General features: G+C 61.4%; 50 protein-coding genes and 1 pseudogene (2 of these 51 only partly in view). 30 read left to right on the top strand and 21 right to left on the bottom strand.

The window, feature by feature from the left end; genetic code table 11:
* The 3 genes in view from dnaN to gyrB are tightly spaced (at most 18 nt apart) and all read left to right on the top strand, a layout consistent with a single transcriptional unit that may run on beyond the window.
* A protein-coding gene (gene dnaN / locus ACKPCU_RS02550) for a DNA polymerase III subunit beta (protein ID WP_104736712.1) crosses the window boundary here: on the top strand, positions 1–141 show its end. Its footprint begins 963 nt before the window's first position; only the last 141 of its 1,104 coding nucleotides appear in the window; the start codon falls outside the window, past its left edge; the stop codon is at positions 139–141.
* Positions 142–147: 6 nt separating this feature from the next.
* Entirely contained in the window at positions 148–1,242 is a 1,095-nt protein-coding gene (gene recF, locus ACKPCU_RS02545; protein ID WP_104736713.1) for a DNA replication/repair protein RecF, read from the top strand.
* A gap of 18 nt (positions 1,243–1,260) precedes the next feature.
* Positions 1,261–3,675 (top strand): DNA topoisomerase (ATP-hydrolyzing) subunit B, encoded by a 2,415-nt coding sequence (gene gyrB, locus ACKPCU_RS02540; RefSeq protein ID WP_321349655.1) that lies wholly within the window; start codon positions 1,261–1,263, stop codon positions 3,673–3,675.
* Positions 3,676–3,735: 60 nt separating this feature from the next.
* Here gyrB and ACKPCU_RS02535 read toward each other — a convergent pair whose 3' ends face one another.
* From ACKPCU_RS02535 to ACKPCU_RS02500, 8 genes and pseudogenes are all read right to left on the bottom strand, one after another.
* A complete protein-coding gene (locus tag ACKPCU_RS02535) occupies positions 3,736–4,911 on the bottom strand; it encodes a PilT/PilU family type 4a pilus ATPase (RefSeq protein WP_104736715.1) in 1,176 nt (391 codons plus the stop codon).
* Between the two features lie 75 nt (positions 4,912–4,986).
* Positions 4,987–5,721, bottom strand: a complete 735-nt coding sequence (locus tag ACKPCU_RS02530; RefSeq protein ID WP_321349653.1) for a lysophospholipid acyltransferase family protein — start codon at positions 5,719–5,721, stop codon at positions 4,987–4,989.
* A 2-nt stretch (positions 5,722–5,723) separates the two neighbouring features.
* On the bottom strand, positions 5,724–6,257 hold the full coding sequence (gmhB, locus tag ACKPCU_RS02525) for a D-glycero-beta-D-manno-heptose 1,7-bisphosphate 7-phosphatase (RefSeq protein ID WP_321349651.1): 534 nt from the start codon (positions 6,255–6,257) through the stop codon (positions 5,724–5,726).
* A 72-nt stretch (positions 6,258–6,329) separates the two neighbouring features.
* Complete coding sequence (gene glyS / locus ACKPCU_RS02520) at positions 6,330–8,384, bottom strand: glycine--tRNA ligase subunit beta (protein ID WP_321349649.1); 2,055 nt, start codon at positions 8,382–8,384, stop codon at positions 6,330–6,332.
* Positions 8,384–9,331 (bottom strand): glycine--tRNA ligase subunit alpha, encoded by a 948-nt coding sequence (gene glyQ, locus ACKPCU_RS02515; RefSeq protein ID WP_083728303.1) that lies wholly within the window; start codon positions 9,329–9,331, stop codon positions 8,384–8,386. The genes glyS and glyQ overlap by 1 nt, the downstream gene beginning before the upstream one ends.
* A 153-nt stretch (positions 9,332–9,484) precedes the next feature.
* Positions 9,485–10,456: pseudogene (ilvA, locus tag ACKPCU_RS02510) on the bottom strand (threonine ammonia-lyase, biosynthetic); the annotation flags it as partial.
* 291 nt (positions 10,457–10,747) lie between these two features.
* Positions 10,748–11,761 (bottom strand): mechanosensitive ion channel family protein, encoded by a 1,014-nt coding sequence (locus ACKPCU_RS02505; protein WP_321349645.1) that lies wholly within the window; start codon positions 11,759–11,761, stop codon positions 10,748–10,750.
* A 44-nt stretch (positions 11,762–11,805) separates the two neighbouring features.
* Positions 11,806–12,147, bottom strand: a complete 342-nt coding sequence (locus ACKPCU_RS02500) for an FKBP-type peptidyl-prolyl cis-trans isomerase (RefSeq protein ID WP_321349644.1) — start codon at positions 12,145–12,147, stop codon at positions 11,806–11,808.
* 79 nt (positions 12,148–12,226) lie between these two features.
* Between ACKPCU_RS02500 and ACKPCU_RS02495 the strand changes: the two genes are divergently transcribed.
* The 3 genes from ACKPCU_RS02495 (at position 12,227) to ACKPCU_RS02485 (ending at position 14,119) form a co-directional block, all read left to right on the top strand.
* On the top strand, positions 12,227–12,796 hold the full coding sequence (locus tag ACKPCU_RS02495; RefSeq protein WP_104736837.1) for a DNA-3-methyladenine glycosylase I: 570 nt from the start codon (positions 12,227–12,229) through the stop codon (positions 12,794–12,796).
* A gap of 68 nt (positions 12,797–12,864) precedes the next feature.
* Positions 12,865–13,752 carry a lysophospholipid acyltransferase gene (locus tag ACKPCU_RS02490; protein ID WP_321349642.1) on the top strand — a complete coding sequence of 296 codons (888 nt, stop codon included), beginning with the start codon at positions 12,865–12,867 and terminating at the stop codon, positions 13,750–13,752.
* Between the two features lie 97 nt (positions 13,753–13,849).
* Positions 13,850–14,119 (top strand): PilZ domain-containing protein, encoded by a 270-nt coding sequence (locus ACKPCU_RS02485; protein WP_321349640.1) that lies wholly within the window; start codon positions 13,850–13,852, stop codon positions 14,117–14,119.
* A 9-nt stretch (positions 14,120–14,128) separates the two neighbouring features.
* Here the strand turns inward: ACKPCU_RS02485 and ACKPCU_RS02480 are convergent, their stop codons facing one another.
* From ACKPCU_RS02480 to def, 5 genes are read right to left on the bottom strand one after another with little or no spacing between them, the layout of a single operon-like run.
* Positions 14,129–15,577: a TrkH family potassium uptake protein gene (locus ACKPCU_RS02480; protein WP_104736726.1), complete on the bottom strand. Its 1,449-nt coding sequence runs from the start codon at positions 15,575–15,577 to the stop codon at positions 14,129–14,131.
* 13 nt (positions 15,578–15,590) lie between these two features.
* On the bottom strand, positions 15,591–16,964 hold the full coding sequence (trkA, locus tag ACKPCU_RS02475) for a Trk system potassium transporter TrkA (RefSeq protein WP_104736727.1): 1,374 nt from the start codon (positions 16,962–16,964) through the stop codon (positions 15,591–15,593).
* Positions 16,961–18,295 (bottom strand): 16S rRNA (cytosine(967)-C(5))-methyltransferase RsmB, encoded by a 1,335-nt coding sequence (gene rsmB, locus ACKPCU_RS02470; RefSeq protein WP_321349637.1) that lies wholly within the window; start codon positions 18,293–18,295, stop codon positions 16,961–16,963. The genes trkA and rsmB overlap by 4 nt, the downstream gene beginning before the upstream one ends.
* Entirely contained in the window at positions 18,292–19,245 is a 954-nt protein-coding gene (gene fmt / locus ACKPCU_RS02465) for a methionyl-tRNA formyltransferase (RefSeq protein ID WP_321349636.1), read from the bottom strand. The genes rsmB and fmt overlap by 4 nt, the downstream gene beginning before the upstream one ends.
* 55 nt (positions 19,246–19,300) lie before the next feature.
* The gene (gene def / locus ACKPCU_RS02460; protein WP_104736730.1) at positions 19,301–19,813 is read right to left on the bottom strand and encodes a peptide deformylase; all 513 of its coding nucleotides are present in this window, start codon (positions 19,811–19,813) and stop codon (positions 19,301–19,303) included.
* Positions 19,814–19,952: 139 nt separating this feature from the next.
* Here def and ACKPCU_RS02455 point away from each other — a divergent pair, with 139 nt between their 5' ends.
* The 5 genes from ACKPCU_RS02455 to aroE all read left to right on the top strand — a co-directional run bounded on the left by ACKPCU_RS02455 (position 19,953) and on the right by aroE (position 24,549).
* Positions 19,953–20,978 (top strand): LysM peptidoglycan-binding domain-containing protein, encoded by a 1,026-nt coding sequence (locus tag ACKPCU_RS02455; protein WP_321349634.1) that lies wholly within the window; start codon positions 19,953–19,955, stop codon positions 20,976–20,978.
* Positions 20,979–21,056: 78 nt separating this feature from the next.
* On the top strand, positions 21,057–22,169 hold the full coding sequence (gene dprA, locus ACKPCU_RS02450) for a DNA-processing protein DprA (protein ID WP_321349633.1): 1,113 nt from the start codon (positions 21,057–21,059) through the stop codon (positions 22,167–22,169).
* Between the two features lie 54 nt (positions 22,170–22,223).
* Positions 22,224–22,781: an L-threonylcarbamoyladenylate synthase type 1 TsaC gene (tsaC, locus tag ACKPCU_RS02445; RefSeq protein WP_104736733.1), complete on the top strand. Its 558-nt coding sequence runs from the start codon at positions 22,224–22,226 to the stop codon at positions 22,779–22,781.
* A gap of 74 nt (positions 22,782–22,855) precedes the next feature.
* Positions 22,856–23,737, top strand: a complete 882-nt coding sequence (gene hemF, locus ACKPCU_RS02440; protein ID WP_321351717.1) for an oxygen-dependent coproporphyrinogen oxidase — start codon at positions 22,856–22,858, stop codon at positions 23,735–23,737.
* Positions 23,737–24,549, top strand: coding sequence for a shikimate dehydrogenase (gene aroE / locus ACKPCU_RS02435; RefSeq protein ID WP_321349629.1), 813 nt, complete (start codon positions 23,737–23,739; stop codon positions 24,547–24,549). Before hemF ends, aroE begins: the two co-directional genes overlap by 1 nt.
* Here aroE and trpA read toward each other — a convergent pair.
* Both trpA and trpB read right to left on the bottom strand, forming a co-directional pair.
* The gene (gene trpA / locus ACKPCU_RS02430; RefSeq protein WP_321349627.1) at positions 24,540–25,331 is read right to left on the bottom strand and encodes a tryptophan synthase subunit alpha; all 792 of its coding nucleotides are present in this window, start codon (positions 25,329–25,331) and stop codon (positions 24,540–24,542) included. The two genes, aroE and trpA, sit on opposite strands and share 10 nt — an antisense overlap.
* Positions 25,328–26,536: a tryptophan synthase subunit beta gene (gene trpB / locus ACKPCU_RS02425; protein WP_321349626.1), complete on the bottom strand. Its 1,209-nt coding sequence runs from the start codon at positions 26,534–26,536 to the stop codon at positions 25,328–25,330. Before trpB ends, trpA begins: the two co-directional genes overlap by 4 nt.
* A gap of 99 nt (positions 26,537–26,635) precedes the next feature.
* Here trpB and ACKPCU_RS02420 point away from each other — a divergent pair, with 99 nt between their 5' ends.
* The 17 genes from ACKPCU_RS02420 (at position 26,636) to ACKPCU_RS02340 (ending at position 46,535) form a co-directional block, all read left to right on the top strand.
* Entirely contained in the window at positions 26,636–27,532 is an 897-nt protein-coding gene (locus tag ACKPCU_RS02420) for a LysR family transcriptional regulator (protein WP_321349624.1), read from the top strand.
* Positions 27,529–28,599 carry an aminopeptidase gene (locus ACKPCU_RS02415; RefSeq protein WP_321349622.1) on the top strand — a complete coding sequence of 357 codons (1,071 nt, stop codon included), beginning with the start codon at positions 27,529–27,531 and terminating at the stop codon, positions 28,597–28,599. Before ACKPCU_RS02420 ends, ACKPCU_RS02415 begins: the two co-directional genes overlap by 4 nt.
* Positions 28,596–29,606: a zinc-binding alcohol dehydrogenase family protein gene (locus ACKPCU_RS02410; protein ID WP_321349619.1), complete on the top strand. Its 1,011-nt coding sequence runs from the start codon at positions 28,596–28,598 to the stop codon at positions 29,604–29,606. The genes ACKPCU_RS02415 and ACKPCU_RS02410 overlap by 4 nt, the downstream gene beginning before the upstream one ends.
* 998 nt (positions 29,607–30,604) lie before the next feature.
* Complete coding sequence (locus ACKPCU_RS02405; RefSeq protein WP_160003172.1) at positions 30,605–30,754, top strand: hypothetical protein; 150 nt, start codon at positions 30,605–30,607, stop codon at positions 30,752–30,754.
* A gap of 81 nt (positions 30,755–30,835) precedes the next feature.
* Complete coding sequence (locus ACKPCU_RS02400; RefSeq protein ID WP_104736740.1) at positions 30,836–31,693, top strand: DMT family transporter; 858 nt, start codon at positions 30,836–30,838, stop codon at positions 31,691–31,693.
* Positions 31,694–32,402: 709 nt separating this feature from the next.
* Positions 32,403–32,912, top strand: coding sequence for a ClbS/DfsB family four-helix bundle protein (locus tag ACKPCU_RS02395; protein ID WP_017048678.1), 510 nt, complete (start codon positions 32,403–32,405; stop codon positions 32,910–32,912).
* Positions 32,913–33,052: 140 nt separating this feature from the next.
* Positions 33,053–34,573 carry an SIR2 family NAD-dependent protein deacylase gene (locus ACKPCU_RS02390; RefSeq protein ID WP_321349608.1) on the top strand — a complete coding sequence of 507 codons (1,521 nt, stop codon included), beginning with the start codon at positions 33,053–33,055 and terminating at the stop codon, positions 34,571–34,573.
* A 95-nt stretch (positions 34,574–34,668) separates the two neighbouring features.
* Positions 34,669–35,358: a DUF2268 domain-containing putative Zn-dependent protease gene (locus ACKPCU_RS02385; RefSeq protein WP_321349606.1), complete on the top strand. Its 690-nt coding sequence runs from the start codon at positions 34,669–34,671 to the stop codon at positions 35,356–35,358.
* 21 nt (positions 35,359–35,379) lie between these two features.
* Positions 35,380–36,195, top strand: a complete 816-nt coding sequence (locus tag ACKPCU_RS02380; protein WP_303416910.1) for a GIY-YIG nuclease family protein — start codon at positions 35,380–35,382, stop codon at positions 36,193–36,195.
* A gap of 720 nt (positions 36,196–36,915) precedes the next feature.
* A complete protein-coding gene (locus ACKPCU_RS02375) occupies positions 36,916–37,293 on the top strand; it encodes a MerR family transcriptional regulator (RefSeq protein WP_088277659.1) in 378 nt (125 codons plus the stop codon).
* Positions 37,294–37,324: 31 nt separating this feature from the next.
* Positions 37,325–37,765: an acetyltransferase gene (locus ACKPCU_RS02370; RefSeq protein WP_118131615.1), complete on the top strand. Its 441-nt coding sequence runs from the start codon at positions 37,325–37,327 to the stop codon at positions 37,763–37,765.
* 69 nt (positions 37,766–37,834) lie between these two features.
* On the top strand, positions 37,835–38,998 hold the full coding sequence (locus ACKPCU_RS02365) for an isovaleryl-CoA dehydrogenase (RefSeq protein WP_321349598.1): 1,164 nt from the start codon (positions 37,835–37,837) through the stop codon (positions 38,996–38,998).
* 171 nt (positions 38,999–39,169) lie between these two features.
* Entirely contained in the window at positions 39,170–40,777 is a 1,608-nt protein-coding gene (locus ACKPCU_RS02360; protein WP_321349596.1) for a carboxyl transferase domain-containing protein, read from the top strand.
* A 170-nt stretch (positions 40,778–40,947) separates the two neighbouring features.
* Entirely contained in the window at positions 40,948–41,748 is an 801-nt protein-coding gene (locus ACKPCU_RS02355) for a gamma-carboxygeranoyl-CoA hydratase (RefSeq protein WP_321349595.1), read from the top strand.
* Positions 41,741–43,678, top strand: a complete 1,938-nt coding sequence (locus tag ACKPCU_RS02350) for an acetyl/propionyl/methylcrotonyl-CoA carboxylase subunit alpha (RefSeq protein ID WP_321349594.1) — start codon at positions 41,741–41,743, stop codon at positions 43,676–43,678. Before ACKPCU_RS02355 ends, ACKPCU_RS02350 begins: the two co-directional genes overlap by 8 nt.
* Entirely contained in the window at positions 43,675–44,583 is a 909-nt protein-coding gene (locus ACKPCU_RS02345; protein ID WP_321349591.1) for a hydroxymethylglutaryl-CoA lyase, read from the top strand. Before ACKPCU_RS02350 ends, ACKPCU_RS02345 begins: the two co-directional genes overlap by 4 nt.
* Positions 44,580–46,535: an acetoacetate--CoA ligase gene (locus ACKPCU_RS02340; protein ID WP_321349589.1), complete on the top strand. Its 1,956-nt coding sequence runs from the start codon at positions 44,580–44,582 to the stop codon at positions 46,533–46,535. Before ACKPCU_RS02345 ends, ACKPCU_RS02340 begins: the two co-directional genes overlap by 4 nt.
* A gap of 138 nt (positions 46,536–46,673) precedes the next feature.
* On the opposite strand, the gene dkgB is transcribed toward ACKPCU_RS02340, so the two are convergent.
* Complete coding sequence (gene dkgB / locus ACKPCU_RS02335; protein WP_321349587.1) at positions 46,674–47,495, bottom strand: 2,5-didehydrogluconate reductase DkgB; 822 nt, start codon at positions 47,493–47,495, stop codon at positions 46,674–46,676.
* A 331-nt stretch (positions 47,496–47,826) separates the two neighbouring features.
* Between dkgB and tspO the strand changes: the two genes are divergently transcribed.
* Positions 47,827–48,273 (top strand): tryptophan-rich sensory protein TspO, encoded by a 447-nt coding sequence (tspO, locus tag ACKPCU_RS02330; RefSeq protein ID WP_321349586.1) that lies wholly within the window; start codon positions 47,827–47,829, stop codon positions 48,271–48,273.
* The gene (locus tag ACKPCU_RS02325) at positions 48,270–49,262 is read left to right on the top strand and encodes an alpha/beta hydrolase (RefSeq protein ID WP_321349583.1); all 993 of its coding nucleotides are present in this window, start codon (positions 48,270–48,272) and stop codon (positions 49,260–49,262) included. The genes tspO and ACKPCU_RS02325 overlap by 4 nt, the downstream gene beginning before the upstream one ends.
* Before the next feature lie 69 nt (positions 49,263–49,331).
* Here the strand turns inward: ACKPCU_RS02325 and ACKPCU_RS02320 are convergent, their stop codons facing one another.
* The 5 genes in view from ACKPCU_RS02320 to ACKPCU_RS02300 are tightly spaced (at most 47 nt apart) and all read right to left on the bottom strand, a layout consistent with a single transcriptional unit that may run on beyond the window.
* Positions 49,332–50,477 carry a response regulator gene (locus tag ACKPCU_RS02320; RefSeq protein ID WP_321349581.1) on the bottom strand — a complete coding sequence of 382 codons (1,146 nt, stop codon included), beginning with the start codon at positions 50,475–50,477 and terminating at the stop codon, positions 49,332–49,334.
* Complete coding sequence (locus tag ACKPCU_RS02315; protein ID WP_321349579.1) at positions 50,474–51,973, bottom strand: diguanylate cyclase; 1,500 nt, start codon at positions 51,971–51,973, stop codon at positions 50,474–50,476. The genes ACKPCU_RS02320 and ACKPCU_RS02315 overlap by 4 nt, the downstream gene beginning before the upstream one ends.
* Entirely contained in the window at positions 51,966–52,349 is a 384-nt protein-coding gene (locus ACKPCU_RS02310) for a response regulator (RefSeq protein WP_321349577.1), read from the bottom strand. Before ACKPCU_RS02310 ends, ACKPCU_RS02315 begins: the two co-directional genes overlap by 8 nt.
* 47 nt (positions 52,350–52,396) lie before the next feature.
* On the bottom strand, positions 52,397–54,025 hold the full coding sequence (locus tag ACKPCU_RS02305; protein WP_321349575.1) for a sensor histidine kinase: 1,629 nt from the start codon (positions 54,023–54,025) through the stop codon (positions 52,397–52,399).
* Positions 54,026–54,058: 33 nt separating this feature from the next.
* Positions 54,059–57,671, bottom strand: partial view of a PAS domain-containing protein gene (locus ACKPCU_RS02300; protein WP_321349573.1) — the 3' portion only. It continues 767 nt past the right edge of the window; only the last 3,613 of its 4,380 coding nucleotides appear in the window; its start codon lies off the right edge, out of view — the gene reads right to left on this strand; it ends in the stop codon at positions 54,059–54,061.

The following is a 57,671-nucleotide window of genomic DNA, read 5'->3' as shown; positions in this document are numbered from 1 at the left end:
GTCAGCTATCTGCTGGACGTCATGAACGTACTTGGCCACGAGCAGGCGAAGCTGGTGCTGTCTGATGCCAACAGCAGCGCGCTGGTTCAGGAAGCCGAGTCGGACGAAAGCCTCTACGTCGTCATGCCGATGCGTCTCTGACGCGCGATGCCGCTCTCTCGTTTGTCGGTCACCGCGGTGCGTAATCTGCACCCGGTGACCCTTCTCCCCTCTCCCCGCATTAATCTCATCTCAGGCCCCAATGGCAGTGGCAAAACGAGTTTGCTTGAGGCCATTCATATTTTGGGTCTTGCCCGTTCTTTTCGTAGTACTCGTTTGCAGCCGGTCATTCAGTATCAACAGGACAGCTGTACGGTGTTTGGCGAGGTTTCTCAGGTTGCGGGTGGTGTCAGCAAGATAGGCATTTCACGTAATCGCCAGGCAGACTATGAAATTCGCATCAACGGCCAGAACGCGCGTGGTACGTCCGAACTTGCTGATGTACTGCCATTGCAATTGATCAACCCCGACAGTTTCCGCTTGCTCGAAGGTGCTCCCAAGCAGCGCCGTCAGTATCTCGATTGGGGGGTGTTCCACGTGGAACATCGTTTTCTCCCCGCATGGCAACGTCTGCAAAAGAGCCTCAAACAACGGAATTCGCTGCTCCGACGTGGTAGAATTGAACGTTCGCTGCTAGCCCCCTGGGAGGCCGAGCTGGTCGCCTCTGGCGAGCAGATAGACGCCTTCCGGCAGGAGTATCTGCAGCAACTCAAGCCCGTGTTCGAATCGGTGTTAGGGGAGCTGGCTGATATCGATGGGTTGACGCTCAGTTACTTTCGCGGATGGGACCGCGAGCGAGGGTTGGCTGAGGTGCTGGACTCCCAGTTCGACCGCGATCTTGCGCTTGGGCACACCCAGGCCGGACCGCAGCGGGCGGATCTTCGCTTGCGGGTGAACGGGATGAACGCAGCGGAAGTGTTGTCTCGCGGTCAGCAGAAGCTGGTCGTCTGTGCAATGAAGATTGCTCAGGGACGCCTGCTTAGTCTGATGGAACGGCAGCGAGATTGTGTATTTTTGGTCGACGACCTTCCCTCTGAGCTGGATCGTCACCACCGGCAAGCGCTGTGCCGCTTGCTCGAATCGCTCGATTGTCAGGTGTTTATCAGCTGCGTCGATGCGGATTCGTTGAGTGAATGCTGGCAAGCAGACACACCCTTATCCATGTTCCACGTGGAACATGGGCACATTGTGCAGACCGAATGAAGTCTGGAGTGACTTAAGATGACCGATAACAAAGCCTATGATTCATCGAGTATTAAGGTTCTGAAGGGCCTTGATGCGGTGCGTAAGCGTCCCGGTATGTACATCGGTGACACCGATGACGGTACCGGCCTTCACCACATGGTCTTTGAAGTCGTCGATAACTCGATCGATGAAGCCCTGGCTGGTTACTGCAGCGATATCGACATCACCATCCACACTGACGAATCGATCAGTGTGCGAGACAACGGACGCGGTATTCCGGTCGATGCGCACGAGGAAGGGGTGTCCGCAGCAGAGGTCATCATGACTGTTCTGCACGCCGGCGGTAAGTTCGACGATAACAGCTACAAAGTCTCCGGCGGTCTTCACGGTGTGGGTGTGTCGGTGGTGAACGCTCTGTCCGAAAAGCTGGTTCTGACCATCCGTCGCGAAGGCAAGGTCTGGGAGCAGACCTATGTGCACGGTGTTCCTCAGGCCCCATTGCAGGCTGTCGGCGATACCGATAGCACCGGTACCCAGATCCACTTCAAACCATCGTCCGAGACCTTCAGCAGCATCTCATTCAGCTGGGATATTCTTGCCAAGCGCCTGCGCGAACTGTCTTTCCTGAACTCTGGCGTTGGTATCAATCTGCGTGACGAGCGCTCCGGCAAGCACGAGCTTTTCCGCTACGAAGGTGGATTGCGCGCCTTCGTCGACTATCTGAACCTGAACAAGAGCACCATCAACTCGGTGTTCCACTTTAACCTTCAGCGTGAAGATGGCATCGGCGTTGAGGTAGCGATGCAGTGGAATGACAGTTTCAATGAGAGCATTCTTTGCTTTACCAACAACATTCCACAGCGCGACGGCGGCACTCACCTCGCTGGCTTCCGCAGCGCCCTCACCCGCAGCCTGAACAGCTATATTGAACAGGAAGGTCTGCTCAAAAAGCTCAAGGTGAACACTTCGGGCGACGATGCTCGCGAAGGTCTGACGGCGATCATTTCGGTCAAGGTGCCGGATCCCAAGTTCTCCTCGCAGACCAAGGACAAGCTGGTATCGTCCGAGGTGAAGACCGCGGTAGAACAGGAAATGAACAAGTCCTTTGCTGACTACCTGCTGGAAAAGCCAGGCGAAGCCAAGGCTGTCGTTGGCAAGATGATCGACGCCGCGAGGGCGCGCGAAGCCGCCCGTAAGGCTCGCGAGATGACGCGGCGTAAGGGCGCTCTGGATATCGCAGGTCTGCCAGGCAAACTGGCCGATTGCCAGGAAAAAGATCCCGCGCTATCCGAACTCTACATTGTGGAAGGGGACTCCGCGGGCGGCTCTGCCAAGCAGGGCCGTAACCGCCGGACCCAGGCCATCCTGCCGCTGAAGGGCAAGATCCTCAACGTTGAGAAGGCACGCTTTGACAAGATGCTCTCCTCTGCCGAGGTCGGCACGCTGATTACTGCGCTGGGCTGCGGTATTGGTCGCGAAGAGTTCAACATTGAAAAACTCCGTTACCACAACATCATTATCATGACCGATGCTGACGTTGACGGCTCGCACATTCGTACCCTGCTGCTGACCTTCTTCTTCCGTCAGATGCCGGAGCTGATCGAGAACGGCTACATCTATATCGCCCAGCCGCCGCTCTACAAGATCAAGAAAGGTAAGCAGGAGCAGTACCTGAAAGACGACGAGGCGCTGGAAGAGTTCTTGACACAGTCGGCGCTGGAAGACTCCTACCTGTACGTTACCGAGGGCGCACCGGGAATCACCGGACAGGCTCTCGAGCGCCTGGTACAGGAGTTCCGCGGGGTGATGAAGACCCTCAAGCGTCTGGCCAGACTGTACCCGCAGGAGCTGATGGAGCACTTCATTTACCTGCCACGTCTGACGGTGGACAACCTTGCCGACAAAGCTTTCATGGAAAGCTGGATTCAGGAATTTGCTGCGCGGGTTGCTCCCACGGAGCGCTCCGGTCAGGAGTTCCGGGTCAGCCTGCGTGAAGACCCGGAACGCCATCTGTGGCTGCCGGAAGTGGAGTCTGTGACGCACGGGCTTTCCAACTATGTCACCTTCAACCGCGACCTGTTTGCCAGTAACGACTACCGCACAATGGCCGAGCTGGGTGAGAAGCTGCAAACCCTTCTGGAACCTGGCGCCTACATGCAACGTGGCGAGCGCAAGAAGCCGATCAGTAGCTTCAAGGAAGCACTGGAGTGGATGATGAACGAGACTGCACGTCGTCATACCATCCAGCGCTACAAAGGTCTTGGCGAGATGAACCCGGAGCAGTTGTGGGAAACCACGATGGACCCGGAAAGCCGCCGCATGCTGCGGGTGAACATTGAAGACGCTATCGCTGCCGATCAGATCTTCAACACGCTGATGGGTGATCACGTCGAGCCACGTCGTGAGTTCATCGAAAGCAACGCCCTGGCGGTATCTAACCTGGACGTCTAATCGGGTTGCAGAAAAACCCCTTTAACCTCACAGTTTAAGGGGTTTTTCTTTGACTGCTTGTCAGCGAAAGTCGTCGGTTAGATCCGAGTCGGCAAACTCACTGCCGGGAGTAGCCGGCTTGAATGACAAATCGGCTTGCTGTTCCGGTTGTTGCATACCGAGTGGGGACTCACTGCGAGTATCGCTGAATTTGGATTTCAGTTTGAGATCGGTTGGCGAATCGGCATAACGCAGTGCCATTTCCATCGTGATCTTGCCCTCAGTCAGCAGATCGTAGAGATGCTGGTCAAAGCTCTGCAGCCCCGGCTCCTGGCCGCGGTTCATCGAGTCCTTGATCTCCGACAGCTCGTCCCGGGCAATCAGGTTGCGGATATAGGGAGTGCGCAGCAGTACCTCGACGGCTGCGACTCGCTTCTGATGTACTGCGGGCACCAGACGCTGGGCAATAATGCCGGCGAGGTTCATGGATATGTCGCTGAGTGTCTGCTTGCGCTCCCCTTCCGGGAACAGGTTGACCACCCGTTCAATGGCTTGAACGCTGTTGGTCGCATGCAGCGTGGCGACCACCAGATGGCCGGTCTCACTGTAGTGCAATGCGTGCTGCATGGTGGCCTTGTCACGGATCTCACCAATCATGATCACGTCGGGCGATTCGCGCAGCACGTTGCGCAGCGCGTGGGCAAAGCTCTGGGTGTCCAGCCCTACTTCGCGCTGGTCGATGATCGACTTTTTGTGCTTGTGCAGGAATTCAATAGGATCTTCAATGCAGACGATATGCCCTGCTCGGTTGGTATTACGGAAATCGAGCATTGAGGCCAGCGTTGTGGATTTGCCGGAACCGGTTGCCCCAACCACCAGCACCAACCCGCGGTCTTTCAGCGCCAGCCGTTCGAGCTGAGCAGGCAAGCCCAGATCGGCAATAGCGGGAATCTTGTGGCTGATATGGCGGACCACCATCCCCACTTCACCACGCTGGTAGAACACGTTGATACGGAAGCGACCGAGGTTGGGCAGGCCGACCGCGAGGTTCATCTCCTGCTCGCGCTCAAACTCGTCAATCTGCTTCTCGTTCATCACCTGCCAGGCCAGATCCTTGACGGCTCCGGAGGCGAGCGGCTGGTTACCGAAGGAAAAGAAATCGCCCTCGCGTTTCAAGGTAACCGGGGCACCGACGCTAAAGAACAGGTCGGACCCCCCCTTTTCGGAGAGTGCGCGGAGGTAGCGATTAATATCCATATCAAGACACCGATCGAGCTGTTGATGAGTGTGCGGCTGCCCGCATGAGAACCCTCAGTATGGACCAGTCGGCGCTTACGTGTTCCGCAGGCTTTGCAACTGCTGATTGATCCAGGCTTCGGCTTGCTTGTTGGCCGCAACGATGGAGCGTGGGTCACCACCGGTGGGATAGATCGGTGGGCCAATCATCACCTTCACTGTGCCTGGGTTCTTTGCCCAGCCGTGGCGTGGCCAGTATTCCCCGGCATTATGGGCGACCGGGATGATCGGGGCATTGTTGGCGCAGGCGAGCGCCGCACCGCCGCGGGAGAACTTGATGGTCTCGCCTGGCGCGTTGCGGGTACCTTCAGGGAATACCAGAATCCACATGCCATCTTTCAGGCGCTCACCACCGGTGCGGGTCAACTGCTGAAGTGAATCGCGGGCTTTGGTCCGGTCGATAGCGATTGGCTTGGCTAACGCAAAGGCCCAGCCAAAGAAGGGGACGTAAAGCAGCTCACGCTTGATCAGTTGGGTTTGCGGCCGGAACAATCCGGGCAGGAAGAAGGTTTCCCACGTGCTCTGATGGTTGGCGAGAATCACTCCCGGTTGATTCGGAATGTTCTCCCGGCCAGTCACCTCATAACGGATGCCGACGATATTGCGCGCCAGCCAGACCGCAATGGCGGACCACCACTCGATGATGACCTTAACCCGCCAGCGCACACTCAGGAACAACGCGATCGGAGTAATCAGCACGCACCAGACGGCGGCGCTGGCCGACAGCAGCAGGTAGAACAGAACGACGCGGAGGCGCATCAGCAGGGGCATGTTCAGGATTCCAGAAGGTGGTCAACAACGGCTGCCAGGTCATCAAATACCCGGGTACCGGCGGGCAGCGTCTTGTGCTCGGTACTCGCGCCCTTGCCGGTACGTACCAGATAGGGCGTACAACCGACGGCGCAGCCGGCTTCTAGGTCACGCAGGCTGTCGCCCACGGTGGGAACGCCATCGAGCGATTGATCGAGTTCACCGGCAATCTGTCTGAACAGCCCCGGCAGCGGTTTGCGGCAATCGCAACCGGCATCAGGAGCGTGCGGACAGTAACGTATCAGATCGACCTTGCCGCCCTGCTCCGCTACCAGCTGACGCAGCCGATCATGCATGTCCTGCAGCGTCGCCTCGTCATAGTAGCCACGGCCGATACCAGATTGGTTGGTGGCAACGGCGATGGTCCAGCCTGCCTTGCTCAGGCGCGCAATGGCGTCGATTGAGCCGGGCAACGGGATCCACTCGTCAAGGGACTTGATATAGGCGTCGGAGTCCTGATTAATGACCCCGTCCCGGTCGAGAATGATTAACTTCATAGCGACAAGCTCCAAGCGGCAAGCTACAAGTCAGCGGGGTTGGTCCCTCGCAGCCTGTAGCTTGCGGCTGCTCTAGCCCAGCAGGGAGATGTCGGCGACGCCCAGGAACAGGCCGCGCAGACGGGCCAGCAGGGCGTAGCGGTTGGCCTTGACGGCGTCGTCGTCGGCGTTGACCAGCACCTGTTCGAAGAAGGCATCTACCGGCGCGCGCAGGGCCGCCAGTTGCTCAAGCGTGGCGCTGTATTGGCGCTGGGCTGCCAGCGGCGCTACCGATCGTTCTGCCGCTTCTACGGCGCTTGCCAGGGCTTGCTCGGCGGTCTCTTGCAGCAGCGCGGCATTGATCTGCTTGCTGACCATACCTTCGGCTTTGGACAGGATGTTGGATACCCGCTTGTTGGCAGCGGCCAGTGTCTCTGCCTCGGGCAGGCGGCGGAACGCCTGAACTGCCTGTACCCGTTGATCGAAGTCGAGTGGCGAGGTTGGGCTGACGGCGCGTACCGACTGGTAGACGGCGACGTCGATACCTTCATCTTCATAGCGGGCGCGCAGACGGTCGAAGATGAAGTCCTGTACCAGGGCGACCAGACCTTCGGCTTTTACGCGACTGCCGTACTGCTCGACCGCGGCCTGTAGTGCAGCGTTGAGATCCAGCTCCAGTTGCTTCTCGATCAGGATGCGCAGCACGCCAAGGGCGGCACGGCGCAGCGCGTAAGGGTCCTTGGAGCCGGTCGGCAGCATGCCGATACCGAAGATGCCGACCAGGGTGTCGATCTTGTCTGCCAGCGCGACTGCGGCACCGGTCAGGGTGCTTGGCAGTTCGGCACCGGCACCGCGCGGCATGTACTGTTCGTTCAACGCCAGCGCAACGTCATCCGCTTCGCCGTCGTGCTTGGCGTAGTAGTAGCCGGCAATGCCCTGCAGCTCAGGGAACTCCCCGACCATCTCGGTAGCCAGGTCGCACTTGGACAGCAGGCCCGCACGGGCGGCACGCCCGGCGTCGCCGCCGATGCGTTCGGCAATAAAGCCGGCCAGACTGGAGACGCGTTGGGCCTTCTCGAAAACGCTGCCCAGATCGGCCTGGAATACCACATTGGCGAGACGCTCATTGCGGGTTTCCAGCGGCTGCTTCTGGTCTTGCTTAAAGAAGAACTCGGCGTCGGTCAGGCGTGGGCGGACGACTTTCTCGTTGCCCTCAATGATCTGTGTCGGGTCTTTGCTTTCCAGGTTGGAGACCGTGATAAAGCGCGGCAGCAGCTTGCCGTTGGCATCCAGCAGGCAGAAGTACTTCTGGTTGTCCTGCATGGTCGAGATCAGGGCTTCTTGCGGTACCTCAAGGAAGCGCTCTTCGAAGCTGCAAACCAGCGGCACTGGCCATTCAACCAGGGCGGTCACTTCATCCAGCAGGTCCGCCGGCACGATAGCCGTGCCCTGCTGCTCTGCAGCCAGCGTGTCGACGCGGCTCTTGATGATCTCGCGGCGCTCGGCGAAATCGGCGATCACGTGCGCGCTGCGCAGGGTCTCGGCATAAGCCGCCGGGCTGGCGATGGTGACCTGATCCGGGTGGTGGAAGCGGTGGCCGCGGGACAGGTTACCGGCCTGCTGCGAGAGAATCTCGCAGGGCACGACCTGATCACCCAGCAGCATGACCAGCCACTGGGTCGGGCGAACGAATTCGGTCTTGCGGGCACCCCAGCGCATGCGCTTGGGAATCGGCAGCGCGGCCAGTGCGGCGTCGACGATGCCCGGCAGCAGGTCAGTGGCCGGCTGGCCCGGGATGTTCTGCACGAAGCGCAGCTTCGGACCACTCTGGTCGATCTCCGCCAGGCTGACACCACACTTGCGGGCAAAGCCCTCGGCGGCCTTGGTCGGGTTGCCGTCGGCGTCAAATGCAGCCTGCAACGGCGGGCCATCGAGTTGGGTGGTGCGGTCGGGCTGCTGGGTTGCCAGCGCTTCGACCAGCACGGCCAGGCGGCGCGGCGCGGCGTAGTAGCGAGCCTTGGTGTAGCCCAGACCGGCGTTCTTCAGGCCGCCTTCAACCCCGGCCAGAAAGGCTTCGGCCAGTTTCTTCAGGGCCTTGGGAGGCAGCTCTTCGGTGCCCAGTTCAACGAGAAAATCCTGCGCCTGCATTATTCGGCCTCCTTCAGCTTGGCCAGTACTTCATCACGCAATTCGGGGGTGGCCATCGGGAAGCCGAGGCGGGCGCGGGCCAGCAGATAGCTCTGGGCAATCGCGCGGGACAGGGTGCGAACACGGAGAATGTAGCGCTGACGCTCGGTTACCGAGATGGCGCGGCGGGCGTCCAGCAAGTTGAAGGTGTGCGATGCCTTGATAACCATTTCATAGGCTGGCAGTGGCAGCTCCAGCTCCATCAAGCGGTTGGCTTCACCTTCGTAGAAATCGAACAGTTCGAACAGCTTGTCGACATTGGCGTGCTCGAAGTTGTAGGTCGACTGCTCCACCTCGTTCTGGTGGAATACGTCGCCGTAGCTGACCTTGCCGAACGGGCCGTCGGAGTAGACCAGGTCGTAGACCGAATCGACGCCTTGCAGGTACATCGCCAGCCGCTCCAGACCGTAGGTGATCTCGCCGGTCACCGGATAGCACTCGACGCCACCGACCTGCTGGAAGTAGGTGAACTGGGTGACTTCCATGCCGTTTAGCCAGACTTCCCAGCCCAGACCCCAGGCGCCTAGGGTCGGCGATTCCCAGTTGTCTTCAACGAAGCGGATGTCGTGCACCAGCGGGTCGATACCGATGTGGCGCAGCGAATCCAGGTACAGCTCCTGAATGTTGTCCGGGTTCGGCTTGAGTACCACCTGGAACTGGTAGTAGTGCTGCAGGCGGTTCGGGTTCTCGCCGTATCGGCCGTCAGCCGGGCGGCGGCTGGGCTGCACGTAGGCAGCGTTCCAGGTTTCCGGGCCGATGGCGCGCAGGAAGGTGGCGGTGTGGAAGGTGCCGGCACCCATTTCCATGTCGTAGGGCTGCAGTACCACACAACCCCGCTCTGCCCAGTAGCTTTGCAGGGCAAGGATCAGTCCTTGAAAGGTGTGGACGGCTGGATTGGTCTGAGTCACGTGTTTCACCAGGTCGGGCTGTGAAATTGAGAAAGGCCGAAGTATACATTCAGAACGCCTCCGACATACAGGAAAGCGGCGTATTTACTGGTCTGCGCCGTGTCGAACAGCGGCGCCGGGCAATCTCTTTGCAGCTCACCGATTTTCCCGGGAAGCACGTTCAATCACCTGCCCCAACTGGTCAAAATCGATGTTGGCACCGGAGTTGATGGCGATCAGGGTCTGGTCGCGTACGCCCTCGCGGCGCACGTATTCGCGTAAGCCCGCCACCGCCAGTGCGCCTGACGGTTCGGTGATCGAGCGGGTGTCGTCATAAATATCGCGCACGGCGCTGCAGATGGCATCGTTGCTGACGGTGATTACATCGTCCACGTAGTGTCGGCAGAGGGCGAAGTTGTGTTCCCCCACCTGGGCCACGGCGACGCCGTCGGCAAAGCGCCCGACCTTGGGTAGTACCACGCGCCTGCCTGCCGCCAGTGCCGCTTGCAGGCAGGCGGATTCCTCCGACTCAACGCCGATCACCTTCACGTCCGGTCGCAGATACTTGATGTAGGCTGCCACTCCGGCGATCAGCCCGCCGCCGCCCACCGGCACGAACACCGCGTGCAGGGCGCTTTGGTGCTGACGTAACAGCTCAACGGCGACGGTTCCCTGGCCGGCGATCACATCCGGGTCGTCGAACGGTGGCACAAAGGTGTAGCCGTGCTCCTGCGCCAGTTGCAGCGCGCAAGTCAGTGCCTCGGGAAACGCTTCGCCATGCAGTAGCGCAGTCGCACCCCGTGAACGCACGCCCTCCACCTTGAGTGCTGGAGTGGTAGTGGGCATGACGATTAGCGCCCTGATTCCGAGTTTTTGTGCCGCGAGGGCCAGGCCCTGGGCATGATTACCAGCAGAGGCGGTGATTACGCCACGTGCTCTGGCCTCCTTGCTCAGCCGGGCGACGCGGGTATAGGCGCCACGAATCTTGAACGAGAACACCGGTTGTAGATCCTCGCGCTTGAGCAGCACCTGATTGCCCAGTTGGGCCGAGAGGCGTTGAGCGGGCTGCAACGGTGTTTCGATGGCAACGTCGTAGACCGGCGCTGAGAGAATGCTGGCGACCTGCTGTTTGAGTCTGGCCTGCAGTAGTGACGGGCAATCAGCGGATACCGGGCAGCCGTCAACCGTGTGCTCTGGGCTACTGTCGTTGTCTGCGCCTGATGCGCTATTGAGGGGGATTGCGGCGGTGGTCATACGGTCTCCTGGTGCTTTTTGCCTCGGAGACAGAACCAAAAAACCCGCCTCAGAGGCGGGTTTGGGTGCGCACGATGCTAGCCCGCCGATATGGGAATGGCGGTAATAATCATTCGGGCAGTTAGTACGCGTGTGTAAGTCATGCTCACGAATCTAGCGGCTGCGTCGGTGGTGGTCAACCTCTTATTCTTTTGGAGCGCTGGGGTCGAGCAAATCCTCGCTGCCGCGCTTGCGCTGGTCTGCCGCAATTTGCTCGTCGAGGTCGGCTTGAACGCGGGTGTCCACCGCGGGGGAATCCGAGTCTTGCTCTGGTGCCGACGGTGCAGCGTTGATTGGGCTGGTGGTCACATTGCGCTCGCTCAGCTGCACCCGGTAAATCGGCTCGGGCATATCCATCTCGGCGGCCTCCAGGGCGAGTTTTACCAGCCGGATACCTTCACTCTTGACGCTGGCAAAGTCGTGGCTGCGCTGGTCAACCCAGGCGTGATAGCGGATCTGCACGTTGGAGTCGCCCAGTGCGGTGATATAGGCGCGCGGTGGCGGCGTCTCCATCACACCGTCAAGCGTGCCCAGCACCTCGACGCCGATTTGCTGGGCTCGAACCAGGTCCTCGTTGACACCGATGCCCACATCAAAGGCAAAGCGGCGACTGGGGTTGCGGGTGTAGTTGAGCATCACACTGCTGAACACCAGTGCGTTGGGCAGGCGCAGGTGATTGCCGTCCAGCGTCATGAGGATGGTCGCCCGTGAGGTCAGTGCGACCACAATGCCTTCGTTGCCATCAATGGTGACATGGTCCTTCGGTGAAAATGGCTGCCTGAGGCTCATGAGAATACCGGCAAGGTAGTTTTCCATGGTGCTCTTGAAGGCGAAGCCAAGCGCTACCCCCATGACGCCGGCGGTGCCCAGTACCGCGCCCACCAGGGCGGTGGCGTCCATGATCTCCAGCGCAATCAGAACGCCGATCAGGCTGACGACCCAGCGTACGGTGGTGCGGGTCAGTTCGCGCAGGAACGGGTTGCGCTGGGCGACTAGGTCCAGCATTTGTCGGCGTGCCAGCCAACTGCCCACAAGCCAGAACACGCCGACTACCACCAGTGCGAGCAAAAACAGCGGCAGTGCCGCCAGCAGGCTGTAGCATTCTTCCAACAGACGCTGCAGAACGGCGTCCATATTGAATGTCAGATTGGCTGCCATGCTTGCTTCCTGTGCTGTGCCTGCGGTGAGTTGAAGGGCGGGCATCAGTCGTCCCGGGTGAGCACTTCCAGCAGCTCGATTTCAAACCGCAGGTTGCTGCCCGGCTTGATATGCTCGCCAACGCTGCGGTCGCCATAGGCCAGTTCGGCCGGTACGAACAGCTGACGGCGACCACCGACCCGCATGCCCATCAGGCCCTGGTCCCAGCCCTTGATGACCCGCCCGGTGCCGATGACGCACTGGAACGGCCGACCGCGCTGATGGGAGGAGTCGAATACGGTGCCGTCCTCCAGCGTGCCGGTGTAGTGCGTCGTAATCAGCGCGCCCTTGACGCATTCCTTGCCCTCGCCCAGGGTCAGGTCGGTAATCTGCAGCTGGTCGTTCATGTCGGTCTCCCCAGGCGGATGTAAGATGGCAGTCAGTTGGCGAGTATAACCCTCAGATCGGAGCAAAGGCATGAACCAGATGGATCCGGTGCGCTGCAGTTGGTGCAGTGAAGACCCCTTGTATCAGCGCTATCACGATGAAGAGTGGGGGGTACCCTGTCGGGATGCCGACAGTCTGTTCGAGATGCTCATGCTGGAGGGATTTCAGGCCGGTCTGTCGTGGATCACGGTGCTGCGTAAGCGCGAGCACTATCGGCAGGTGTATCGCGGCTTCGATATCGCGTTCATGGCCAGCCAGAGTGATGATGAGTTGCAGGCACTGCTGCAGGATCCGGGGATCATTCGCAATCGACTCAAGGTGTATGGTGCGCGGCGCAATGCCCGCGCCTGGCAACGGTTGTGCGCCGAGCATGAGCCGGTCGAATGGCTTTGGCAGTTTGTCGGCGGCCAGCCGCGGATAGGCCACGCAGCGACCCTGGGCGAGATTCCGACCCAGACCGCCGAGGCGAAGGCGATGAGCAAGGCGCTGCAGAAGGCCGACTTTACCTTTGTCGGGCCGACTATCTGTTACGCCTTTATGCAGGCCACCGGGATGGTCATGGATCACACCACTGACTGCCACTGCTACCCTGCTCTGGCATCCGGCTGACCCCGGTTCTCGCCCTGCCCGTCCGAGCGGCTTACAATGGCCGCTGATTCATTGTTCGGAGCATTACCGTGGAGCGGTTGAAAGGCGCCTTCATTGTTGGATTTCTCAGGCTGTTTGCCCTGTTGCCCTTCGGTGTAGCGCAGCGTCTTGGGGCGTTCGCTGGCTGGCTGATGTGGAAGCTGCCAAACCGCTCGCGGGATGTCACTCGAATCAACCTCAGCCACTGCATGCCGGAGCTGGGCGAGGCGGAGTTGAACGACCTGGTGCGTCGCACTCTGCTCGATACCGGCCGCAGCTTTGCCGAAAGCGCCTGTGCCTGGATGTGGTCACCGCATAAGACGGTTGGCCTGATCAGGGAAGTCGAAGGCGAGCATTTGCTGACCGAAGCTCTGGCGGCCGGCAAGGGCGTGGTTGCGATTACCAGCCACCTGGGTAACTGGGAGGTGCTCAATCACTGGTACTGCCTGCGGGCCAAGCCGATCATCTTCTATCGTCCACCCAAGCAGAAGGCGGTCGATGAGCTGCTGCAGCGGCAGCGTACCCAACTGGGCAACAAGGTTGCCGCGTCTACCCGTGAAGGCATCATCAGCGTCATGCGCGAAGTGCGCCGTGGCGGTGCGGTGGGCATTCCGGCCGACCCCGAGCCGGCGCTCAAGAGCGGCGTATTCGTTCCGTTCTTCGCGACTCAGGCGCTGACCAGCAAGTTCGTCCCCAATCTGCTCAAGGGCAGCGAGGCGCAGGCCCTGTTTTTCCATTGCGTGCGGCTGCCCGACAACAGTGGCTTCAAAGTGATTCTTGAGGCGGCACCAGATGCGCTCTACAGCAAGGATGAATACGAGGCTGTAGCTTGCATGAGCGCGGTCATTGAGGGCTATGTACGTCGCTGGCCTAGCCAGTACATGTGGAGTATGAAACGGTTCAAGAAACGGCCCAAAGGTGAACGGCGCTGGTATTAAAGTAGTGGCTAGCCTGTGCTACGGTGCGCAGGTAGCAGTCGGTACGGGCGGTTGCCTATAGACCTGACCGTAGTGTGGCTTTTTGGGGGAAAAGGGATTGACCAACCAGCGACAGCATCCGCGGACACCGATGAAGGCGCAGATCCGTATCTGGCACGCCAGCTTTGGCGACATTCTTGCTCATACCCGTGACCTGTCCGATGGCGGAGTGTTTGTTGAACACCCGCTCATGGGAGAGCTGAAGAACGGCGATCAGGTGACCGGCCAGGTTCAGGGCATGCCGTTCGAAGCACCGGTCTTGCGCATGCAGGTTCAGCGTGCGGTACCCGGTGAGGGTGCCGGAATGGCGTTTCTCGACGAAGTTTGAGCGCCGCGTTCAGCGGCGCCAGAACATCGGCGACAGCAGTACCAGCAGGGTGAATACTTCCAGGCGGCCGAGCAGCATGGCGAAACTCAGTACCCATTTCACCCCACTTCCCAGATTACCGTAGTGCACGGCGACTTCACCCAGCCCCGGACCGAGGTTGTTGATGCACGCGGTCAGCGCCGAAAACGCGGTAACAAAGTCCAGACCGGTGCCGAGCAGGATCAGGAACAGCATCGCGAAGGCAAACACATACACCGCGCAGAATCCCCAGACCGCTTCCACCACCCGATCAGGCACCGGGCTGTCGCCCAGCTTGACTGGGAACACCCCGTGCGGGTGCAGCAGCCGCTTGATCTCCCGCGAGCCCTGCTTGTATAGCAGCAGCACGCGAATCACCTTCATGCCGCCGCCGGTCGAACCGGCGCAGGCGCCGATAAAGCTGGCGTACAACAGCAGATAGGGCAGCAGGGTCGGCCAGGTTGAAAAATCGGTAACCCCGAAACCGGTGGTGGTGGCGATGGACACGGTCTCGAAAGCGGCGAAGCGCATCGAGGTCCAGGCATCGTGGTGCTGGTAGTGCACCAGCACCGCGAAGCAGATGATGAACAGGGCCAGCAGGATCAGCACGTAGGCACGGCATTCCGGGTCTTGCCAGTAATTTCGCAGCGAGCGGTAGCGCCAGGCGAGAAAGTGCAGGGCGAAATTGATGCCGGAAATCAGCATGAACAGGATGCAGATCGACTCGATCAGCGGGCTGTTGTAGTAACCGATACTGGCGTCGTGGGTGGAGAAACCGCCGATGGCGACGGTCGAGAAGCTGTGGCCAATCGCATTGAACAAGTCCATGCCGGCGGCCCAGTAGGCCAGCGCACAGGCAACGGTCAGGCCGGCATAGATAAACCAGAGCACCTTGGCGGTTTCGGCGATGCGCGGGGTCAGTTTGTTCTCTTTTAGCGGACCGGGCATCTCGGCACGGTACAGCTGCATCCCGCCAACACCCAGCATCGGCAGGATTGCCACTGCCAGCACGATGATCCCCATACCGCCGAACCACTGCAGCTGCTGACGGTAGTACAACAGTGCGCGCGGCAGAGTATCGAGCCCGGTGATCACGGTGGCGCCGGTGGTAGTCAGGCCCGAGAAAGATTCGAACACGGCATCGGCGACGGTCAGGTCAGGTGTTTCCAGCAGCCATAACGGCACCGCACCGAACAGGCCGAGAACCAGCCAGAACAGAACGGTAATCAGATACCCATCACGGGTACGCAGTTCGTTGCGCCGGCCGCGGACCGGCAACCAGATCAGGGTCCCGGCAATCAGGGTAATCACGAAGCCGCTGAGGAATGCGTTCATCGCTTCTTCGTGGTAGTAGGCGCCGACCCCTGCTGCCGGCAGCATGCTGGTCGAAAAAAGCATCAGCAATATGCCGATGATGCGCTGTATCTGTGGATACTGCATGCTGCAAGGCGCCTCAGAAGAAGGTCAGGCCGACCTGGAACAGACGCTCCACATCGCGGATGTATTTCTTGTCGATCACGAACAGGATGACATGGTCATCGGATTCGATCACGGTCGAGTCGTGGGCAATCAGCACCTCGTCGTCGCGGACGATGGCGCCGATGGTGGTGCCCGGTGGCAGGTCAATCTGACCGATCGACTTGCCGACCACCTTGGACGAGCGTGCGTCGCCGTGGGCAACCGCTTCGATGGCTTCTGCCGCACCGCGGCGTAGCGAGTAGACGTTGACGATGTCGCCTCGGCGCACGTGGGTCAGCAGGGTGCCGATGGTCGCCTGCGAGGGCGAGATGGCGATATCGATCTCGCCGCCCTGTACCAGGTCGACGTAGGCCGGGTTGTTGATCAGCGTCATGACCTTGCGCGCGCCGAGGCGCTTGGCCAGCATCGACGACATGATGTTGGCTTCGTCGTCGTTGGTGATGGCACAGAAGATGTCGACATCTTCGATGTTTTCTTCGATCAGCAGCTCTCGATCCGAGGCGCTGCCATGCAGTACCACGGTGCGGTCCAGGTTCTGCGACAGGTAGTCTGCACGGGCCTTGCTGGCCTCGATGATCTTGACCTGGTAGCGGCTCTCGATCGCCTCAGCCAGCCGCTCACCGATGTTGCCGCCACCGGCGATCACCACCCGCTTGTGGGTCTTCTCGACCCGTCGCAGCTCGCTCATCACCGCCCGGATATCGCGGGTGGCGGCGATGAAGAACACTTCGTCATCGGCCTCGATGATGGTATCGCCCTTGGGAATGATCGGGCGGTCCTTGCGGAAAATCGCCGCTACCCGGGTGTCGACACCGGGCATGTGCTGGCGCAGAAAGCGCAGTTCCTGACCGACCAGCGGGCCGCCATAGTAGGCACGTACGGCGACCAACTGGGCTTTGCCCTCGGCAAAGTCGAGGACCTGTAGTGCGCCAGGGTTCTCGATCAGCCGTTTGACGTAATTGGTGACCACCTGTTCCGGGCTGATCAGTACGTCGATCGGCACTGCTTCGTTGTGGAACAGGCCGCCGCGGGTCAGATAGGCGGATTCGCGTACGCGGGCGATCTTGGTCGGGGTACGGAACAGGGTGTAGGCGACCTGGCAGGCGATCATGTTGGTTTCGTCGCTGCTGGTAACCGCGATCAGCATGTCGGCATCATCGGCACCGGCCTGACGCAGCACGGTCGGGAAGGAGCCCTTGCCCTGCACCGTGCGGATATCCAGGCGGTCGCCCAGCTCGCGCAGGCGCGCGGTGTCGGTGTCGATCACGGTGATGTCGTTGGCTTCACTGGCCAGTTGCGCTGCCAGACTGCCACCGACCTGGCCGGCACCGAGAATGATGATCTTCATGCCGCAGACTCCCTGTTCTTCTGTTGCGGGCTGGCACTGAGTTTGATCAGGCGGGCCAGATAAAAGCCGTCGTGGCCATCGGCCTGCGGCAGCAGCTGACGGCCGCAGGGTTGGACAACACCGTAGTCACCGCCGATATCCAGCTGCCGCGCACCGGGCTCGCGGGCGAGGAAAGCCTCGATCACGCGGCTATTCTCGTCCGGCAGTACCGAACAGGTGGCGTATACCAGAATGCCGCCCACCTCCAGCGTAGGCCAGAGTGCGTCCAGTAGCTCGCCCTGCAACTCTGCCAGTGGTGCTATATCGGCCGAGGTGCGGGTCAGCTTGATGTCCGGGTGGCGCCGGATCACCCCGGTTGCCGAACACGGCGCGTCCAGCAGGATACGCTGGAAGGGCGTGCCATCCCACCATTGATCGACAGCGCGGCCGTCGGCGGCGATCAGCCGGGCGCTGAGCTGCAGGCGACTGAGGTTTTCCTCTACCCGCTTCAGCCGCGCCGGTTCCAGATCCAGCGCGACCACTTCGCTCAGGTCTGGCTGTTGTTCAAGAATCTGGCAGGTCTTGCCGCCGGGCGCACAGCAGGCATCCAGTACCCGCAGGCCCGACTTGAGGTCCAGCAGTGGCGCGGCCAGCTGCGCCGCTTCGTCCTGCACGCTGACCAGCCCGTCGGCAAAGCCCGGCAGCAGGTTGACGTCGCAGGGAACGGCAAGCTGAATGCCGACAGCGCTGAACGTGCAGGCGCTGGCGGCAATACCGGCGTCCGCCAATTGCTGCAGATAAGCGTCGCGGCTCAGGCGGCGTTGATTGACCCGCAGGGTCATCGGCGGATGCAGGTTGTTGGCGCTGGTGATGGCGTCGAGCTGATCGAGCCAGGCGCGTTGCAGGCGCTTGTACAGCCAGCCGGGATGCGCGCAGCGCTGGGAGGGGGATTTGTCGACCGCCTCAAGCAGCGCCGCGCCTTCACGTTGCACCCGGCGCAGCACCGCGTTGAGCAGGCCCTTGGCCCAGGGCTTGTCGAGGCTGACGGCAGCGTTGACGGTTTCGGCGATGGCCGCGTGGGCCGGAATGCGCAGATACAGCAGTTGATACAGGCCGACCAGCAGCAGCGCATGCAGATCCTGATCGGTCGGCTTCATCGGTTTGTTGAGTAGCTCGCGGGCCAGCCCCTCAAGGCGGCTGTACCAGCGCGCCGTGCCGAAGGCCAGTTCCTGTACCAGGCCCTGATCCCGCGGCGCGACGGTCTTGAGTTGCGCCGGCAGACTGCCGCCGAGCGAAGCCTTGCCGGCCAGCACGGCGGCCAGGGCGCGGGCGGCTGCCGCGCGGGCGTTCACTGACCGTTACCCAGCATGAGGCCAGGCGCGAACTGATCGCGACGGGAGTTAAAGAGGTCGGCAAAGGCCAGTGGCTTGCCGCCGGGCAGCTGCAGCCGGGTCAGGCGCAGTGCGCCCTCGCCGCAGGCCACCAGCAGCCCCTGCTTCTCACAAGCCAGCACCTGACCGGGCTCGCCCTGTCCGTCGGCCACCTCGGCGGCCCAGACCTTGAGTGGCTTGCCATCGAGCTGAGCATGGGCCAGCGGCCACGGATTGAAGGCGCGGATCAGGCAGTCCAGCTCGCCGGCCGGGCGCTGCCAGTCAATCGCCGAGACCTGTTTGTTCAATTTGTGTGCGTAGGTGGCCAGAGCGTCGTCCTGTATCTCGCCGTGCAAGGTACCCGCGGCCAGACCTTCGATGGCTTTAAGCACTGCCGGCGGGCCAAGTTCTGCCAATCTATCGTGCAGGCTGCCACCGGTGTCCGTGGCGCTGATCGGCGTGGTGACCTTGAGCAGCATCGGTCCGGTGTCCAGCCCGGCTTCCATTTGCATCACGGTCACGCCGGTTTCGCTGTCACCCGCTTCGATCGCGCGTTGTATCGGCGCGGCGCCGCGCCAGCGTGGCAGCAGCGAGGCATGGCTGTTGATGCAGCCCAGGCGCGGAATATCCAGTACCGCTTGCGGCAGGATCAGGCCGTAGGCCACCACCACCAGCAGGTCGGGCCTGAGATCGGCCAGCGCCTGCTGGTCTGCCGGTTCACGCAGTCGCTCGGGCTGTAGCACCGGCAGCTCATGGGTCTGCGCCAGTTGCTTGACCGGGCTCATCGCCAGCTTCTGGCCGCGGCCAGCGGGTCGATCGGGCTGGGTATAGACGGCCACGATGTTCAGGCCGGCATCAATCAGCGCCTGCAGATGGGCGGCGGCAAAGTCCGGTGTTCCGGCAAAAACGATACGTAGGTCGGTTGGCTTCATGGGGATCCGTAAAGAAAAGGCTTGCCGAAGCAAGCCTTGTTATTTCGCTGGCAAATCAGGCGTTTGCCTGGCTGCGATGGATTTTCTCCAATTTCTTGCGAATGCGGTCACGCTTGAGGTTGGACAGGTAATCCACAAACAGCTTACCGTTCAGGTGGTCGCACTCGTGCTGGATGCAGACGGCCAGCAGACCCTCATAGACCTCGTCGAACGGGTTGCCGTCACGGTCCAGCGCCTTGACCCGGACGCGCTCCGGGCGTTCTACATTTTCGTAGAAGCCGGGCACCGACAGACAACCTTCCTGCATTTGCTCGAGATCGTCGGTCAGGGGTTCCAGCTCGGGATTGATGAATACGCGTGGCTCGGACTTGTCTTCGGACAGATCGATGACAACGACCCGCTCGTGCACATCGACCTGCGTTGCTGCAAGGCCAATGCCGGGTGCGTCGTACATGGTCTCGAACATATCGTCGACGAGTTGCTGGATTCTCGCGTCCACTGCGGCGACCGGTTTGGCCACGGTCCGCAACCGCGGGTCGGGAAACTCCAGTATGTTCAAAATAGCCATAGGGGTTTGTACCGCTTTATCTGGAACAAATCTAAATTGTGCTGCTAAGATTATGAGCAGCTTGGAATTAAAGCGGGTCTTGCGTGTGGGAGCACGATTCGACCTGGATGCTGGCCTCTATAATAAAGGGATTCGTGTCATGAGGAAAACACTACTCGGCCTCGTGTTGCTCGCGGCGAGCGTATGGGTGCAGGCGCAGGAACCTGTTCTCAGGGAAGATCACCCCGACAGCTACACCGTGGTCAAGGGCGACACACTGTGGGATATCTCCGGGCGTTTTCTCAGCCTGCCCTGGAAATGGCCGGAAATCTGGCAAGCCAATCCGCAGATTGCCAACCCTCACCTGATCTACCCGGGTGACGTCATTTCACTGGTGTACATCGACGGTCAGCCACGACTGATGCTCAACCGTGGTAACGGCGGCACCATCAAACTGTCGCCGCAGGCTCGGGTCAAGCCGATTGCCGAGGCGATTCCGGCGATCCCGCTGGAGGCGATCAACTCCTTCCTGCGCGCTGGCCGTGTGGTCGAGGATGAGGACGTGATCAATGGGGCACCCTATATCGTTGGCGGCGGAGCCGAGAGTGTCGTACTGGGTGCGGGCAGCAAGGTCTATGCCCGTGGCGACTTCTCCGCTAACGTCCCGGCTTACGACATCTACCGTCGTGGCAAAACCTACATCAACTCTGAGACTGGCGAACTGTTGGGTATTCACCTGCAGGAAATTGGTAACGGCAACGTTGCGGCGGTTGAGGGCGACATCGCCACCGTCAACGTCACCCGCAGCCGTCAGGAAGTGCTGGTCAATGACCGATTGCTGGAGTCGGAAGAGCGCCCGGTGGCGTCGACCTTCTTCCCCAGCGAGCCAAGCCAGGAAATCAACGGCCTGATCATGGACGTGCCTAATGGCGTGACCCAGATCGGTCAGTATGACGTGGTGCTGCTCGACAAGGGTGAGCGTGACGGTCTGGAAGTTGGCAACGTACTGGCAATCTACAAGACCGGCGAGATCGTCCGTGACCGGGTTCGCGACGAGCGTGTGCAGCTGCCCGCCGAGCGTGCTGGCTTGCTGATGGTGTTCCGCGTCTACAACAAGATGAGCTACGGTATCGTGCTGCAAGCCAGCCGCCAGATGGCGATTCTCGACGAGATTCGTAACCCCTGACGGGGAATGCACTGCCAAGGCCGCCTTCGGGCGGCCTTGTTGTTTGAACTGTTGGTCCTTTCTGATCAAGGATGATTCATGCTTACCGACCTGTCCGCCGAGCGGCAGGCCTGGTTGGAGCTGATGCTGCTCGACGGCGTTGGCCCCCGCTTTTTCCAGCGCTTGCGCTCGCATGCCGTCTCCCCGTTTGATTTTATGTCCGCTGATCTGGCCGCATTGGCCGAACTTGGTGTGCCGCCGTCTGTGCTGGCCAGCCTGCGCCGTTGGCGTGCGGGTGATCCTGTGCTGCGCGAGCGATTCGACCTGGCGCTTGACTGGCTGCAGCAGGATGGCTGCCGGCTGCTGTTTCTGGATGAGCCGGACTACCCGCCGCTGCTGGCATCTATCAGCGATCCACCGCCACTGCTGTTTGTACGCGGTCGCATTGAGGTGCTGCATGATCCACAGATTGCCATGGTCGGCACTCGCCATCCGAGCCCGCTGGGTGCGGAAACCGCCCAGCACTTTGCCCGTGCGTTTTGTCGCAGCGGCCTGACGGTGACCAGTGGCATGGCGCTGGGTATCGACGGCGCCTGTCATCGGGGCGCGCTGGATGCTGGTGGGCAAACGGTTGCGGTCTGGGGCACCGGTCTTGAGCGCTGTTACCCGCGTCGGCATCGCAAGTTAGCCGACTCGATTGTCGATACCGGCGGGGCGCTGGTCTCCGAGCTGTGGCCTGATAGCGAACCGCATCCGGCCCAGTTTCCTCGGCGCAATCGCATCATCAGCGGTCTGAGCCTCGGTACGCTGGTGGTCGAGGCGAGCCTAAACAGCGGCTCGTTGATCACCGCGCGAATGGCGTTGGAGCAGAATCGCGAAGTCTTTGCCATGCCCGGCTCGATCCACAACGTACAGGCCCGTGGTTGCCATCGATTGCTGCGCGAAGGTGCGTGTCTGGTAGAGCAGGTGCAGGATGTACTGGATGCCCTGAAAGTGCCGCTCACTGCAGCGCTTGAGGCAGCGGAAGAGCCCGCCACAGAGGTGCCGGACACTCCACTCTGGCGCTGGCTGGGCTTTGATCCGGTCAGCCCCGACTGGCTGGCCCAGCGCGCTGGCATCAGCATGCCGGAGGTCCTGCAACAGCTCCTGGAGCTGGAACTGGCCGGCGCGGTGCTGGTGGGGCCTGCCGGATATTGTCGCCGTCAGCCTTGAGTGCGGCGCTGGGCTCGGCTACTGTCGCAGGCAATCAATCAAGGTGGAGTTCAAATGCTGGCAAACTGGCGTATTACTCGTCTGAACCGCTTGCTGCAGGCAGGCGGCGTGATTGCCTATCCAACCGAGGGCGTCTGGGGATTGGGCTGCAATCCGTGGAACGGCTCGGCGGTCGAGCGGCTGCTGGACCTGAAGCAGCGCCCGGTACATAAGGGCCTGATCCTGATTGCCGGCGAGATTGAGCAGTTCGACTTCCTGCTCTGGGATCTGCCGGACGCTCAGTTGGCCAAGCTGCGGCTGTCCTGGCCGGGGCCGAACACCTGGCTGGTACCGCATCAGGGCCGCCTGCCCGAATGGATCACCGGCGCGCACGATACCGTTGCCCTGCGGGTTACTACCCACCCTGTCGTGCGTCAGCTGTGCGCAGCAGCCGGGCCCCTGGTGTCTACGTCGGCCAATCCCGCTGGCCGCCCAGCGGCGCGCTCGCGGTTGCGGGTCGAGCAGTATTTTCACGGTGAACTGGACGCCATTGTCCCCGGTGCGTTGGGTGGCGCGCGTAATCCCAGTATCATTCGCGATCTGCAAACCGACCAAGTCATACGCGGCGCCTGAGCCGCCCGGAGAGATTCCACGTGAAACAGGACCAACCCAGCGCCGCCGATGTTGCCGCGGTAAAAGCCTATCTGATGGACCTGCAGGACCGTATCTGCACTGCCCTGGCGGCCGCAGACGGACGCGAGCAGTTCATCGAGGACGCCTGGGAGCGGCCCGGTGGCGGCGGTGGCCGCTCGCGAATCATCACCGAGGGCGCGCTGCTGGAGAAGGGTGGTGTCGGCTTTTCCCATGTTTTTGGTGACGGCATGCCGCCCTCGGCAACCGCGCACCGCCCGGAATTGGCGGGTCGCCACTTCCAGGCCATGGGCGTGTCGCTGGTGATGCACCCGGAAAACCCCTTCGTGCCGACCTCGCATGCCAACGTGCGGTTCTTTATCGCCGAGAAAGACGGTGCCGATCCGGTCTGGTGGTTCGGTGGCGGCTTCGATCTGACGCCCTACTACGCCAATGAGGAAGACTGCGTGCACTGGCACCGGGTGGCCCGCGACGCCTGCGCACCCTTCGGTGATGATGTGTATCCGCGCTTCAAGAAGTGGTGCGACGAGTATTTCTACCTCAAGCACCGTGGCGAGGCCCGGGGCATTGGCGGTCTGTTCTTTGATGACCTGAACCAGTGGGGCTTCGAGCGCAGCTTTGCTTTCCTGCGCGCCATTGGCGACGCCTACCTTGAGGCCTATCTGCCGATTCTTGAGCGCCGTCGCAACAGCGCCTGGACGCCAGAGCAGAAGCAGTTCCAGGAATTCCGCCGTGGCCGCTATGTCGAGTTCAACCTGGTCTACGACCGCGGCACCCTGTTCGGTCTGCAGACCGGCGGGCGCACCGAGTCGATCCTGATGTCGCTGCCGCCGACCGTGCGCTGGGGCTACAACTGGCAGCCCGAGCCGGGCAGCCCGGAAGCCGAGCTGACCGAGCGCTACCTCACCCCGCGTGACTGGCTGGCAGGAGACGCCTGATGGACCGTTACGCCGTGGTCGGTAACCCGATTGAGCACAGCAAGTCGCCGCTGATCCACGCCATGTTCGCCGAGCAGACCGGCCAGCAGCTGGAATACGGCAAGCTGCTGGCGCCGCTCGACAACTTTATCGGCACGGTGCGCGACTTTCTGCGCGAGGGTCGCGGCGTCAATGTGACCGTGCCGTTCAAGGAGCAGGCTTGGGCCTTGGTGGATGAACATACCCCAGCGGCCGAGCGCGCCGGCGCGGTCAATACCATCCTGCGCCGTGAAGACGGCAGCCTGCTAGGTGATAACACCGACGGCAAGGGGCTGGTGCGCGATATCGAAGTGAATGCCGGGCTGTCGCTGAAGGGCCTGAGTGTGCTGCTGGTCGGTGCCGGCGGTGCCGCTCGCGGGGTGATTCAGCCGCTGCTGGCGGCGGGGCCTGCGCATCTGTGCGTGATCAACCGCACGGTCAGCAAGGCGGAAGAGCTGGCGGCGCTGTTTGTCGATCAGGGGCCGATTGCCGCTGCCGGCCTGCAATGGCTGGTCGAGCCGGTCGATCTGATCATAAATGCGACCTCGGCCAGTCTGGCCGGTGAATTGCCGCCGATTCCCGACAGCCTGATCAAACCCGGCCACACCTGGTGCTACGACATGATGTACGGCGCCGAAGAGACCCCGTTCAACCGCTGGGCCCGAGAGCGCGGCGCAGCGCGCTGCATCGACGGCCTCGGCATGCTGGTTGAGCAGGCCGCCGAGGCCTTTGCCCTGTGGCGCGGCGTCCGCCCGGACACCGCGCCGGTGCTGGCCGCGTTACGTCAGGCCTGACGCGGCATTGCAGCGGCCAGCTCGGCAGTCAGCCCGAGCGCCGCTGCCACACCACCCTGCTGCAGCGCCTCGATCAGCGCTGAACCCACCACCACACCATCGGCGACCTGCGCCAACGGCGCCGCCTGTTCGGCCCGACGCACGCCAAAGCCAACGCAGATCGGCACTGCGCTTTGTGCCCGAATACCTTCCAGTGCCTGTGCCACTGCAGTGTGGTCCGCTGCGCCGACGCCGGTGACGCCGTTGTGCGACACGTAGTAGAGAAAGCCGCTGGCGTGCTCCAGCACCTTGGGCAGGCGCTGGGCGTCAGTGGTCGGCGTTGCAAGACGAATCATCTGCAGGCCGGCGTCGCGTGCGGCCGGGCCCAGTTCGTTGTCGTGCTCGGGCGGTAGGTCGACCACCAGCAGGGCGTCGACACCGGCCGCTGCAGCGTCACGAATAAAGTCCGCACCACCGTAGCGATGAATCGGGTTGTAGTAACCCATCAGCACCAGCGGCGTGCTCTGGTTCTGTTCGCGGAAGCGGCGCACCAGCTCCAGCGTGCGCTGCTGGTTCTGCCCACCCTGCAGGGCGCGCAGGGCAGCGGCCTGAATGGTCGGGCCGTCGGCGGTCGGGTCGCTGAACGGCATGCCCAGTTCGATGATGTCGGCACCGGCAGCAGGCAGCCCCTGCAGCAGTTCCAGGCTGGTATTGAAGTCCGGATCACCGGCGCAGATGTAGGTCACCAGGGCCGCGCGGTTGTCGCGGGCGCAGTCGGCAAAGCGGGTTTCCAGGCGGCTCATTTTCCTTCCTCCATCAGACCCAGAATGGTCGGCATATCCTTGTCGCCGCGGCCGGACAGGCACACCACCATCAGGTGATCTTTTGGCAGCGTCGGCGCGCGGCGCGCCACTTCGGCTAGCGCGTGCGAGGTTTCCAGCGCCGGGATAATGCCTTCGGTGCGGCAGCAGTTGTGGAAGGCGTCCAGCGCCTGCTGATCGGTTACCGCGACGTATTCGATGCGGCCCTGCTCGTGCAACCAGGCGTGTTCGGGGCCAATGCCGGGGTAGTCCAGACCGGCGGAGATCGAGTGGGCGTCGGCAATCTGGCCGTCACCGTCCTGCAGCAGGTAGGTGCGGTTGCCGTGCAGCACGCCGGGCGTGCCGCCCTTCAGGCTGGCGGCGTGCTTGCCGGTGTCGATGCCGTGACCGGCCGCTTCCACGCCGACCATCTGCACCTCGGGGTAATCGAGGAACGGATGGAACAGGCCCATGGCGTTCGAGCCACCGCCGATACAGGCGACCAGGCTATCGGGCAGACGGCCTTCGCGTTCCAGCATCTGCTGATGCGCCTCACGGCCGATGATCGCCTGAAAGTCGCGTACCAGCGTTGGGTAGGGGTGCGGGCCGGCCACGGTGCCGATCATGTAGAAGGTGTTGTCGACGTTGGTCACCCAGTCGCGCAGCGCCTCGTTCATGGCGTCTTTCAGGGTGCCGGTGCCGGAGGTCACGGGGACGATCTCGGCGCCCAGCAGCCGCATGCGGGCGACGTTGTCGCGCTGACGGTGAATGTCGGTCGCGCCCATGTAGACCACGCACTGCAGGCCGAAGCGCGCGCACACGGTGGCGGTGGCCACGCCGTGCATGCCGGCGCCGGTCTCGGCGATGATCCGTTGCTTGCCCATGCGGCGGGCCAGCAGGGCCTGGCCGATGCAGTTGTTGATCTTGTGCGCGCCGGTGTGGTTCAGCTCCTCGCGCTTGAAGAAGATCTTCGCGCCACCGTACTGCTCGGTCAGCCGCTCGGCGAAATACAGCGGGCTGGGACGGCCGATGAACTCGGCGTTGAAGCGGTCCAGCTCGGCGATAAAGGCCGGCTCGGCGCGGGCCTCGTTGTAGGCCTGTTCCAGCTGCAGCACCAGCGGCATCAGCGACTCGGCTACAAAGCGGCCACCAAACTGGCCGAACTGGCCGAGGGCGTCGGCTTCGCGGCGATAATTTTGATTGGGCATGGATAGAACCTCCTGAGCGATGGACGCAGGTTAGGGCAAGCGCAGGCGGGAAAAAATCGATAAGATGGCCGCAACCTGTGAGAAAAAGTGACAAGTCCCATGGCCAGAGATCTTCCCTCACTGAATGCGTTACGTGCCTTCGAAGCCGCTGCCCGGCTGGAAAGCGTGAGTCAGGCGGCGGGCGAGCTGCACGTCACCCACGGCGCCGTCAGCCGGCAGATTCGTCAGCTTGAAGACGAACTCGGCATCGCCCTGTTCAGCAAGGCCGGGCGCGGCATCAGCCTGACCCCGGCCGGTCGCCAGTTGCGCGATGCCTGCCGCGATGCCTTCGACGGGCTGCGCGAGGCGTGCACGGCGCTGCGTCAGGACCAGCAACAGGCGCCCTTCCTGCTGGCCTGCCCCGGCAGCCTGCTGGCGCGCTGGTTTATCCCGCGGCTGGACCGCCTGAACGCCGAACTGCCCGAGCTGAACCTGCACCTGTCGGCCTCCGAAGGCGAACTCGACCCGCGCCGCCCCGGTGTCAGCGCCACCCTGCTCTACGCCGAGCCGCCGTGGCCAGCCGACATGCAGGTGTATCCGCTGCGTCAGGAACGCATCGGCCCGGTGCTCAGTCCACGCTACTCGGGCGCTGCGCGCCTGCTCGATCAACCCGCCGAGGTGCTGCTTGGCGAAGCCCTGCTACACACCCGTTCACGGCCCGGCGCCTGGCGTGACTGGGCCGAGCGGCAGGGCCTGGATGCGGATCAATTGCGGACAGGTCAGGGCTTTGAGCATCTGTACTACCTGCTGGAAGCGGCGCTCTCGGGCCTTGGCGTGGCTATCGCGCCGCAGTTGCTGGTCGCAGACGACATCGCCGCCGGCCGCCTGCTCGCGCCCTGGGGCTTTGTCGAGACCCGTCACCAGCTCGGCCTCTGGGTGCCGGAGCGCCAGCCCCAGGGCCCGGCGCAGCAACTGGCAGACTGGCTCGGCAAGGCGCTGCAGCAGGCCGACGCATGAAGCGCCTCGCGACCCTTGGCCTCGGTGCCTGCCTGCTCTGGCTGTCCGGCTGCAGCTCGGTTGGCTACCTGTATCAGAGTTGGCAGGGTCAGCGCGCGCTGATGGCCCGCGCCGAGCCCGTTGAGCAGCTGATTGCCGACCCGCAGACCGACCCGCAACTGGCCGAGCGCCTGCGTACCGCCAGCCAGATTCGCCGTTACGCGGTCGAGGCGCTGGCCCTGCCGGACAACACCACCTACACCCGCTACGCCGCGCTGCCGGGCCCCTACCCGCTGTGGAATCTATTTGTCACCGATGAACTGTCGCTGGCGCCGGTGCAGCACTGTTACCCGTTCTTCGGCTGCATCGCCTACAAGGGCTATTTCGACCAGGCCCGCGCCGAGCAGGCCGCCGCCGACTGGCGTGCGCGTGGCAAGGACGTCTATGTCGCCGGCATCCCCGCCTACTCGACCCTCGGCTGGTACGACGACCCGCTGTTCAGCTCCATGCTGCACTGGAGCGACGACTATCTGGCCGAGATGCTGTTTCACGAACTGGCGCACCAGCGCTTTTATGTGAAGGACGACACCGCCTTCAACGAGTCCTATGCCAGCTTCGTCGGCCAGCAGGGGCTGCGCGATTGGCTCAGGGTGCAGGGGCGAGCCGCTCACGACTCGATGGGCCGCGAACGCGAACGGGCGTTTATTCAACTGGTGCTGGCCGCGCGCAGCGAGCTGGAAGCCCTGTATCAGAGCTCCCAGCCAGACGACGCCAAACGCAGCGGCAAGGCCGCGATCCTCGCCCGGCTGCGCAGCGATTACGCCAGCCTGCGCGACAGCGAATGGGACGGCGACCAGCGCTTCGACCACTGGTTTGCCGCTGATCTGAACAACGCCCGCCTGCTACCCTTTGGGCTTTACGATCAATGGGTACCCGCCTTTGCCGCGCTGTATGCGCAGAGCAGCGGCTGGGCCGACTTTCACCAGCGGGTCGAACGCCTCGGCAGACTCGATCCGCAAGCGCGCTTTGCCGCGCTGCGTGGCCTTTGCCCGCAGTGCGACGCCGCAGTACAGGAGCCACAACCATGAAAGCAATTGGATACTTTGAAGCTGGCGCGCTGGACCGCACCGATGCCCTGATCGACCTGGACGTACCCATGCCTTCGCCCGGCCCGCAGGATCTGCTGGTCAAGGTCGCCGCCATCTCGGTCAACCCGGTCGATACCAAGATCCGCAGTCGTCGCGGCGCGACCGGCGACACGCCCGAAGTGCTCGGCTGGGACGCGGTGGGTGAAGTGGTCAGCTGCGGCAGCGCCGTTTCCGGCTTCGCGGCAGGTGACCGGGTCTACTACGCCGGCGCGCTGGAGCGGCCCGGCAGCAACGCCGAATACCAACTGGTCGACGCCCGCATCGCCGCCCACGCGCCGCTGTCGCTGTCCGCCGCTGAAGCCGCCGCCCTGCCGCTGACCGCGATCACCGCCTGGGAGCTGCTGTTCGACCGGCTGGGTGTCAGCGAGGGCGGCGGTGAAGGTCAGACCCTGCTGGTGGTCGGCGCCGCCGGTGGCGTGGGCTCGATCCTGCTCCAGCTCGCCCGTCAGCTGACCAAGCTCACCGTGGTCGCCACCGCCGCCCGCGCCGAGAGCGTGAAATGGGTCAAGGGCCTGGGCGCCCATCACGTCATCGACCATAGCCAGCCGCTGCTGCCGCAACTGCAGGCGCTGGGTATCAGGGACGTTGAACTGATCGCCTCGCTGACCCACACCGATCAGCACTACCCGCAATACGGCGACTGCATCGCCCCACAGGGGCGCCTCGGCGTGATCGACGACTTCGGCCCGCTCGACATGAGCGTGCTCAAGCGCAAGTGTGCGTCCTTCCACTGGGAGTTTATGTTCACCCGCAGCATGTTCGAAACCGCTGACATGGCCGAGCAGGGCAAACTGCTGCAACGTGTCGCCGAACTAGTCGATGCCGGCACCCTGCGTAGCACTCTGGGTGAGCATTACGGCGCGATCAATGCGGCCAACCTCAAACGCGCGCATGCGTTGCTGGAGAGTGGCAAGGCGCGGGGGAAATTGGTGCTGGAGGGGTTCTGAACGGCGTTGCGCAGACTGCCCCTTTCGGGATTCTGCGCAGGGCATCGCTCCTTCACCCGTCATCCCCGCGCAGGCGGGGATCCATCCGTGGGTCAGCGCATCACTGGATTCCCGCCTGCGCGGGAATGACGGTGTCTGGAGAGGCTAATCGTTGGTGATCGATCCCAGGCTCTGCGTCCCATCGACACTTTGGAGCTGTCTGATAACCCGTTTTTCGCCTTCCCGGCGAGCCAAGGGGGGCCGCTTGCCCGGCCCCCCAAAGGGAAGCGCTAATCCACTTCACACGCCCTCTGCGAGTGCTCAAGCGTGCAGATGCAAGGCGCGATGTGTAGCCAATAGTGGTTCTATTGGCAAGCAGCGCAACGTAGTCAGATGCATGCTTGAGCGCTCGCCCTGCGGGGCGGTCAGGCCGGTCCGAACTCTGTGTTGTGATTTCTCGACAGGTCCCGACATGCCTTCGAAACCACGCCTTGATTGCGGACCGGCCTGACCGCCAGAGGGTATGTGAAATGGATTAGCGCTTCCCTGAATCCCCCCGGGCACCCGGCTACGCGGCCCTTCGGGTTCGCTGCGTTGCTCGGCTTGGCAGGGGCCGGCAGAACTCGGCTCTACGAGCCTCAAACAGGCTGCCGTCCTGTTTCCTGCCAACCCTGCGCTACTCGCCCGCGTAAACGGGGGGTGGGTCCGTGCATGCTTCACCTCTGGCTGATTCGCATCTCTCCGTGGGGCCTGTGACGTCGTGCGCGACGCTGGTTCAGGCGGGGTATTGGATGCCGCACGGTCACAGCATGCTGTGACCCTACGACTGGCCATGCCACGGCGCCGCCCGCCAACCTTCTCCACCACGTGCGTGGGGGCACGGCATGCCGTGGCCGTGACATTCTGCTACGCCCATCCGATGCCGCAACCTTCCTGTCTTGCCCATGCACCAACACGGTGCTAATCTCACCAAGTCGTCAAACGGCGACTTTTCGTTTTTACCTGTCCAGAGTGACCGCATGTCCACTGCCCAGACCACCGCTGTTGTAAACCGCCCCGCGCTTGCCGGTGTGGTTGCGCGTGTGCAGGCTGCTGTGGCCTGCCTGCCGGTCACCCCTCCCGGCGTAGCCATCGTGGCTGCCGTGGCTTCACCGCCACCAGCGCACTGATCCCGTTACCCCTTTTCTGATTTCTGTTCTCCCTGACTGGCGTCACGCCGTAGGGCGAACCTGTGTCCTGACAGGTGACATATGTTTATTCAACGTTTGAACTGGGCCGCCATTGGCCCGACTGCGCTGTTCGTGCTGCTCTGGAGCGCGGGCGCGATCTTCTCCAAATGGGGGCTGGAACACGCCTCCGCCTTTGCCTTCCTGCTGCTGCGCTTTGTACTGGCCTGCGCTGCCCTCGGGCTGCTGGCGCTTACCCGGCGGCGCTGGCTGCCGGCGCGCGGTACCCGCAAGCAGGTAGCACTGGTCGGGGTTTTGCTGACCGGCGGCTACACCATCTTCTACCTGCTCTCGCTGGACGCCGGGCTCACGCCGGGCGTGCTGGCAACGGTGCTGGGTGTGCAGCCGATCCTCACCCTGATGCTGGTCGAACGCCGCGCCAACCTGCTGAGGGTATTGGGCTTGCTGTTGGCGCTCGGTGGTCTGACGCTGGTAGTGCTCGACAGCCTGCTGGCGGCGCGCTTCTCGTTGCTGGGCATCGGCCTGTCGCTAGCGGCGCTGCTGTGCATCACCCTGGGCTCGATCTTCCAGAAGGGGATTCAGCAATCGCCCATGGACGTACTGCCGCTGCAATACGCCATCGGCCTGCTGATGTGCGCGGTGGTCGTACCCTTTCAGCCGTTTGACGTGGAATGGAGCGTCGGCTTTATCGTTCCGCTGCTGTACATGGGCGTGTTGATTTCGGTCGGTGCAACCCTGTTGCTGTACCGGCTGATTCGGATGGGCAATTTGGTCAATGTGACCAGCCTGTTTTATCTGATGCCCGGCTGCACCGCGTTGCTGGATTTCCTGTTCCTGGGGAATCGGATGGCGGCGTTGAGTCTGTTGGGGATGGGGGCGATTGTGCTGGGGTTGGTGTTGGTGTTTAGGCCGCGTGGTTAATCCAGCGCCCGTGCTCGGATAGCCCCGGCTCGCTGACCCTATCGCCGCGTCATCCTCGCGAAGGCGAGGATCCATGGGGTTGGCGGTCATGCCGGTCACTTCGGCGCTGTCTGATAACCCGCCTTTCGCCTTCACGGCGAGCCAAAGGGGGCCGCTTGCCCGGCCCCCCTTGGCGATCCCCCCGGGCACCCGACTACGCGGCCCTTCGGGTTCGCTGCGTTGCTCGATTTATCGGGGAAGCGTAAAACTCGTCGCTTCGCTCCTCAGACACCCTACGCTTCTTTTTCCCGATAAATCTGCGCTACTCGCCCGCGTAAACGGGACTTGGGTCCGTGCATTCGCCACGTCCGTATTTGCGCGCCAAGGCCGCGCTACTTCACCTAATCTTTAGCCTAATTCAGGGTTGGCAAACGACGCGTGTAGTAGCACTATCAAATCACCGCACTTCTCGCGGCCCCGTCAGGAGGCATGGATGCTACATAGACCCGACTCATTTCACCTCGAATACCCGACAGCACCCTCACCTGCGTGCAAGCCACTGCCGTCGATCAGTGGAGCGTTAAGCCTCGTGCGGTTTAACGTTCAGCACTCGTGCGCGATGGCCGCTAATCCATTGAAATATAAGAAAATATTAGATCGCCTCATCCGGCGTTATGCCGCGTATTAAAGTTAGTGCGATCTAATCACTGTTATGTGAATGGAGGTCAAAATGTCTTCTGTGCCAAGAAATAAGGATGAATTGGAGTTGGCTATAAACTCAATATTTCCGAAACTCATGGCTGACTATCGTTCAATTCCGGAAAGCAAAGCTCGCAAACCTGGAGTAGAGGGAAACGTCAAAGGTACAGTCATTAGCGTTAGTGATACAGTGGCTTACTTGATTGGTTGGGGAAAACTCGTTCTTAAATGGCATCACTTAAGATCTCAAAACCAACATGTTGATTTCCCGGAAACTGGTTATAAATGGAACCAATTAGGCTCACTCGCTGAAAGCTTCCACGAAGAGTACTGTGAGTGGAAATATGATGATTTACTCATTGAGCTTGAGTCTACAGTTAACGAGATACTTTTACTCATTTCAAGCTTAAGTGACCATGATTTGTATGGTGTTGCGTGGTATGAACAATGGACTTTGGGGCGCATGATTCAGTTTAATACATCATCACCTATGAAAAATATGCGTACAAAAGTTCGGCGTTTCAATCGAGAATTCACATAACAAACTGTTTAAGAGTGATTCGCAACGCGTGGCATTTTTACTATGCGTTGGTTTTAGTGTTTAAGGTGGTATGCGGCAGCTTCGGTATTGCGTTGCTCACACCTTAACAGGGCGTTATACCTCTGTAGGTGATGGACGAAATGAGCTGTATTGATCAACTGCCAGACGCTGAGAAGAATAATTTACTTACATCAGTTTATTCTAAAAACTTCTTTCTCTGGATTGGTTCCGGTTTCTCTTACAATTTCGGTTACGGAAGCTGGGGCCAGGTTTTGGAGAAGATTTCCGAACAGATTGAGTATCCATTGGATTTGGACACAGGGAGTCCTTTAAAAGCCGCTGAACTACTATGTTCATTTGCGAAGTCAGAAAAGGGGTTAGATGAGTACGAATTTAACTCTATCGTGGCAGACTCATTAGTCGAACTAAAAAAAGATTCCGGAAAACCAGATTGGACTAAAAAATTTACAACATTTGCACCTAATATGATTGTTACTACTAATTGGGATGATGTATTAGAGAAACTATTTGACGGTCTTCCAAATGTAATAGTTAGAAAAGATACCCGGCCGCAAGTATCTCCAACAGGAAGGAATATTTTCAAAATACATGGCGATGCGGGTCGCCCTTCCAGTATTGTGGTAACACAAACACAGTATTTTTCGTTTCAACGGGAAGACACCTACCTAAACCGAAAAATATATACTTTGTTTTCTGAGTCGTCTCCAATTTTTCTAGGGTACAGTCTAAGCGACCCCAATATTGGATTTATTTATGAGGAGGTTTATGCCCATTTAGGAGAAGAAAAGCCACCTGCATACATGGTTATTCATCCTAGTGTTAGCGATAAGGAATATGAAGAGTCATCCTTACTTTTCAGAGATAAGAATATATTTCTTATAAAGGCAGAAATTGGAGAGTTTCTGACCGATTTGTCAAATGAGATCAAAAAATTTAAAAAGTCATCAAGTAGGTTCTTTGTTCACTATGCGAATATTGAAGGCAGGCTAAGAGAGACTTTTAGTGAAATAATAGGAAAGAAGAATTTATCGAAAAATAAAGTTCTTAGTCGTTTTAATAGTCGAGACTCTAGGCATAGAGCTGTGTCTGCTATTACAGAGATTCTTTCTAATCAAATTCTTTTCAAAGAATTTGGAGGAGAGCTCCTGATACCTGAGAATCGTATGAGTTACAGAGAAATCGATCAAACTATTACTGCTGTTATTTGGATGGTAAATGAAAATGGATATCCAAATTATGATATTAAAGAAGATTTTTATGGCTCAGTAATAAATCTGTGCGCCAAATCTGACGGGGTATGGGATTTTTATACAGCTAAAAGCCCTTTCGAAAATATACTACGTATCTCACCGAAAGAAGATAGTTTAGTTTTTGAAGATCGCATAGATCATATTGTTGACGTCCTGAGATGGTCGTCACCAGATCAAATTGGCAAGTGCTGGTCAACGTGGGACGTTTACTGCAAAAGAATTAGTTGGCTGAGAGAAGAAGACATTACAGAGATGCTTCATGAGCTTCAATATGGTCAGCGATTCCCTTTTAGGAGTAGTGATGCATTGTGGATCGAAAAGCTAAAAGACAGTGAGTTTTGTTCAGATGAGCAGGCGGAAACAATAGACAAGTTGTTGGATAAGGTATAACAAACGCATGTTGTCGGACTGGTTTTCCGCTGCGCTCCACACCAGCCGCAAATGCGGGCGTTGGGCTGACAGGTGCTCACTGAAAGGAGTCATGGATGATCGTTCCTCTATTCCTTGATACAAATGATTGTCGGCATTTCTCAAAGGATGCTCGCCGCGCCATCGGAGAGGTATGTGCCGATGCTGAGCCAGAGATACGCTCTCTTCTTGGAGGCTTACCTGAGAATATTGATTTGGCATGTCAAACGGGATCTTTCGTCATTCCGGAAACGGGTGAGATGGGCACGGCAATCGCGCCGAACCGCGTGGGATGGACGGTTGATTATAGGCAGCCGGGAGGTGTAGCTACCATCGCCCGCACCCAATTACGTGCCACGTTGTTCCACGAACTCCACCACCTGGTAAGAGGGTGGGTCATGTATGGTGGGGCAGCCCCCAACTCCTTTATGGATGGGGTCGTGAGTGAGGGCCTTGCGACCGTGTTTGAGCGTGATTTTGGCGGCCGCGAGGCACCTTGGGGAGAATATCCTGAAGACGTCGAGGATTGGGTGACTGAGTTGCTAGAACTTCCAGTTTCTGCTCCTTACAACCAGTGGATGTTTCAGCACCCCGATGGGCGGCGTTGGATTGGATATCGAGCGGGAACGTACATTGTGGATCAGGCTATCCTTGCTTCCGGTTATTCAGCCGCTGACTTGGTTCTCAACTCTACCGACGAGATATTGAAGATGTCTGGAATTCGCTTAGAGAAGCCCAACAATGCCATGCACGCGACAAGCGCGTGATGGCTGGCGTTAGGTTCAAAAATGCACCTCTTCGAACTACTTAAAATATCAATCCCAGAAATCGAACCGGCTGAGTGTAAACTTCATCTGGCGACATGGAATGGGGAAGAAGATCCGATTGATGTATTCTTGGCTGGCAGCTTTGATGAATGGCAACGCTGGCAGACAAAAAGAAATTTTGAGCGCTCTTACGTCATCGCGCTAATTGCGCTTCCTGCTGCGAACCAGTGGCTGTTTGCAGGTCTTTATCAAGCACAAGGGTCAGAATGGAAAGAGCAGCACAATCTACATTATTACAAACTGATTCCTGATAAGTCATGTTCCATGCTTGATGGTCGCTTGGTGGTTGAGTTTTCTCGTACGGGTAGACAGTCGTATTTGAATGCCGAAAATTGGGCTTCAGGAATTACCGTTTCAGAAATTAAAGCAGAAAAGCTTTCTATCGCTGAATTTCCGGGGTATAGAAATATCAATTTATCGAAAGGTGAGCTTGAAACTATAGTTCGGCAATCACTTGAATCATGGCGTACAGCATTGTCAAACGTAGCTGGTGTTTACGTTATATCTGATACTGAGAGTGGGAAATTGTACGTTGGCAGTGCCACAGGAGAGGGTGGCTTATGGCAGCGCTGGAGCCAATATGCTGCTACTGGCCATGGTGGTAATAAGGAACTCCGAGAACTGCTGCGAGAAACTGGCGCAACAACAGCAGAAAGCTTTCGGTTTGCAGTATTGGAAATTGCGGATATCCATTCAAGTGAGAAGGAGGTTTTGAGGCGTGAATCTCATTGGAAAGAAGTCCTGCTCACAAGGCAGTATGGCTACAATGCCAACTAAGAACCTAACAAATCAATCAACTTCGCGCCTGCGGCGCCGGACGCAGCAAAGCTGCGCCGGTTATTGAGGCGTTATACGCTGGAGCCACATGGACGAACTATTCAGCCCGATACTCCGCTTCCTAGGCTACGTAGTAAGCGAACTACTCCTAGGAACCGTCTTCTACGCCATAGGCTGGCCTTTTGTAAAAATTGCCACACATGGAAAATATCCCAAGCGCGAATGGCTAAGCGGATCGAAGAATGAAGCTTATGTATGCTGCGTAGGAATCCTCGTGTTCTCTATTTTATTAGTGGCCGTCTTGGGCCAGTTCAGCGCATAACAATGCGCTCAACTGTCGCTCACTTCGTTCGCTGGACAGCCAAACGCTACGCTTTTGTCTGCCCGTTAGCTTAATCGTTACGCAGTTTCCAAACTTACTTGATGTCGGCCCCGTTCGGTGGTCACGAAAAACCGCATACTCGGTGATTGGCACTGAGCCTTTTGTCACTTTCCCTTGAGCGCCGCGTCCGACATCGCGGCTGTCTCGTCCTCCTCTATTTGTAGATGTGAGTGGGGCAGTATTCGTTGCAATCCAGATATTGACTCTCTCGCCCGCAGATAAAGCTGATCACTTGCAGCTTGCAGCTTGCAGCTTGCAGCTTGCAGCTTGCAGCTTGACGCAAGAGAGTCCACCAGCTTACCTTTACGTTAACGTAAAGCAACCCAAGCTGCCGCTCCATGACCCAGACCTACAGCATCTCCGACCTCGCCCGTGAGCTGGATATCACCACGCGGGCGATTCGTTTTTATGAGGAGCAGAACATGCTCAGCCCCGAGCGTCGTGGGCAGGAGCGGGTTTATAGCCCTCGGGACAAGGTGATTCTCAAGCTGATTCTGCGTGGCAAGCGCATTGGCTTTTCGCTGGCGGAGTGTCGTGAGCTGATTGAGCTGTACGACCCGGGCCACGGTAATCGCAAGCAGCTGGAGACCTTCCTGGACAAGATCACCCAGCGCCGTGCGCAGCTGGCGCAGCAGTTGCTGGATATTGAGCAGATGCAGATTGAGCTGGATACCGCGGAGGAGCGCTGTCGAACGGCGCTGGAGCAAACGAATTAACGCCAACCGTACCCCCCTTTTTGAGTGAATCATGCATATAGAAACCGTCGATCAATCGCAGTATCCGCAACTCCTGACCATCTGGGAGGCGTCGGTGCGCGCCACCCATGACTTTTTAGCCGAGGCTGATCTGCTGGAGCTGAAGCCGCTGATTCTGGAGCAGTATTTTGCTGCGGTGGATCTGCGTGTCGCCAAGGGCAGCGATGGCGAGTTGCTGGGCTTTTGTGGAGTCAGCGACGGCAATATCGAGATGCTGTTTATCGCCCCCGAAGCCCGTGGGCAGGGCGTGGGCGCGCGTTTGACCACGTACGCGATTGAACATCAGGGCGCCACCAAGGTGGATGTGAACGAACAGAACGTGCAGGCGTTGGGCTTCTATGAGCACGTTGGCTTTGCGGTGGTCAGCCGCTCACCGGTCGATGGGCAGGGCAAGCCCTATCCGCTACTGCATATGGAGCTGGCTGGGCGCTGACCATCACGGGCCTGGCCTGCCCTGAAAAACAACACTGATGCACCAACAACAATAAACACAGGTGACCCCATGCATTACCCATCGCTGAACTTCGGTCTTGGCGAGACCATCGACATGCTGCGCGAGCAGACCCGCAATCTGGTTGATGCCGAGCTGGCGCCGCGGGCGGCGGAGATCGACCGGGAGAATCAGTTTCCGCAGGACATGTGGCGGCGCTTTGGTGACATGGGGCTGCTGGGCATTACCGTGCCTGAGGAGTACGGCGGCTCGGGGCTGGGGTATCTGGCGCATGTGGTGGCGATGGAGGAGATCAGCCGTGGATCGGCGTCGGTGGGCTTGTCCTACGGGGCGCATTCCAACCTGTGCGTGAATCAGATCAACCGCAACGGCACGCCGGAGCAGAAGGCAAAATACCTGCCCAAGCTGATCAGCGGCGAGCATATCGGGGCGCTGGCGATGAGTGAGCCGAACGCCGGTTCCGATGTGGTCAGCATGAAGTTGCGGGCGGAACGCCGTGGCGATCACTTCGTGCTCAATGGCAGCAAGATGTGGATCACTAACGGCCCAGACGCGCACGTTTACGTAATTTACGCCAAGACCGAGCCGGAAAAAGGCCCACACGGCATCACCGCCTTTATCGTCGAGCGCGATTGGGCTGGTTTCTCCCGCAGCCCCAAGCTCGACAAGCTGGGCATGCGCGGCTCGAACACCTGTGAGCTGGTGTTCAACAACGTTGAGGTGCCGGTCGAGAACATCCTTGGTCAGGTCAACGGCGGCGTGAAGGTGCTGATGAGCGGGCTGGATTACGAGCGCGTGGTGCTTTCCGGTGGCCCTACGGGGATTATGCAGAGCTGCATGGACGTCGTGGTGCCCTATATCCACGACCGTCAGCAGTTCGGCCAGAGCATCGGCGAGTTCCAGCTGATCCAGGGCAAGGTCGCGGATATGTATACCCAGCTCAACGCCAGCCGCGCCTATCTGTATGCCGTGGCACAGGCCTGCGACCGTGGCGAGACCACCCGCAAGGACGCCGCCGGGGTGATTCTTTACACCGCCGAGCGCGCGACGCAGATGGCGCTGGATGCGATCCAGATTCTCGGTGGCAACGGCTACATCAACGATTACCCCACCGGCCGCCTGCTGCGCGACGCCAAGCTGTACGAGATTGGCGCCGGTACCAGCGAGATTCGGCGGATGTTGATTGGACGGGAGTTGTTTAATGAGACGCGGTGAGGCAGCTGCAAGCTATAAGCTGCAAGCGGCAAGCAGCTCTATGCTGGTTTGGGGTTGGGTGCTCGGGCGCGGCGTTAGCGCTGACGCATGGCCTGGAGAAAATGGCGGCGTGGCTGGGTTTAGCTTGCAGCTTGAAGCTTGTGGCTTGCAGCTGGCCGGGGAGCAAAAGCAATGAGCGTCCTACCAACCCAAATCACCCCCGGCTCACCGGAATACGCGGCCAACGCAACGGCCATGCGCTCCCTGGTCAGCGACCTGCAAGCCCTGCTTGCCGCCATTGCCGAGGGCGGTGGCGAGGCGGCGAATGCGCGGCATCTGGCGCGGGGCAAGTTGCTGCCGCGTCAGCGCGTGGATGCGCTGCTCGATCCGGGTTCGGCCTTTCTGGAAATCGGCCAGCTGGCCGCCCATGAGGTCTATGGCGAGTCAGTGCCGGCGGCCGGGGTGATTGCCGGTATCGGCCGGATCGAAGGCGTTGAATGCATGATCATCGCCAATGACGCCACGGTGAAGGGTGGTTCCTACTATCCGCTGAGCGTGAAGAAGCACCTGCGGGCGCAGACCATCGCCCGCGAGAACCGCCTGCCCTGCGTCTATCTGGTCGACTCCGGCGGTGCCAACCTGCCACGCCAGGACGAGGTGTTCCCGGACCGCGAGCACTTCGGGCGGATCTTCTTCAATCAGGCCAACATGAGCGCGGCGGGCATTCCGCAGATTGCTGTGGTGATGGGCTCCTGCACCGCGGGTGGCGCCTATGTGCCGGCGATGGCCGACGAGACCATCATGGTGCGCGAACAGGCGACCATCTTCCTCGCCGGGCCGCCGCTGGTGAAGGCGGCGACGGGTGAGGTGGTCAGCGCCGAGGCGCTGGGCGGCGCGGATGTGCATTGCCGCACCTCGGGCGTGGCCGATCATTACGCCGAGAATGACGAACACGCCCTGGCTCTGGCCCGCCGCTGCGTCGCCAATCTGAACTGGCACAAGCAGGGTGAGCTGAACAGCCGCCCGGTGCTGCCGCCGCGCTATTCGGTGGAGGAGCTGTACGGGGTGATTCCGGCCGACAGCAAGCAGCCGTTCGACGTGCGTGAGGTGATTGCGCGGCTGGTCGACGACAGCGCGTTCGATGAATTCAAGGCGTTGTTCGGCACCACGCTGGTGTGCGGGTTTGCGCACCTGCACGGCTACCCGGTGGCGATTCTCGCCAACAACGGCATCCTGTTTTCCGAGGCCGCGCAAAAGGGCGCGCACTTTATCGAACTGGCCTGCCAGCGTGGCATTCCGCTGCTGTTCCTGCAGAACATCACGGGTTTTATGGTCGGCAAGAAATACGAGGAAGGCGGCATCGCCAAGCACGGCGCCAAGCTGGTGACCGCGGTGGCCTGCGCGAGGGTGCCCAAGTTCACGGTGATCATCGGCGGCAGCTTTGGCGCCGGTAACTACGGCATGTGTGGCCGCGCCTACGATCCGCGCTTTCTGTGGATGTGGCCGAATGCGCGCATCTCGGTGATGGGCGCCGAACAGGCCGCGGGCGTGCTGGTGCAGGTCAAGCAGGAGCAGGCCGAGCGCAGTGGCGAGCAGTTCAGCACCGAGCAGGCCGAAGCCCTGCGCCGGCCGATTCTCGATCAATACGAACGCCAGGGCCACCCCTACTACGCCAGCGCCCGCCTGTGGGATGACGGTGTGATCGACCCGGCGCAGACGAGGGATGTGCTGGGGTTGGCGATATCGGCGGCGTTGGGCGCGCCTATACCGGCTAGCACGTTCGGTGTTTTCCGGATGTAGCGGCGCACATCAGCGGCAAGCTGCAAGCTACAAGCAGCAAGCTGACCGAGTCCGCTTCTGGCTTTTGCGCTTTAGAAAGCCCTGCGTTGGCTTGAGGGGGGGCGGCCATCCGCCTTGTAGCTTGCAGCTGCGCGAGCAAGAGCGCGCCAGCCACCAATCGAGAAAACAACATGAATGCTTACGAAACCATAGAACTCGAATTCCGCGCAGACGGTGTGGCGACGCTCTGGCTTGCTCGCGCAAGCAAGAACAACGCCTTCAACGCGCAGATGATCCGCGAGCTGCTGGACGCCCTGGATACGGTGGCGGCCAACCCGGCGGTGCGCTTCATGCTGCTGCGGGGGCGTGGCAAGCACTTCTCTGCCGGGGCCGATCTGGCCTGGATGCGCGACTGCGCGGCGCTGGATTACAACGCCAATCTGGACGACGCCCGCGAGCTGGCCCAGCTGATGGCCTCATTGGCACAGCTCAAGGTGCCGACGCTGGCGGTGGTGCAGGGCGCGGCCTTTGGTGGCGCACTCGGGTTGATCAGTTGCTGCGATATGGCGATTGGCGCGGAGGACGCGCTGTTCAGTCTGTCGGAGGTGCGCATTGGCCTGCTGCCGGCGGTGATCAGCCCGTACGTCACCCAGGCCATCGGTGCCCGTGCCACCCGCCGCTACGCGCTGACCGCCGAGCGCTTTGACGGGCTGCGGGCCCGCGAGCTGGGGCTGCTGGCTGAGTGTTATCCGCCGGCTGAGCTGGAGGCGGCGCTCGATCAGTGGGTCGCCAACCTGCTGCTGAACGGCCCGCAGGCGATGAGCGCCACCAAGGCGCTGTTGCAGGAGGTCGGGCTGGGTGCCATGAGCACGCCGCTGCGCCGCTACACCGAGGCAGCGATTGCCCGGGTGCGGATCAGCCCCGAAGGTCAGGAGGGCCTGTTGGCCTTCCTGGAAAAACGCCAACCCGACTGGTGCGCGAGCCATGATTGAGTCCCTGCTGATTGCCAACCGCGGCGAAATTGCCTGCCGCATCATGCGCACCGCGCGCGAGCTGGGTATCGCTACCGTGGCGGTGCACAGTGATACCGATCGCGATGCCCTGCACGTGCGCAGCGCCGATCAGGCGGTCAACCTCGGTGGCGCCCGCCCGAGTGACAGTTACCTCAAGGTCGAGGTGATCATCGCCGCGGCCAAAGCCGCCGGCGCCAATGCCATTCACCCGGGTTACGGCTTTCTCTCCGAGAACGCCGACTTTGCCCGCGCGGTGGCCGCCGCCGGGCTGATCTTCGTCGGCCCGCCGGCCAGCGCGATTGACGCCATGGGCAGCAAGTCGGCGGCCAAGGCGCTGATGGAAACCGCCGGCGTGCCGCTGGTGCCCGGGTATCACGGCGCCGATCAGGCGCTGGAGACCTTCCGTGTCGAGGCCGCCAAGATCGGTTACCCGGTGCTGCTCAAGGCCGCGGCCGGTGGCGGCGGCAAGGGCATGAAGGTGGTCGAATCGGAAGCGGAGCTGAGTGAGGCGCTGTCTTCGGCCCAGCGTGAGGCGCAGGCTGCCTTTGGCGATGCGCGCATGCTGGTCGAGAAATACGTGCTGCAGCCGCGCCACGTCGAGATTCAGGTGTTTGCCGACCAGCACGGCAACGCGGTGTATCTGGCCGAGCGCGACTGCTCGATCCAGCGTCGCCACCAAAAAGTGGTGGAAGAAGCGCCAGCGCCCGGATTGTCGCCCGAGTTGCGCCGCGCCATGGGTGAGGCGGCGGTCACCGCGGCGCGCGCCATTGGCTACGTGGGCGCCGGGACCGTGGAGTTTCTGCTCGACGCCCGCGGCGAGTTCTTCTTTATGGAGATGAACACCCGCCTGCAGGTCGAGCACCCGGTGACCGAGCTGATCACCGGGCAGGATCTGGTCGCCTGGCAGCTGCGCGTGGCCGCAGGGCAGCCGCTGCCGCTGACGCAGGAGCAGATTGTGCTGCGCGGCCACGCGATTGAAGTGCGGCTCTACGCGGAAGACCCGGAACAGGATTTTCTGCCTGCCAGCGGCGAGCTGACGCTGTACCGCGAGCCGGCTGCGGGCGCTGGGCGGCGGGTCGACAGCGGGGTGGTCGAAGGTGACCGCATCTCGCCGTTCTACGACCCGATGCTGAGCAAGCTGATCGCCTGGGGCGAGGACCGGGAAACCGCCCGCCGCCGTCTGCTGGCAATGCTGGCCGAGCAGCAGCTGGGCGGGCTGCACAGCAATCTCGTCTTCCTGCGTCGGGTGCTGGCGCATCCGGCCTTTGCCGCCGCCGAGCTGGATACCGGTTTTATCGCGCGTCATACCGACGTTCTGCTGCCCGCCCCGGCCCCGCTGCCCGACGCCTTCTGGGCGCTGGCGGCCTGCGCCTGGTTGCTGACGGCACCCTCTGCTGCGCGGGCTGATGACCCGCACAGCCCTTGGGCCAGCGCCTCCGGGTTGCGCCTCGGACTGGCCAGCGAACAGCGCCTGCATCTGCGCTGTGGCGAGGCCGAGGCGCGTGCCCTGCCCGCTGCGGGTGTCAGCCTGCAGGGCGATCAGTTGCTGGTTGAGGGGCGTCGCCACGCCGTGCAGCGCCGCGGTCAGTGGCTGTTTGTCGAGTGGAACGGGCAGTTGCAACGGGTCTCGCAGGTTGATCCGATCAGCGAGGTAGAGGCCCAGCAGCACGGTCACGGCGGCTTGAGCGCGCCGATGAATGGCAGTGTGGTGCGGGTGCTGGTCGAGCCGGGTCAACAGGTCGCCGCTGGCGAGTTGCTGGTGGTGGTCGAGGCAATGAAAATGGAGCACAGTATTCGCGCTGCCGAGGCCGGCGAGGTCACGGCCGTTCACTGCGCCGAGGGCGATCTGGTTGACGAAGGCCGGGTGCTGGTGGCGCTGCAACCGATTGCTGAGGAGACAACGGCATGAGCATGCCGCAACAGGTGCGCCTGGTCGAAGTGGGCCCGCGAGATGGCCTGCAAAATGAAAAACAGCCGATCAGCGTCGCCGACAAGGTGCGTCTGGTCGACGACCTGAGCGCTGCCGGTCTGAGCTACATCGAAGTCGGCAGCTTCGTCTCGCCCAAGTGGGTGCCGCAGATGGCCGGCTCGGCCGAGGTGTTTGCCGCGATTCAGCAAAAGCCCGGCGTGACCTACGCGGCGCTGGCACCGAACCTCAAGGGCTTTGAGGGCGCGCTGGAAGCTGGGGTGAAGGAAGTGGCGGTGTTTGCCGCCGCCAGCGAGGGGTTTTCCCAAAAGAACATCAACTGCTCGATTGCCGAGAGCCTGCAGCGCTTTGAGCCGATCATGGCCGCGGCCAAGGAGCACGGCGTGCGGGTGCGTGGTTATATCTCCTGTGTGCTGGGTTGCCCGATTGACGGTGACGTGGCACCGGAGCAGGTAGCAGCGATTGCCCGCGAGCTGCTCGACAGCGGCTGCTACGAGGTCTCGCTCGGCGACACCATCGGCGTCGGCACCGCAGGCGATACCCGCCGGCTGATCGAGGTGGTTGGCCGCGATATCGACCGCAGCCTGCTGGCCGGGCATTTTCACGATACCTACGGGCAGGCGCTGGCGAATATCCACGCCAGCCTGCTGGAAGGCGTGGCGGTATTTGACAGCTCGGTCGCCGGGCTCGGCGGTTGCCCCTACGCCAAGGGCGCGACCGGCAACGTCGCCACCGAAGACGTGCTCTACCTGCTCAATGGGCTGGGTATCGAGACAGGCGTCGATATGGCGGCGCTGGTGCAGACCGGTCAGCACATCTGCAACGTGCTGGGCAAAACCAACGGCTCGCGCGTGGCGCGGGCGTTGCTGGCGCGGGAGCAGGCATGAGCGAACCCTTGTGGCGGCCGAGCCCGGAGCGGGTCGCGGCCAGCCGGATGGATGGCTTCCGGCGCTTTATCAATCAGCGCCATGGGCTGGCGTTGGCCGACTACCCCGCGCTGCATGCGTGGAGCGTCAGCGCGGTTGCCGATTTCTGGCAGGCAGTGGCCGACTTCTTTGCGGTGGACTTCAGCACCCCGCCGCAGCGGGTGCTGGATAACCCGGATGCCATGCCCGGCGCGCAATGGTTTGCCGGTGCCGAGCTGAATTTTGCTGCCCACCTGCTGCGCCGCCGCGACGACCACCCGGCGCTGATTGCGCTCAGCGAAGACGGCCAGCGTGAACAGCTCAGCTACGCCGAGCTGGCCGCGCGGGTGGCCGGGCTGCAGCAGCACCTGCTGAAGCTCGGTGTGCAGCCCGGTGATCGGGTCGCGGCGCTGATGCCCAATACCTGGCAGACCGTGGTCGGCATGCTGGCGGCGGCGAGCATCGGTGCGGTCTGGTCATCCTGCTCGCCGGACTTTGGCGCGCAGGGCGTGGTCGACCGCTTCGGCCAGATCGAGCCGCGGGTGCTGATCGCCTGCAGCGGTTACCGCTACGCCGGCAAGCAATTGGATATGAGCGGCAAGCTGGCGGAAATCCTGCCGCAACTGGGCGGCCTGCAGCAGCTGATCATGGTGCCCTACGGTGGCGTGGAGCCGTGTCTGGCCGAGTTTGCCTCGGTGGTGTCGACCGCCCACTGGGACGACGTCAGCCAGCCGGCCGGCAGCCCGGCGTTCACCGCCCTGCCCTTTGCCCAGCCGCTCTACATTCTGTATTCCAGCGGCACCACCGGGGTCCCCAAGTGCATCGTTCACGGTGCCGGTGGCACCTTGCTGCAGCACCTCAAGGAACACGGCCTGCACACCGATCTGGGCAGCGAGGACGTGCTGTTCTACTTCACTACCTGCGGCTGGATGATGTGGAACTGGCTGGTCTCCGGGCTGGCGCTGGGCGCGACACTGGTCCTCTACGATGGTTCGCCCTTTGAGCCCTCTGCTGACAGGTTGATCGACCTGATCGACGCGGAAAACATCAGCGTATTCGGCACCAGCGCCAAGTATCTGGCCGCGCTGGAGAAGTCCGGCGTCGAGCCGAATCGCCGCCACCAGCTGAGCCGCCTGAAGGCGGTGCTGTCGACCGGTTCACCGCTGGCGCACGAGGGTTTTGATTACGTCTACCGCTGCTTCAAAGCGGACCTGTGCCTGTCGTCGATCTCTGGCGGCACCGACATTGTCTCCTGCTTCGCCCTTGGCAACCCGACCGCGCCGGTCTGGCGTGGCGAACTGCAGTGCAAGGGCCTCGGCATGGCGGTCGAGGTGTGGGACGACGAAGGTCAGCGGCTGAGTGAAGGCAAGGGCGAGTTGGTCTGCAGCAAACCTTTCCCGTCGATGCCGCTGGGCTTCTGGAAGGATGAGGACGGCAGCCGTTTCCGCGCCGCCTACTTCGAGCGCTTCCCCGGCGTCTGGGCGCATGGCGATTACGCTGAAGAGACGCCGCACGGCGGGCTGATCATTCACGGCCGCTCGGATGCGGTGCTCAACCCCGGCGGGGTGCGCATCGGCACTGCGGAAATCTACCGGCAGGTGGAGAAGGTCGAAGCGGTGCTGGAGTCGCTCGCCATCGGCCAGCAGTGGCAGGGCGATGTGCGCGTGGTGCTGTTTGTGCGCCTGCGCGACGGTTTGCCGCTGGATGCGGCACTAGAGGCGAAGATCCGCCAGGTGATTCGCGCCAACGCCACCCCGCGCCATGTGCCGGCGAAGATCATCGCGGTCAGCGACATCCCCCGCACCCGCAGCGGCAAGATCGTCGAACTGGCGGTACGCAACGTGGTGCACGGTCTGCCGGTGAAGAACACCGACGCGCTTGCCAATCCAGAGGCGCTGGATCTGTTCCGCGACGTGCCCGCGCTACAGCAGTAATCGTCTCGGCGCTGCTTCAACTGTTGCTGCGGCTCTGCGGAAGGCCGGGTTTACACCCGGCCAGCGGCGGTGCGGCGAATGCTGCTGGTCGAGATGTAACGCGACCTTCCTGAAAGCAAAAACCAACCCTGTGAGGTTTCAATCCCACTCGGGCGCAAAGTCCGGGTTGGCAATGCGTTCGCCCCGGTCCAACTGGTGGATGAAGTTGAGGTCATCGGCGGTGAGTTGCACACGGTCGGCCTCCAGGTTGCTCTCCAGGTGCAGGCGTTTGGTCGAGGACGGAATCACCGCAATGCCCTGCCGCATCAGCCAGGCCATGACCACCTGCGGCGGGGTGGCGCCGTGCTCTTCGGCGATACGGTCGAGGGTCTCGTCCTGCATCACCTTGCCCACGGCCAGCGGCATGTAGGCAGTCAGGTGCAGGTCTTCTTCGCGGGCGAATTCGACCAGTTTGCGATTTTGCAGGAAGGGGTGAATTTCAACCTGATTGGTGGCGATGTTGTCCGGTCCCACCAGCTCAAAGGCTTCGTTGAGCAGATCGATGGTGAAGTTGGAGACTCCGGTCAGCCGCGTCAGGCCCTGCTCGCGGGCCTTCATCAGCTCGCCTAGGTATTCCTGCATGGGCACCTTCCCGCCGGGCGATGGCCAGTGAATCAGGGTCAGATCCACCTGATCGAGTTGCAGCTTGTCGAGGCTTTCGCGCAGGCTGGGGATCAGCTTGTCCTGGGTGAAGTTGTCGGTCCAGATCTTGGTGGTGACAAACAGCTCGCTGCGGGGCACGCCACTGTCGGCGATGGCACGGCCCACGTCCTGCTCGTTGCCATAGATTTGTGCGGTGTCGATGTGTCGGTAGCCCAGCTCCAGCGCCGTGCTGACAGCCTGGTAGGCGTCATCGCCCTTGAGCCTGAAGGTGCCCATACCGATGGGGGGAATCATGCTTTCCGAGGTGGACTTCATCATGCGTTTTCTCCATACGGATGTTGTGGCCGGTGGCGCCTTGCTGATCCTGTCACCCGGCTGAGCCAAGTCAGTGCGGCAGCGACCGAAACCGTCAGCGCGCCAATCCAGGTGGTAAGAAAGAGACCGGTGTTGGTTACAATAATTCCGCTGTATTCGGGCACTGCCGGCAATGGCTGCGTTGGGGGTGCGTTGCGCAGATAGCGGCCGAATTGGCTGGAACTCAGAAGCAAATCGCCTGGCCGATGGAATTTATCGCCACGCGAACGGGTCACTGAACAGGGAATTAAAACTCTGAGCCTCTCTGGCGGCTGGCTACAGCCAAGGACAAACGATGACCTTTTTCATATTGCTGCTGGCCTGCGGCGCTGCCGCCACCACCGGCATCATCTTCAAGCCGGGGCAATGGTACGAGCGCTTGATCAAGCCCGACTTTACGCCGCCCAACTGGGCGTTCCCGGTGGCCTGGACGCTGATCTATCTGCTGCTGGCCTGGGTCGGCTATCGTCTGTCCCTGATACCCGGCAGCCAGGTCTTGCTGGCGTTGTGGGCGGCGCAGATTGCCCTTAACGCGCTCTGGACTCCGGTGTTTTTCGGCGCGCATCGTATTTTCAGCGCGATGGTCATCATTGTCGTGCTCTGGTTGGTGGTCGCGTTGATGGTGTTGATGGCGTTCAGACTCGACGTGATCAGCGGCCTGTTACTGCTGCCTTACCTAGGCTGGCTCTGCGTGGCGGCGGCGCTCAACTTCGCCATCCTGCGCAAGAACCGCAGGTTATGAAAGACCAACCTGCCTACCTGACACGCTGGTCGGTAAGTCATCAGGAGCGTGAGCAGCTGGAGGCGTTCAATAGAAAACTGGCCTGGTTGCCGCGGGCAAAATTGTTTAATCGCAGGGTGTTGCGCCTTGCTCAGGGGCTGCTGCGCGTTGGTCAATCTGGCGGCGAGCGACGGTTGCGCAAGCAAGGGCTCAGGGCTGAGACCCGGCGGGTTCAGATGGGCGACGTCACTGTGCCCGTGCGCATCATCCGGCCTCAAACCCCGGCCAAAGGTGTGGTGCTGGATATTCATGGCGGCGGCTGGGTTGTCGGCAACGCGCGGATGAATGACCGGTTCAACGGCGCCATGGTGAAAGCATGCGGTGTGACGGTGGTGTCGGTTGACTACCGGCTTGCCGTCTCCGCGCCCATTGAGGCCCTGATTGAAGACTGTCTGAGCGCCGCCCGCTGGCTGTTGGACGACGCTAACAGCGAGTTTGCCGGCCTGCCGGTGACCATCGTGGGTGAATCGGCCGGAGCCCATCTTGCGGTAGCGACGTTACTCGAGCTGAAGCGCTGGCCAGATCTGTTTGCACGGGTGAATGGGGCTCTGCTCTATTACGGTGTGTACGATCTGACAGGCACGCCGAGCGTACGCGCCGCGCCGTCGGAGACGCTGCTGCTGGATGGCCCTGGCATGGTCGACGCGATGCGCCAGCTGACGCCGGAGTTGACTGACGAGCAACGCCGCACGCCACCGCTGTCCCCGTTGCATGGCGACTTTACCGGCTTCCCACCTGCGCTGATGTTCGCCGGCGAGCTGGACCCGCTGCTGGATGATACCTGTCTGCTGGCGGAGCGCTGGAGTAGATCGGCCGAGGTCGAGTTTCAACTGCTGCCGTCATCGCCACACGGCGTTATTCATTTCCCTGTCGCGCTGGCCGGCGCGATTTTGGCCCATGCGCACCGCTGGATAGCGGCAAGCAACGACGCCTTTCCCCGACCTGAGTGACGCCTTGTGCCTGCCGCTCCCGCCCAGTGAACAGCCACGGTTTGGCTTGTAGCTGGTGGCTGAGCGGCACTAGCCGTCGACCGGCTCCGCTGTGTCGCGCCCAATCAGGCGACGCAGCTGATGCAACTGGGTCGGGTCGGGGCTGGCGAAGCCGGTCTCCAGCGCGGCAATTCGCATCAGGATGCGGTCCTTGCGCAGCCCGGTCTGGGGCAGCTGAAACAGTGAGCCGGTCAGCTCGCGGAGTAGAAACGGCAATTGCTGCTGGGCCTTGATCTGGTTGCCGAAGGGCGCAGCGTAGTCGCTGACCATCTGCCTGATGGTTTGGTCATCGGCCTGCTGGCCGTAGTTCAGATAGTGCTGAACGGCGCAGATGACCGCCATTTCGCCCAGGCGACAGAAGCTCAGTGCCGTGTCCATCGGGCCAGCCGCAATCGACTGGTGAGCGCTCAGTCGCTTCAGGGCCTGAGCGAGGGCTTCGCGCTCGGCCATGAAGCCGGCGGCCAGACGTTGCAGCAATGGATGCTCCAGCGCGATGCGGGCGCGCGAAAGCCGTTTGGCCAGATCGGCGCAGGTGTGGTTGCCAAGCCACTCGCAGGCTTCGGTCAGGCTGACGCAGGCACCTTCACGACCTCGTAGCAGGCCTTCGCGGTTGGCGCGATTGATGCTGACCAGCGCCAGCAGCGGCTCGTTGCGGGCCAGTGTCAGGTAGTCTGCGTGGCTGGTCTGCTGCGGCAATACGGCCGCCTCCTGCTGGCGCTCGGGGCTGGTCCAGGCCAGCCGGATCGGCTGCTTGAGGCGCGCCTGCAGAAAGCCATTCAGATCGCCGATATTGCCCGCTGCGGCGATTCCCTCCTGATCGCGCTGCAGCAGCCGGGCCAGCCGTTTGCGCAGGTCATCAAGCTTGAACGGCTTGGCGATCAGGTCGACGACGCCGGCGGCGCGTGCATCCAGCACCAGCTGCCGGTCTATGCTGGCGGTGATCAGCACCCGCAGACTGCGCGGTGCGCGGCGCGCAACTTCGCGAGCCAGGTCCAGGCCGCTGCGGTCGCTCAGCTGCAGATCGGCTATCAGCAGGTCAACACGGTCACTGCGCAGGTGGTTGATGGCGCTGACGGCCGTATCAAACAGACGGGTTTCGATGCCGCCCAGATCACGCAGAACAGAGCGCAGCAGTTCGGCAATCCAGGGGTCTTGCTCGACGATAATTGCTTTCAATCGTTACCGACCTCGGCCTTGCAGATGCGATTGCGGCCGGACTCCTTGGCCTGATACAGGGCGCGGTCGGCGTCCTCGAGCAGCGTGCTGTTGTTCCAGTCAGGTGCCATGCAGGTGCTGATACCGGCACTGAAGGTGCAGTTGAACGGCTTGCCCTTGTCGGTGGAGAACTCCAAGGCGCTGAAGGCCTCGCGAATACTGTCGAGAATGCTGAAGGCGTCTTCCCGGTTGCAGCCAGGCAGCACCGCAACAAACTCCTCGCCGCCGTAACGGCCTAGCCGGTCAACCTTGCGCAGGCGTTGGCGCAGCAGGTTGGACAAGGCACGAATCACGCTGTCGCCGTTGGCGTGGCCGTACTGGTCGTTAACCGATTTGAAACGGTCGATGTCGATCATGGCGACGGTCAGGGGGGACCGTGTGCGCAGTGCGCGCTCAGCCTCGATTTCCACCTGCTCCTTGATGTCGGCGTGCTTGAGCAGGCCGGTCAGGCTGTCGCGGGCGAGCGCGTCGCTGACCATGCGGGCGCGCTGGGCGCGGGCATAAACGGTGGTCAGCAGGGCGCTGTCACTGATCGGCTTGGTGATGAAATCATCGCCAGCCTTGAGCAGCGCCGACATCTGCCGCTCGGCGTTGGTTTCCGCCGACAGGTAGACAATCGGGACGCGCAGCCAATCGTCGTTCAGGCGGATTACCTGCGCCAGTTCCGGGCCGCTGTAGTCCGGCATGCTCAGGTCCATCAGCACAACCTCAGGGCTGAAGCTGTCCATCTTGCTGAGCAGCTTATGCGGATCGCTCAGGGTGTCGACCAGCATGCCGGCGCTGCTCAGCACCAGTGCATAACGGGCGCTCAGCTCGGTATCATCGTCGACGATCAGCACCCGGAACGGCCCACCCTGGAAGGTGTTGAAGCAGCGCTCAAGGCGGCTTTCCAGCAGTGGCAGATCGACGGGTTTGGTGAAGAAGCCACTGGCGCCGACGCGCACCGCCTGCAACCGGCCGGTGAAGTTGTCCTGTGAGCTGATCACCAGCAGCGGCGGCGCCTGGGCGCCGCGCTGGCGGAACGCCGGGTCCTCCAGCAGGGTGCTGCCGGGTGGGCTGGTATCAACAATCATGGCGTCGATGATGTCGGTCTTATGCAGGGCGGCTGGGCTGTCAAAGCTGCTGATCTGATAACCAAAGCTGCCGAGGGTGCGCTCCAGCTGCTCGCGCATGGCGGCGTCCTGCACCAGCAGGCCGATATGTTGCTGGGCGCCCTCATCGCTGGCCGGGGTCTCAAGGCGTTTGGGTTCGGCCCGGTCGTCCTGGTGGCGCTGCAGCAGCAGGTTCAGGTGACGGGTCGCCTCCGCCAGGGTGTCCAGGGTCTGGGATGCGCTTTGCGGGTCATCGAGTACCGCCTGGGCCAGCTGTTTCAGGACATCCAGTTCGTCGTTCAGGCGCTGGCGGAAACGTTCTTCCAGGACGGCCAGCTGGGCGACGAGCTGCTCTGATTCATGCATGCGTGTTTTCCCAAATCTCGCGGATCTGATCTGACAGGGTCATCGGGTCAAAGGGTTTGATGATGACACCGGCGGCACCCAGATCGCGGTAGGCAGCCACCTCTTGCGTTTGCGCCTTGGCGGTCATGAAGACGACGGGTACGCCTTGCATGCACCGTAATTTGCGCAATTCAGTCAGGGTTTGCGGGCCATCCATACCCGGCATCATGACGTCCAGCAGGACCAGCTGGGGAGCGAAGTTCTCGGCGACGGTCAAGCCGTCGGCGCCGGAGTCACAACTGCGTACGACAAAGCCGCCAACCACTTCCAGCGCCACCCGGGCCACTTCCTGAATGGAAGGGTCATCCTCAATGTGCATGATGCGTTTCAGTACCATGGTCAGCCTATCTTGCGTTCGTTGGGTGGGAGAGGCCTTGATCAACGTCAAGGTGGTGGCACACTGCCTTGTGTTGGCTGGTTTTCTGGCACCGCCAGCGGCAGAGTAAACCAGAAGCAGGAGCCCTTGTCTGTTTCCGACTCTACCCCAACCTGTCCGTTCATGAGTTCAACCAATTCCTTGCAGATGGCGAGGCCGAGGCCGGTGCCACCACGTTGGCGCTTGTTGGAATTATCCAGTTGAGTGAACTTGTTGAACAGCTGCGGTTGCTGTTCGAGTGCAATACCGATCCCCTGATCAACGACGCGAACGGCGGCAGCGTCACCTTGTTGCTGCCACTCGATCTGAATTGGATCGCCCGGGTGCGAGAACTTGGCGGCGTTCGATAGATAGTTGGCCAGCACTTGTTGCAGGCGGTGCTGATCGGCGATCACGTTGAGATCGGGTAAGTTTTCAGCGATGCGCCAGTGCACCTGGAAGCGGTCCGCATAGGGGCGGTTGCTTTCCATTGCCTGGATGACCTGTGCTCGCAGCGCCAGCGGTTCAAGCTGCAGCTCCACCTTACCGGCCTCAAGCTTTTCCATGTCGAGCAGATCGTTGACCAGTTCATTGAGCCGCCGGCTGTTCTCCCGGGCGATGTCCAGCAGCCGTTCACCGGCGGCGGAACGGGGATCGGTTTTACCGCTGCCCAACAGCCCGACAGCGCCGCTGAGTGCCGTCAGTGGTGTGCGCAGCTCATGGCTGACGGTGGCCAGGAAGTGACTCTTCATATTGCTTGCGCGCCGAATCTCGGAAATGTCGTGCATCACCACGATAGCCGCTCCCGGGCCGTCGCGCTCGGGATACAGCTGGCCACCGCTGCATAGTACGTAGCGTAGCGGTTGGCCAGCAGCGGCAATGCAGATTTCCACGTTCTCTACCGGCTTGCCCTGCCAGGCGCGAACCAGTGGTATGTCGTTTCTTGCGAGCGGGGTGCGACCGTCGGCGGCGTAGAGGTCGTAGTAGTGCGCCCAGTCTGCCGGCGGCAGCGTGAGTACATCGGCGCCATGCCAGTGCTGGGCAGTGGTGTTGAACAGGGTCAGGGTGCCGTCGTCCGAGCAGGCAACCACGCCGGCCTTGAGTGAGTCGAGCAGGCGCTGGTTCAGAGCCTGCTGGTGTTCCAGTTCCCGGGTTTTGGCGTTGCTTTGCAATACGTTGAGGCGCAACTGCAGCTGGAACTCTGCCAGTCGGGCGAGCCGCTGCAGGGTGTCGCGTTCCTTGTCGCTGAGAGTTCGTGGCTGCCGGTCAATCACGCAGAGGGTGCCGATTAGCTGGCCGTCAGGGCTGGCGATAGGCATACCGGCATAAAAGCGAATCTCGGGAAAGCCGGTAACCAGTGGGTTATTTGCGAAGCGCGGGTCTTGGCGAGCATCAGGCACCTCCATCAGCGCAGCCTGGTTTATCGCGTGGGCGCAGAACGCCATTTCTCTTGGCGTCTCGGTGACGTCCAGGCCTACTCTGCTCTTGAACCACTGGCGGTGGCCATCGACCAGGGAAACCAGCGCGATCGGGGTGCTCAGCCAGTGGGCGGCCAGCGCCGTCAGGTCGTCAAACGCCTGCTCGCTGGGCGTGTCCAGAACCTGCAGGGCCTTCAGGGCGGCCAGACGTTGCTGTTCGTTGCTGGTGGGGTTGTTCACGCTGTCTCCGGGAGACTTCTCCATGCCCTCAGTCTAGACAGTCTTTGCGGTGATATGGGCGGTAGTGCAGGGCAACCGTATCCAGAACCGTGAACCCACGCCCTCACGGGACTCAAAGCCGATATCGCCATCCATCCGCCGCACCAGTTCCCGGGTAATGGCCAGACCCAGCCCGGAGCCCGTGCGTTTGCGGGTGCTGGTACTGTCGACCTGGAAGAACTTGTCGAAGATGCGCTCGTGCTCCTGTGGGGCAATACCGATGCCCTCGTCGCGAACGCTGATTTCTACCTGCTCACCCAGGCGCTCGGCGCTGAGCCAGATTCGCCCCTGCGGGTGCGAGAACTTGGCGGCGTTGGACAGCAGGTTGGCCAGTATCTGGCCGAGCCGCTGGCGGTCGACGGTAACGGTTACCTCGTCGATCGGCCCCAGCTGTTGCTTCACCCGGAACTGTTCGGCGTAGCTCTGGTTCAGTTCCAGTGCCTGTTCCAGCAGCGGGCGCAGCGGCAGCGGTTGTAGCTCAATCTTCAGTTTGCCGGCTGACAGCTTGTCCATGTCGAGCAGGTCGTTGATCAGGCGGTGCAGGTTGTCGCTGTTCTGCGCCGCGATGGACAGTAGCCGGTGCATGGTTTCTGGCACCGGACCCAGCGCACCGCCGTCAATCAGTTTGATAGCGCCGCTGATTGCGGTCAGCGGAGTGCGCAATTCGTGGCTGACGGTCGAGACGAACTGGGCCTTGAGCTGTTCAACTCGCGCTTGCTCGGTAACGTCCCAGATAAAGCCGTCGATACCCAGCAGAGAGCCGTCACTGGCGAACTCGCCACGCCCTTTCTCGCGCACCTGCACCACGTGGCCGTCAGCGTGGATCAGCCGGTAGGTGTGCTCGAAGCCGGTTTGGCTGCCGACGGTATTGAGCAGGTCCTGCCGCTGCTGCAGGTCGTCGGGGTGGACGATACTGCTGTAACTGCGGCGCTGGCTGTCGATGAAGTCGCCGGCAGGGTACCCGGTGATCCGCTCAATCTCGTCGCTCAGATAGGACATGGCCCAGTTCTGGCTCGGACGGCAGCGGTACACCGCGCCCGGCAGGTTGCTGACCATGCCGCGGAAGCGAGATTCGCTCTTCTGCAGCGCCCGAGTGGTATTGCTCAACTCGGTGATATCAAAGGCCATGCCCAGGTAGCCAATAGGCTGGCCATCCTGGTCGGCAATACGGGTGACGGTAAGCGAGACCACCCGCCGCCCTCCATCCTTGCGCAGGTAGGTCCAGGGGCGGCTCTCCGAGCCGCCGTTGCGGGCCTCGTGCAAGAACACTTCCAGCCCCTCGATTGGCTTGCCGTAGCGGGCGCTCAGCTCGCGACTGCGTTCCTCGATTTCCTGCTGGGGGTGGAAGCTGACCGGCGACATATGACCCATCACCTCTTCGGCGCGGTAGCCAAGCAGGTTCTCAGCACCGCTGTTGAACAGGGTGATCAGGCCGCTGGTATTGACCGCAATAATCGAAACCTCGGTTGAGGCGTTGATCACCGCGCCAAGGAAGGCGCGGGCTTCGCGCACTTCCTCAGCCGCAGCCATTTCCTGGCTGATGTCGGCGTGAGTGCCACTCACCCAGAGGGCGCGGCCATCGGCGTCGCGGCCGGTGACCTGACCGTGGCTCTGAATCCAGACCCAGTGACCGTCGCGATGGCGTGCACGGTAGCTGTAACGCAGGTAATCGCTCTGTCCGCGCAGGTGAGCGATCACCTGCTGGCGGGCGGCAGGCTTATCATCGGGGTGAATCAACTCGACCCAGTGCTCAGTCTGCAGCGGCTGTGGCAGGTCCGGCGGGTAGCCGAGCATCTGTAGCCAGCGACCACTGACCTGTAACTGGTTGCTCGTCAGATCCCACTCCCAGCTGCCGACGCCGGTGGCTTCGATGATGCGGGCCAGCCGCTGCTGCTCGCTGGCCAAGTGTTGCTCGATGCGCTTGCGTACGCTGATGTCGGCGATAAATCCGTGCCAGACAATGTCACCGTTGGCCAGCAGCTCCGGGCTGGAATAGCCGGCAACCCAGATCTCGCCGAGTCGGGGATGACAAATCCGGTACTCCGAGCGCCACTCGCTGAGTTGGCGGGCGGACTCGCTGATTTCCGCCAGAATCCGGTCCTGATCGTCCGGGTGAATCAGCTTGATGGCTGGCGTGGCGCTGACAGTGGCCTGCTCCGGTGTCAGGTCGTAGATGTTGCGAATACCTTCGCTGCTGAACGGAAACCAGCCGTGGCCATTTGGGCTCAACTGGTACTGATAGACCATGCCCGGCAAGTGCTGGTTGAGCTTGGCAAAGCGCTGCAGCACCGCTTCGCGGGCCTGCTGTTCGGCGTCATGCTCGAGCAGCCCGCTGCACCAGCGGGCGCAGAGCCGCATGAAATCCAGATCAGCTTCGTCGAATGGGCGCTGCCTTGGCGACGGACTGGAAAAATTGAGGGTGCCGTGGCGGCTGCCGTTGACGAGCAGCGGAATGCCGATATAGCTCTCCAGCGCGAATGACTGGTAGCACGGATGGCCGCTAAAGCGTGATGTGCCCATGCTGTCGATGGCCAGCACGTCGTCCTCCTGGTAGGCCAGGCTGCAGTACGTCTGATCGAAGTCGAAGCGGCTACCAACGGTCGGGCTCTGGTCTCCGCTGCTGGCAGCCTGCACCTCATACACGTTGTCAGTGATGCGGCTGACCAGGCCGAGATCAAGCTGCAGATAGTCGCAGCCCAGATCGAGCAGCCGTTCCAATCGCTCTTGGTGGGATAACCCAAAATCGGCGGCAATTCGGTTGAGTGAGCGCAGCGCCAGGCGCTGGCGCTCCAGTCGTTGTTGCAGGGCTTCGTGTTCCTGGCGCTGGTGAATGGCGTGCAGCAACTGGCCCAGGCTGGTCTGCAGCGGCGAGAGAAAGGTGAGTAGCCCGGTATCGACGGGGCGCTGGTTGCGGCTGAGTGCCAGCATGCCCATCAGCCGTCCGCCGTATAGCAAGGGCAGCAGTGCGGCATTGCTCAGATCGGGATCGTCGCTGTCAATCAGCCGCGCCTGCGGGTCGCCGCTGGCGCTGTCCATCGCGCCGAGCAGGCTGACAGCCGGTGGCTGCGCCGGGTTGCGGGAATCTACCACGCCCTGGGGCTGCAGCTGCAGGCGGCCGTTATCGGCATTCACCGCCTTTGCCAGAATGCCGACCTGATAGCCGGTCAACTCAAGAATCTGTTCCAGTACCTCGCCCAGGTTGCTGGTCATCTGGTTCTGCTGGATATAGGCAGACTGGGTGCGCGCAATGATTTCCAGCAGTCGGCGCTCGTGCTCGCGCTTGCGATTTTCGACCCGGATGGCGCTGGCATGACGCACCATCTGCCGGCGCGCGGCGCGATAGCTGCTCAGCAGCAGCACGGTAAACAGGCTGCAGGCAGCGAGCAGCGCCAGCAGCCATTTGGCGGCCAGTTGGCGTTGCTGGCTCTGATGGGCGGCCGCCTCCTGGCTGATGTCACGCCAGAGCAGCAGTGCTGCGGGCTGCATGCCGCCGGTCGGATGATGGATGACGGCGTCGAGTGGGCGTAGGCTGAGTAGCCAGGTTCCCTGCTGGTTGCTGTAGATGCGCTCGAGTTGGTCGGCGTTGAGCGTAGCCAGGGCGTCGCTT

Source organism: Halopseudomonas oceani, assembly GCF_963677335.1.
Lineage (GTDB): Bacteria > Pseudomonadota > Gammaproteobacteria > Pseudomonadales > Pseudomonadaceae > Halopseudomonas > Halopseudomonas oceani.
This window is presented reverse-complemented; position numbering and strand designations above follow the sequence as displayed.

Coding starts and splice junctions, on each gene's coding strand:
- recF (WP_104736713.1), top strand. CDS start 148: ATGCCGCTCTCTCGTTTGTCGGTCACCGCGGTGCGTAATCTGCACCCG.
- gyrB (WP_321349655.1), top strand. CDS start 1,261: ATGACCGATAACAAAGCCTATGATTCATCGAGTATTAAGGTTCTGAAG.
- ACKPCU_RS02535 (WP_104736715.1), bottom strand. CDS start 4,911: ATGGATATTAATCGCTACCTCCGCGCACTCTCCGAAAAGGGGGGGTCC.
- ACKPCU_RS02530 (WP_321349653.1), bottom strand. CDS start 5,721: ATGCCCCTGCTGATGCGCCTCCGCGTCGTTCTGTTCTACCTGCTGCTG.
- gmhB (WP_321349651.1), bottom strand. CDS start 6,257: ATGAAGTTAATCATTCTCGACCGGGACGGGGTCATTAATCAGGACTCC.
- glyS (WP_321349649.1), bottom strand. CDS start 8,384: ATGCAGGCGCAGGATTTTCTCGTTGAACTGGGCACCGAAGAGCTGCCT.
- ACKPCU_RS02505 (WP_321349645.1), bottom strand. CDS start 11,761: ATGGCAGCCAATCTGACATTCAATATGGACGCCGTTCTGCAGCGTCTG.
- ACKPCU_RS02500 (WP_321349644.1), bottom strand. CDS start 12,147: ATGAACGACCAGCTGCAGATTACCGACCTGACCCTGGGCGAGGGCAAG.
- ACKPCU_RS02495 (WP_104736837.1), top strand. CDS start 12,227: ATGGATCCGGTGCGCTGCAGTTGGTGCAGTGAAGACCCCTTGTATCAG.
- ACKPCU_RS02480 (WP_104736726.1), bottom strand. CDS start 15,577: ATGCAGTATCCACAGATACAGCGCATCATCGGCATATTGCTGATGCTT.
- trkA (WP_104736727.1), bottom strand. CDS start 16,964: ATGAAGATCATCATTCTCGGTGCCGGCCAGGTCGGTGGCAGTCTGGCA.
- fmt (WP_321349636.1), bottom strand. CDS start 19,245: ATGAAGCCAACCGACCTACGTATCGTTTTTGCCGGAACACCGGACTTT.
- def (WP_104736730.1), bottom strand. CDS start 19,813: ATGGCTATTTTGAACATACTGGAGTTTCCCGACCCGCGGTTGCGGACC.
- ACKPCU_RS02455 (WP_321349634.1), top strand. CDS start 19,953: ATGAGGAAAACACTACTCGGCCTCGTGTTGCTCGCGGCGAGCGTATGG.
- dprA (WP_321349633.1), top strand. CDS start 21,057: ATGCTTACCGACCTGTCCGCCGAGCGGCAGGCCTGGTTGGAGCTGATG.
- tsaC (WP_104736733.1), top strand. CDS start 22,224: ATGCTGGCAAACTGGCGTATTACTCGTCTGAACCGCTTGCTGCAGGCA.
- hemF (WP_321351717.1), top strand. CDS start 22,856: ATGGACCTGCAGGACCGTATCTGCACTGCCCTGGCGGCCGCAGACGGA.
- aroE (WP_321349629.1), top strand. CDS start 23,737: ATGGACCGTTACGCCGTGGTCGGTAACCCGATTGAGCACAGCAAGTCG.
- trpA (WP_321349627.1), bottom strand. CDS start 25,331: ATGAGCCGCCTGGAAACCCGCTTTGCCGACTGCGCCCGCGACAACCGC.
- trpB (WP_321349626.1), bottom strand. CDS start 26,536: ATGCCCAATCAAAATTATCGCCGCGAAGCCGACGCCCTCGGCCAGTTC.
- ACKPCU_RS02420 (WP_321349624.1), top strand. CDS start 26,636: ATGGCCAGAGATCTTCCCTCACTGAATGCGTTACGTGCCTTCGAAGCC.
- ACKPCU_RS02415 (WP_321349622.1), top strand. CDS start 27,529: ATGAAGCGCCTCGCGACCCTTGGCCTCGGTGCCTGCCTGCTCTGGCTG.
- ACKPCU_RS02410 (WP_321349619.1), top strand. CDS start 28,596: ATGAAAGCAATTGGATACTTTGAAGCTGGCGCGCTGGACCGCACCGAT.
- ACKPCU_RS02405 (WP_160003172.1), top strand. CDS start 30,605: ATGTCCACTGCCCAGACCACCGCTGTTGTAAACCGCCCCGCGCTTGCC.
- ACKPCU_RS02400 (WP_104736740.1), top strand. CDS start 30,836: ATGTTTATTCAACGTTTGAACTGGGCCGCCATTGGCCCGACTGCGCTG.
- ACKPCU_RS02395 (WP_017048678.1), top strand. CDS start 32,403: ATGTCTTCTGTGCCAAGAAATAAGGATGAATTGGAGTTGGCTATAAAC.
- ACKPCU_RS02390 (WP_321349608.1), top strand. CDS start 33,053: ATGAGCTGTATTGATCAACTGCCAGACGCTGAGAAGAATAATTTACTT.
- ACKPCU_RS02385 (WP_321349606.1), top strand. CDS start 34,669: ATGATCGTTCCTCTATTCCTTGATACAAATGATTGTCGGCATTTCTCA.
- ACKPCU_RS02380 (WP_303416910.1), top strand. CDS start 35,380: ATGCACCTCTTCGAACTACTTAAAATATCAATCCCAGAAATCGAACCG.
- ACKPCU_RS02375 (WP_088277659.1), top strand. CDS start 36,916: ATGACCCAGACCTACAGCATCTCCGACCTCGCCCGTGAGCTGGATATC.
- ACKPCU_RS02370 (WP_118131615.1), top strand. CDS start 37,325: ATGCATATAGAAACCGTCGATCAATCGCAGTATCCGCAACTCCTGACC.
- ACKPCU_RS02365 (WP_321349598.1), top strand. CDS start 37,835: ATGCATTACCCATCGCTGAACTTCGGTCTTGGCGAGACCATCGACATG.
- ACKPCU_RS02360 (WP_321349596.1), top strand. CDS start 39,170: ATGAGCGTCCTACCAACCCAAATCACCCCCGGCTCACCGGAATACGCG.
- ACKPCU_RS02355 (WP_321349595.1), top strand. CDS start 40,948: ATGAATGCTTACGAAACCATAGAACTCGAATTCCGCGCAGACGGTGTG.
- ACKPCU_RS02350 (WP_321349594.1), top strand. CDS start 41,741: ATGATTGAGTCCCTGCTGATTGCCAACCGCGGCGAAATTGCCTGCCGC.
- ACKPCU_RS02345 (WP_321349591.1), top strand. CDS start 43,675: ATGAGCATGCCGCAACAGGTGCGCCTGGTCGAAGTGGGCCCGCGAGAT.
- ACKPCU_RS02340 (WP_321349589.1), top strand. CDS start 44,580: ATGAGCGAACCCTTGTGGCGGCCGAGCCCGGAGCGGGTCGCGGCCAGC.
- dkgB (WP_321349587.1), bottom strand. CDS start 47,495: ATGATGAAGTCCACCTCGGAAAGCATGATTCCCCCCATCGGTATGGGC.
- tspO (WP_321349586.1), top strand. CDS start 47,827: ATGACCTTTTTCATATTGCTGCTGGCCTGCGGCGCTGCCGCCACCACC.
- ACKPCU_RS02325 (WP_321349583.1), top strand. CDS start 48,270: ATGAAAGACCAACCTGCCTACCTGACACGCTGGTCGGTAAGTCATCAG.
- ACKPCU_RS02315 (WP_321349579.1), bottom strand. CDS start 51,973: ATGCATGAATCAGAGCAGCTCGTCGCCCAGCTGGCCGTCCTGGAAGAA.
- ACKPCU_RS02310 (WP_321349577.1), bottom strand. CDS start 52,349: ATGGTACTGAAACGCATCATGCACATTGAGGATGACCCTTCCATTCAG.